The sequence below is a fragment of the Streptosporangium sp. NPDC002607 genome, from assembly GCF_053592655.1.
Window position 1 is genome coordinate 1 of sequence record NZ_JBSFWD010000062.1, and the last position, 46759, is coordinate 46759.

44 protein-coding genes and 2 tRNA genes are annotated in these 46759 nt (G+C 69.9%); 34 read left to right on the forward strand and 12 right to left on the reverse strand.

Annotation, left to right across the window (positions count from 1 at the left end):
- Positions 1-364: 364 nt before the first annotated feature.
- The 19 genes from ACWD3H_RS40710 to ACWD3H_RS40800 all read left to right on the forward strand — a co-directional run bounded on the left by ACWD3H_RS40710 (position 365) and on the right by ACWD3H_RS40800 (position 23453).
- Positions 365-1657, forward strand: coding sequence for a bifunctional folylpolyglutamate synthase/dihydrofolate synthase (locus tag ACWD3H_RS40710; protein WP_451958855.1), 1293 nt, complete (start codon positions 365-367; stop codon positions 1655-1657).
- A gap of 49 nt (positions 1658-1706) precedes the next feature.
- A complete protein-coding gene (locus ACWD3H_RS40715) occupies positions 1707-2045 on the forward strand; it encodes a DUF4233 domain-containing protein (protein ID WP_355569452.1) in 339 nt (112 codons plus the stop codon).
- Positions 2046-2113: 68 nt separating this feature from the next.
- Complete coding sequence (locus tag ACWD3H_RS40720) at positions 2114-3892, forward strand: hypothetical protein (protein ID WP_451958833.1); 1779 nt, start codon at positions 2114-2116, stop codon at positions 3890-3892.
- Positions 3893-3983: 91 nt separating this feature from the next.
- Complete coding sequence (gene ndk / locus ACWD3H_RS40725) at positions 3984-4394, forward strand: nucleoside-diphosphate kinase (protein ID WP_030924808.1); 411 nt, start codon at positions 3984-3986, stop codon at positions 4392-4394.
- Positions 4395-4585: 191 nt separating this feature from the next.
- The gene (mreB, locus tag ACWD3H_RS40730) at positions 4586-5617 is read left to right on the forward strand and encodes a rod shape-determining protein (protein ID WP_030924806.1); all 1032 of its coding nucleotides are present in this window, start codon (positions 4586-4588) and stop codon (positions 5615-5617) included.
- Positions 5617-6525, forward strand: coding sequence for a rod shape-determining protein MreC (mreC, locus tag ACWD3H_RS40735; RefSeq protein ID WP_355562592.1), 909 nt, complete (start codon positions 5617-5619; stop codon positions 6523-6525). The genes mreB and mreC overlap by 1 nt, the downstream gene beginning before the upstream one ends.
- A 4-nt stretch (positions 6526-6529) precedes the next feature.
- Positions 6530-7057 carry a rod shape-determining protein MreD gene (mreD, locus tag ACWD3H_RS40740; RefSeq protein WP_451958834.1) on the forward strand — a complete coding sequence of 176 codons (528 nt, stop codon included), beginning with the start codon at positions 6530-6532 and terminating at the stop codon, positions 7055-7057.
- A gap of 48 nt (positions 7058-7105) precedes the next feature.
- Complete coding sequence (mrdA, locus tag ACWD3H_RS40745) at positions 7106-9169, forward strand: penicillin-binding protein 2 (protein ID WP_451958835.1); 2064 nt, start codon at positions 7106-7108, stop codon at positions 9167-9169.
- Between the two features lie 79 nt (positions 9170-9248).
- Positions 9249-10412 carry a rod shape-determining protein RodA gene (gene rodA, locus ACWD3H_RS40750; protein ID WP_355619940.1) on the forward strand — a complete coding sequence of 388 codons (1164 nt, stop codon included), beginning with the start codon at positions 9249-9251 and terminating at the stop codon, positions 10410-10412.
- A 55-nt stretch (positions 10413-10467) separates the two neighbouring features.
- Positions 10468-12378, forward strand: coding sequence for a TIGR03960 family B12-binding radical SAM protein (locus tag ACWD3H_RS40755; RefSeq protein WP_451958836.1), 1911 nt, complete (start codon positions 10468-10470; stop codon positions 12376-12378).
- A 104-nt stretch (positions 12379-12482) separates the two neighbouring features.
- Positions 12483-13262 (forward strand): TIGR03936 family radical SAM-associated protein, encoded by a 780-nt coding sequence (locus ACWD3H_RS40760; protein ID WP_355619946.1) that lies wholly within the window; start codon positions 12483-12485, stop codon positions 13260-13262.
- 97 nt (positions 13263-13359) lie between these two features.
- Complete coding sequence (locus tag ACWD3H_RS40765) at positions 13360-16146, forward strand: Rne/Rng family ribonuclease (protein ID WP_451958837.1); 2787 nt, start codon at positions 13360-13362, stop codon at positions 16144-16146.
- A 333-nt stretch (positions 16147-16479) separates the two neighbouring features.
- Positions 16480-16782, forward strand: coding sequence for a 50S ribosomal protein L21 (rplU, locus tag ACWD3H_RS40770; protein WP_030924785.1), 303 nt, complete (start codon positions 16480-16482; stop codon positions 16780-16782).
- A gap of 19 nt (positions 16783-16801) precedes the next feature.
- The gene (rpmA, locus tag ACWD3H_RS40775) at positions 16802-17059 is read left to right on the forward strand and encodes a 50S ribosomal protein L27 (protein WP_030924780.1); all 258 of its coding nucleotides are present in this window, start codon (positions 16802-16804) and stop codon (positions 17057-17059) included.
- A 105-nt stretch (positions 17060-17164) separates the two neighbouring features.
- Positions 17165-18517: a GTPase ObgE gene (gene obgE, locus ACWD3H_RS40780; protein WP_350928847.1), complete on the forward strand. Its 1353-nt coding sequence runs from the start codon at positions 17165-17167 to the stop codon at positions 18515-18517.
- Positions 18518-18565: 48 nt separating this feature from the next.
- Positions 18566-19690, forward strand: coding sequence for a glutamate 5-kinase (gene proB, locus ACWD3H_RS40785; protein ID WP_451958838.1), 1125 nt, complete (start codon positions 18566-18568; stop codon positions 19688-19690).
- A gap of 18 nt (positions 19691-19708) precedes the next feature.
- Positions 19709-20998: a glutamate-5-semialdehyde dehydrogenase gene (locus ACWD3H_RS40790; protein ID WP_350961697.1), complete on the forward strand. Its 1290-nt coding sequence runs from the start codon at positions 19709-19711 to the stop codon at positions 20996-20998.
- Between the two features lie 248 nt (positions 20999-21246).
- Positions 21247-21438, forward strand: coding sequence for a hypothetical protein (locus tag ACWD3H_RS40795; RefSeq protein WP_350928854.1), 192 nt, complete (start codon positions 21247-21249; stop codon positions 21436-21438).
- A 221-nt stretch (positions 21439-21659) separates the two neighbouring features.
- On the forward strand, positions 21660-23453 hold the full coding sequence (locus tag ACWD3H_RS40800; RefSeq protein ID WP_451958839.1) for a protein kinase domain-containing protein: 1794 nt from the start codon (positions 21660-21662) through the stop codon (positions 23451-23453).
- A gap of 275 nt (positions 23454-23728) precedes the next feature.
- On the opposite strand, the gene ACWD3H_RS40805 is transcribed toward ACWD3H_RS40800, so the two are convergent.
- Positions 23729-24754 (reverse strand): M48 family metallopeptidase, encoded by a 1026-nt coding sequence (locus ACWD3H_RS40805; protein WP_451958840.1) that lies wholly within the window; start codon positions 24752-24754, stop codon positions 23729-23731.
- Between the two features lie 74 nt (positions 24755-24828).
- Between ACWD3H_RS40805 and nadD the strand changes: the two genes are divergently transcribed.
- The 4 genes from nadD (at position 24829) to ACWD3H_RS40825 (ending at position 27046) form a co-directional block, all read left to right on the forward strand.
- Positions 24829-25500 (forward strand): nicotinate-nucleotide adenylyltransferase, encoded by a 672-nt coding sequence (gene nadD, locus ACWD3H_RS40810; RefSeq protein ID WP_350928860.1) that lies wholly within the window; start codon positions 24829-24831, stop codon positions 25498-25500.
- Between the two features lie 312 nt (positions 25501-25812).
- Positions 25813-26220: a ribosome silencing factor gene (rsfS, locus tag ACWD3H_RS40815; protein ID WP_030924760.1), complete on the forward strand. Its 408-nt coding sequence runs from the start codon at positions 25813-25815 to the stop codon at positions 26218-26220.
- Positions 26217-26849 carry a histidine phosphatase family protein gene (locus ACWD3H_RS40820; protein ID WP_355562626.1) on the forward strand — a complete coding sequence of 211 codons (633 nt, stop codon included), beginning with the start codon at positions 26217-26219 and terminating at the stop codon, positions 26847-26849. The genes rsfS and ACWD3H_RS40820 overlap by 4 nt, the downstream gene beginning before the upstream one ends.
- A 124-nt stretch (positions 26850-26973) precedes the next feature.
- Positions 26974-27046: transfer RNA gene (locus ACWD3H_RS40825), tRNA-Ala, on the forward strand.
- A 436-nt stretch (positions 27047-27482) separates the two neighbouring features.
- Here ACWD3H_RS40825 and ACWD3H_RS40830 read toward each other — a convergent pair.
- Both ACWD3H_RS40830 and ACWD3H_RS40835 read right to left on the reverse strand, forming a co-directional pair.
- Positions 27483-28823, reverse strand: a complete 1341-nt coding sequence (locus ACWD3H_RS40830) for a sensor histidine kinase (protein ID WP_451958841.1) — start codon at positions 28821-28823, stop codon at positions 27483-27485.
- On the reverse strand, positions 28820-29497 hold the full coding sequence (locus ACWD3H_RS40835) for a response regulator transcription factor (protein WP_451958842.1): 678 nt from the start codon (positions 29495-29497) through the stop codon (positions 28820-28822). Before ACWD3H_RS40835 ends, ACWD3H_RS40830 begins: the two co-directional genes overlap by 4 nt.
- Positions 29498-29547: 50 nt before the next feature.
- Between ACWD3H_RS40835 and ACWD3H_RS40840 the strand changes: the two genes are divergently transcribed.
- Complete coding sequence (locus ACWD3H_RS40840) at positions 29548-30198, forward strand: hypothetical protein (protein ID WP_451958843.1); 651 nt, start codon at positions 29548-29550, stop codon at positions 30196-30198.
- On the opposite strand, the gene ACWD3H_RS40845 is transcribed toward ACWD3H_RS40840, so the two are convergent.
- On the reverse strand, positions 30195-30692 hold the full coding sequence (locus tag ACWD3H_RS40845) for a DUF523 domain-containing protein (RefSeq protein ID WP_355562635.1): 498 nt from the start codon (positions 30690-30692) through the stop codon (positions 30195-30197). The two genes, ACWD3H_RS40840 and ACWD3H_RS40845, sit on opposite strands and share 4 nt — an antisense overlap.
- Positions 30693-30778: 86 nt before the next feature.
- Here ACWD3H_RS40845 and ACWD3H_RS40850 point away from each other — a divergent pair, with 86 nt between their 5' ends.
- The 4 genes from ACWD3H_RS40850 (at position 30779) to ACWD3H_RS40865 (ending at position 33773) form a co-directional block, all read left to right on the forward strand.
- On the forward strand, positions 30779-31141 hold the full coding sequence (locus ACWD3H_RS40850) for a hypothetical protein (protein ID WP_350928873.1): 363 nt from the start codon (positions 30779-30781) through the stop codon (positions 31139-31141).
- Positions 31138-31518 carry a hypothetical protein gene (locus ACWD3H_RS40855; RefSeq protein ID WP_451958844.1) on the forward strand — a complete coding sequence of 127 codons (381 nt, stop codon included), beginning with the start codon at positions 31138-31140 and terminating at the stop codon, positions 31516-31518. Before ACWD3H_RS40850 ends, ACWD3H_RS40855 begins: the two co-directional genes overlap by 4 nt.
- 66 nt (positions 31519-31584) lie before the next feature.
- Entirely contained in the window at positions 31585-32232 is a 648-nt protein-coding gene (locus ACWD3H_RS40860; protein ID WP_355562642.1) for an SRPBCC family protein, read from the forward strand.
- A 311-nt stretch (positions 32233-32543) separates the two neighbouring features.
- Positions 32544-33773: a CynX/NimT family MFS transporter gene (locus ACWD3H_RS40865; protein ID WP_355562644.1), complete on the forward strand. Its 1230-nt coding sequence runs from the start codon at positions 32544-32546 to the stop codon at positions 33771-33773.
- A 63-nt stretch (positions 33774-33836) separates the two neighbouring features.
- On the opposite strand, the gene ACWD3H_RS40870 is transcribed toward ACWD3H_RS40865, so the two are convergent.
- Both ACWD3H_RS40870 and ACWD3H_RS40875 read right to left on the reverse strand, forming a co-directional pair.
- A complete protein-coding gene (locus ACWD3H_RS40870; protein ID WP_451958845.1) occupies positions 33837-35018 on the reverse strand; it encodes a phytoene desaturase family protein in 1182 nt (393 codons plus the stop codon).
- A gap of 48 nt (positions 35019-35066) precedes the next feature.
- Positions 35067-35963 (reverse strand): RNA polymerase sigma-70 factor, encoded by an 897-nt coding sequence (locus ACWD3H_RS40875; protein ID WP_451958846.1) that lies wholly within the window; start codon positions 35961-35963, stop codon positions 35067-35069.
- 109 nt (positions 35964-36072) lie between these two features.
- Between ACWD3H_RS40875 and ACWD3H_RS40880 the strand changes: the two genes are divergently transcribed.
- Entirely contained in the window at positions 36073-37503 is a 1431-nt protein-coding gene (locus ACWD3H_RS40880; protein ID WP_451958847.1) for an MFS transporter, read from the forward strand.
- Positions 37504-37522: 19 nt separating this feature from the next.
- Positions 37523-37595 (forward strand) — tRNA-Ala (locus ACWD3H_RS40885).
- A 251-nt stretch (positions 37596-37846) separates the two neighbouring features.
- On the opposite strand, the gene ACWD3H_RS40890 is transcribed toward ACWD3H_RS40885, so the two are convergent.
- Positions 37847-38344 carry a hypothetical protein gene (locus ACWD3H_RS40890; RefSeq protein ID WP_350928917.1) on the reverse strand — a complete coding sequence of 166 codons (498 nt, stop codon included), beginning with the start codon at positions 38342-38344 and terminating at the stop codon, positions 37847-37849.
- Between the two features lie 166 nt (positions 38345-38510).
- Between ACWD3H_RS40890 and ACWD3H_RS40895 the strand changes: the two genes are divergently transcribed.
- Complete coding sequence (locus tag ACWD3H_RS40895) at positions 38511-39428, forward strand: diacylglycerol/lipid kinase family protein (RefSeq protein WP_451958848.1); 918 nt, start codon at positions 38511-38513, stop codon at positions 39426-39428.
- A 242-nt stretch (positions 39429-39670) separates the two neighbouring features.
- Complete coding sequence (locus ACWD3H_RS40900; protein ID WP_451958849.1) at positions 39671-40108, forward strand: SRPBCC family protein; 438 nt, start codon at positions 39671-39673, stop codon at positions 40106-40108.
- Here ACWD3H_RS40900 and ACWD3H_RS40905 read toward each other — a convergent pair.
- Entirely contained in the window at positions 40092-40481 is a 390-nt protein-coding gene (locus ACWD3H_RS40905) for a GyrI-like domain-containing protein (RefSeq protein WP_451958856.1), read from the reverse strand. The genes ACWD3H_RS40900 and ACWD3H_RS40905 overlap by 17 nt on opposite strands.
- Before the next feature lie 36 nt (positions 40482-40517).
- Positions 40518-40913 carry a MerR family transcriptional regulator gene (locus ACWD3H_RS40910; protein ID WP_451958850.1) on the reverse strand — a complete coding sequence of 132 codons (396 nt, stop codon included), beginning with the start codon at positions 40911-40913 and terminating at the stop codon, positions 40518-40520.
- A gap of 107 nt (positions 40914-41020) precedes the next feature.
- Here ACWD3H_RS40910 and ACWD3H_RS40915 point away from each other — a divergent pair, with 107 nt between their 5' ends.
- Both ACWD3H_RS40915 and ACWD3H_RS40920 read left to right on the forward strand, forming a co-directional pair.
- Positions 41021-41761 carry an SAM-dependent methyltransferase gene (locus ACWD3H_RS40915; protein WP_451958851.1) on the forward strand — a complete coding sequence of 247 codons (741 nt, stop codon included), beginning with the start codon at positions 41021-41023 and terminating at the stop codon, positions 41759-41761.
- Positions 41762-41822: 61 nt separating this feature from the next.
- On the forward strand, positions 41823-42614 hold the full coding sequence (locus ACWD3H_RS40920) for an SDR family oxidoreductase (protein ID WP_451958852.1): 792 nt from the start codon (positions 41823-41825) through the stop codon (positions 42612-42614).
- 33 nt (positions 42615-42647) lie between these two features.
- Here ACWD3H_RS40920 and ACWD3H_RS40925 read toward each other — a convergent pair whose 3' ends face one another.
- The 3 genes from ACWD3H_RS40925 to ACWD3H_RS40935 are packed head-to-tail and all read right to left on the reverse strand — an operon-like array spanning position 42648 to position 45971.
- A complete protein-coding gene (locus ACWD3H_RS40925) occupies positions 42648-43907 on the reverse strand; it encodes a serpin family protein (RefSeq protein ID WP_451958853.1) in 1260 nt (419 codons plus the stop codon).
- Between the two features lie 40 nt (positions 43908-43947).
- A complete protein-coding gene (locus ACWD3H_RS40930; RefSeq protein ID WP_355567350.1) occupies positions 43948-44574 on the reverse strand; it encodes a hypothetical protein in 627 nt (208 codons plus the stop codon).
- Positions 44575-44585: 11 nt separating this feature from the next.
- Positions 44586-45971 (reverse strand): selenium-binding protein SBP56-related protein, encoded by a 1386-nt coding sequence (locus ACWD3H_RS40935; RefSeq protein WP_451958854.1) that lies wholly within the window; start codon positions 45969-45971, stop codon positions 44586-44588.
- Positions 45972-46759 lie beyond the last annotated feature (788 nt).

Genomic DNA, 46759 nt, shown 5'->3' on the forward strand with positions numbered 1-46759 from the left:
CAGCGCCGATGGTACTGCACCGGGGACGGTGTGGGAGAGTAGGTCGCCGCCGGACAATCTTTTATGAGGGCCCTCACCTTTTGGTGGGGGCCTTCATGTTTTCCAGGAGAGTTCCGAAAGGTCGGGGCTCCCGCCGGCCGGTGGGGTTCTTACTCTGGAATCCGGGCCGTCGGCCGATGATCCTCGGGCTTTCTGGGAGAGTTCTGGCGGCCGTGGGAGCCTTTCTGTTTTCGTATCTCGCGATGGGAAAGTGCTCCACCGGGTGGTGAGGCCCTTTTTTGCGTTGGGGGTACTCGTGTCCGGAAGCTGACCGGGACGTCAGTAGGCTGGAGACGTGGACTATCGAGCGGTTGAACAAGCGATCATGCAGCGTGGAGTCGAGTGGAACTTCGAGCCCAGTCTCGACAGGATCGCCGCGCTTATGGACCTGCTCGGTTCCCCGCAGCACTCCTATCCCGTCGTGCACGTGGCCGGTACGAACGGTAAGTCGAGCACGACCCGGATGATCGAGGCGCTGCTGCGTGAGCGCAATCTACGTGTCGGCCGGTTCACCAGCCCGCATCTCGTCTCCATGCGCGAGCGCATCAGCGTGGACGGTGCCCCACTGAGTGAGGAGCGCTTCGTCGAGGTCTACGAGGACATCGCGCCCTACCTGGAGATGGTCGACGCTCAAGGGCGACGGCTCTCCTTCTTCGAGACACTCACCGCGATGGCGTTCGCGGCGTTCGCCGACGCCCCCGTGGACGTCGCGGTCATCGAGACGGGAATGGGCGGCATCACCGACGCCACCAACGTCGCGGACGGCGCTGTGGCGGTCATCACGCCCATCTCCCTCGACCATGTCGAATACCTCGGGCCCGACGTCGAGACGATCGCGGGGGAGAAGGCCGGCATCATCAAGGCCGGGGCGATCGCCGTGCTCGCGCAGCAGGAGCTTCCCGCAGCCGCGGTGCTGATGCAGCAGGCGGCCGAGACGGGCGCCACCGTGGCACGCGAGGGACTGGAGTTCGGAGTGCTGGGCCGGGAGCTCGCCATCGGTGGGCAACTGCTCCGGCTCAAGGGTCTCAAGGGTACCTATGACGACATCCTGCTCCCCCTGTACGGCGCTCACCAGGCCGGCAACGCCGCCTGCGCCCTGGCCGCGGTCGAGGCGCTGACCGGCGGGGACGAGCCTCTCGACGCCGAGCTGGTGCGGCAGGCGTTCCTGGGGGTGCGCTCGCCCGGCAGGCTGGAGGTGGTGCGCCGGGGCCCCACGGTTGTCGTCGACGCCGCGCACAACCCGGCGGGGATGCGGGCCACTCTGGACGCCGTGCACGAGTCCTTCGACTTCGCGAAGCTCATCGGAGTGCTGGCGGTGTTCGAGGACAAGGACGTCGAGGGCATCCTGGAGCTGCTGGAACCGATGATGGACGAGATCGTGGTGACCCGGAACTCCTCGCCAAGGTCCATGGACGTGGACGATCTCGCCGCGCTGGCCGAGGAGATCTTCGGTCTTGACCGGGTGCACCAGGTCGAGCGGTTGGACAGTGCGATCGACAGGGCGATCGGCATGGTCGACGCTCTGGGAGAGTTCAGCGGTGCCGGGGTGTTGATCACAGGTTCCGTGGTCACCGCCGGCGACGCGCGGCTCCTGCTCAAGGCAGACGAGACGCAGTGAGCGGTGAGTGCCGACGGCCGCCGGCCGGGCGACTGAGGAGGAGAGAGAAATGATCACGGTCACTCCGGGCATGAGGCGCCTCTGCGCCAGCGTGCTCGGCATGGAGGCCATAGTCGTCGGGCTGTTCACGCCGGTGGCCATCAACACCCAGGGCGTCGAACCGGCCATCGCGGCCACCGTCGGGCTGGGTCTGGCGCTCCTCTGCGTGCTGGTCATCGGCCTGCTCAAGCGGCCTTTCGCCTACGTCGCGGGAAGCCTGGTCCAGGTGCTCGCCATCGCCTCCGGCTTCATGGTCCCGACCATGTTCTTCCTCGGAGTGATCTTCGCCGCGCTGTGGATCACAGCGATATTCGTCGCTCGCCGTGTCGAGGGCGTGACTTCTCGCTAAAGTCGGCCAACATGGCCGTCCCTCCCATTCAGCCGACTCGGGCAGTGGGCGCCGGGCCCACGGGCCTGGTGCGCGCATTCCGTGTCTCGTTGATGCTCGACGTCGTCCTAGGACTGCTCGTCGCGGTAGTGCTGCCGTTGGCGATCGTCGCCATCCCCAACACCATCTCGGTGGTCGCCGCCCTCCTGCCACCGGAAGTCTCACAGATAGCGATGATCAGGGCGCATGGGCTGGCGCTCCCCGCGATGGTCCTGACCATGCCGGTGGCCGCGGTGCTCGTACGCCGGGTGCGGGCGGCCCCGATGGTGGTCGCGGGGCTGACCCTGCTCGCCTTCGCGGACGCGGCCGGCGGCTATGCAGGGTCCACGGTGCTGGTGGGGGTCCTGCGGGTCCTGCACGGTGTCGGCGCGGGCCTGCTGGTCCCCGCCACCCTGATGGCCGTCTGGGGGCGCTCACCGTTCCTGCGGGCGCTGTGGGCGGCCGCGCTGGCGGCGAGCCTCCTGGCCGCACAGGCGCTCGCGCTCTGGCCCCTCGACCAGGTCGACTCCTGGCGCGTCACCCTGCAGCCGTACCCGATGCTCACCGGGGTAGCGCTCGTGCTGGCCGCGCTCTACCTCGTGCTGTGGCTGAAGGACGGGGAGAGCGCCGCCGGTCCGGGCACGGTCGTCGCGGCACGCGGGCGCACGCTGTGGGCGGTCGTGCCCGCCGCGGGCGTCGCGGCCCTCGCCCTGGGCAGCACGTTCGACTGGTCGGCGAGTCTCGTGATCCGCGCGGCCCTGGTGTCCGTCGTCGTGCTGCTCGCCCTGGCCTCCTCGGGGGCCTCACGGGGGGCCGCCGGCCGCGCGCCGGCCTACGCGATGGTCGCGGTCGGCGTCGTTGTCCTGCCCACCGCGGCCCAGGTCACCTATGTCGAACTCGGCGGGCTGGGCGGTCCGGGTCTGTCCGGCCTGTGGTCGGCCTTCGCGATCGCCACCGTGGTGGCCCTCCTGGCCGCCGCGCTGACGAACCGGCTGGCCGCCACGGCCATGCCCATGGTCACCGCCGGTGGACTGGTGGTGGTGGTCGGGGGCCTGTGTGCGGTACGGCTGTTCCTTCCCGCTCCGGGCGGGCTCGCGCTGATCCTTCCGTTCACGCTGCTCGCGGGTGGTGCCTCGGTGGCCCTCACCGGCGCGCTGCGCTCCTGTGCCGAGGAGGCCGCGCTCCTGGCGCTGTCGCTGTTCTTCCCCGCGGTGCTGGCCGGATTCCTGCTGGGCAGCGGTGTCCAGGTCGCCCAGCTGCGGGAGGCCAAGACCCCGCAGGCGCTGGTCGACGGGTTCGTGGACGCTCTGCACCTGTGGGCACTGATCGGGGGTGGCCTGGTGCTCGTGGTGATCGTGCTCGCTGCCGTACTGGCCCGTCTCCTGCCGGGGCGTCCGGGAAGTCCGGAGAGCCCGCCGGATGCCGGTACGGCGGACACCTCGCCCGTGGCGGGCCCCACCTCCGGGCTGGTGCCCTCTCCCGCGGGGGAGGTCGATCCCGCCGGCGGGGTACGGCAGGGAGGCGTCATGCGAGGACAGTCAGGGCCCACGGTGGTGCGGCCGCGCTCCGAGGCGATGACCGGTTCCCACACGCCGGCCCGCTCGAAGCCGGAGGCCGGGCCGGTGCACGGGTCCGTCGCCGCGACGGGAGGAGGTGCCGGGGCGGGTAAGGGCAACAGGTCCAGGCCCCGGCACGAGCCGGACCGCGTTCCCGAGCGGGACCCCGACACGGAGCCGGAGCCGGAGAAGGTGGTCGCGCCGCCGGTGGTGGTGCCACCGCCCGCGCCCTCTCCGGAGGATGGCCCGGGGAACGGTCCGGCCCTCCAGTGACTCCGCCGACCACGGGAAAGCGCGCGAAGGGCGGTAAACTTCGCGCGATTACCGCAGTCAGCGACCCATACGTGTTCGAAGGAGAACCTCAGTGTCCGAGCGCACCCTTGTCCTGATCAAGCCCGACGGTGTGGCGCGTGGTCTCATCGGCGACGTGATCGCCCGTGTCGAGCGCAAGGGCCTGAAGGTCGTGGCGCTGGAGCTGCGCACCCTGGACGTCGACACCGCCAAGACGCACTACGCCGAGCACTCCGAGCGGCCGTTCTTCGGTGAGCTGGTGGAGTTCATCACCTCCGGTCCGCTGGTCGCGCTGGTGCTGGAGGGGCCGCGCGCCATCGAGGCCTTCCGCTCCCTCGCCGGCCTGACCGACCCGGTCAAGTCCGCTCCCGGCACCATTCGCGGTGACCACGCTCTGGAGATCGGCGAGAACGTCGTCCACGGCTCGGACTCCCCCGAGTCCGCCGCAAGGGAGATCAAGATCTTCTTCCCGGATCGCTTCTAGGCGCCCGCTTTTATCGTGTTTGTTGGGCCCCGCCGTCCTTCTGGACGGCGGGGCCCGACCTATTTGGCTAACCCAAGATTTTGCTGCGGTAGGCCGGCTCATTGCGCTCAAGGGTGGGTGCGTCACGTTACGATTCGAGTGCGTTCCGTAGTTTTCGCCGACGACCTGACGGAAGGAGGCCAGCCTTCCTCATGGGCAGCAATCTTGCTTTTTTGGGCCGTGACATGGCAGTCGACCTCGGCACCGCGAACACCCTCGTGTACGTCAGAGGGCGCGGAATCGTGCTCAACGAGCCATCCGTCGTAGCGATCAACAGCATCACTGGGAAGATCGTGGCCGTTGGCATCGAGGCCAAGCGGATGATAGGCCGCACTCCGAGCAACATCATCGCCATCCGTCCGCTCAAGGACGGTGTCATCGCCGACTTCGACGTCACCGAGCGCATGCTGCGCTACTTCATCCAGCGGGTGCACAAGCGCCGCCATTTCGCCAAGCCGCGCATCATCATCGCCGTGCCGAGCGGGATCACCGGGGTCGAGCAGCGGGCGGTCAAGGAGGCCGGATACCAGGCGGGTGCCCGCAGGGTCTACATCGTTGAGGAGCCCATGGCCGCCGCGATCGGCGCCGGGCTCCCCGTGCACGAGCCCACCGGCAACATGGTGGTCGACATAGGCGGTGGCACCACCGAGGTGGCGATCATCTCGATGGGCGGTGTGGTCACCAGCCAGTCGATCAGGGTGGGCGGTGACGAGCTCGATCAGGCGATCATCGCCTTCGCGAAGAAGGAGTACTCGCTGATGCTCGGCGAGCGCACCTCCGAGGAGATCAAGATGGCCATCGGCTCCGCCTGCATGCTCCCGGAGGAGAGCCATGCCGAGATCAGGGGGCGTGACCTGGTCAGCGGCCTGCCGAAGACGATCGTGGTGTCGGCGGCCGAGATCCGCAAGGCCATCGAGGAACCGCTCAACGTGATCGTCGACGCGGTCAAGACCACACTTGACAAGTGCCCGCCGGAGCTCTCCGGAGACCTCATGGACCGGGGGATCGCCCTCACCGGAGGCGGGGCGCTCCTCAAGGGCATGGACGAGCGGCTGAAGGCCGAGACCGGCATGCCGATCCACCTCGTCGACAACGCCCTCGACTCCGTGGCGCTGGGCACGGGCAAGTGCGTCGAGGACTTCGACGCACTGCAGCAGGTCCTGGTTCCCGAGCCGCGGCACTGATGAAGGACACCCGCCGGGCACGGGTCAACCTGGGGCTGCTGCTGGCCGCCGCGCTCGTGCTCGTGACCATCGACCACCGTTCGGCCGCGCAGTCCCCGTTCGGGCCGCTCCGCATGGTCGGCACGACACTGTTCGGCACCGCGGAGAGTGTGGGGTCGGGGATCGTGCGGCCGGTCGGCGAGTTCTTCGAGACGATGACCGAGGCTCCTTCCGCGCGTGGACGCATCGAGGAGTTGCTCGCGGAGAACCAGCGGCTCAAGCGGGACCTGGTGGCGCAGAGCCTCGACCGGGGGCGTTCGGAGGAGTTGCGCAAGCTGCTCGGGGTCTCGGGCACCGGCGGATACAAGATCCTGCCCACCCAGGTGATCGCTCGGCGTGGGACTCCCGGGTTCGAGGAGGCCGTCGAGCTCGACGTGGGGCGCGCCGACGGGGTGCGCACCGAGATGACGGTGCTGAACGCCGACGGCCTGGTCGGCAGGGTGATCCACGTGGGCGCGTCCACCTCGACCGTGGTCCTGCTCAGCGACCCCGCCTCGGCGGCCGGAGCCCGGCTGGAGGGAAGCAACGAGATCGGGGTGGTGCACGGGGTGGGGGAGAACGGCCGTCTGGTCCGCTTCCGGCTGCTCGACTCGACCGCGCCCATCATCCCCGGCCACCGCATCGTGAGTTTCGGTTCCCAGCGCGGCGCGCCGTACGTGGCGGGGGTGCCGATCGGGGTGGTGGAGCGGGTGGAGGCCACGCCGGGTGAGCTGACCCGTATCGCGTACGCGCGGCCGTACGCCGACCTCACCGCGCTGGACGTGGTCGGCGTGGTGGTGCAGGCGCCGCGCCGGGACCCGCGTGACGCGGTGCTCCCCTCCGGCCCGCGAAAGGCGGCGCCTCCCCGCTTCCAGCGAGAGGGGGTCTGACGGGATGGGGCGCAACGTGATCTTCGTGGCGCTGCTCCTGGGAATCATGATTTTCCAGGTGACCGTCGTCAACAGGCTGCCGCTGCCGGGGCAGGCCGCGCCGGATCTGGTGCTGCTCGCCGTGGTGGGGTACGCGCTGGCCCGCGGGGCGGCGGCGGGGGCGGCCATGGGTTTCGCCGCCGGGCTTCTCAGCGATGTGCTGCCGCCGGCCGCGCACCTGTTCGGGCACCACGCGCTGGTGCTCTGCCTCGTCGGCTTCATCGCGGGGCGCGCGGTGGAGAGCCATCCTGGGGCGGGGCCGCTCGCGGCGCTGGCCTGCGCGGTCGCCGGTCCGGTGATCGCGGTGGCGACCGGCGCCCTGCTGGGGGACCCACGGACCGGCGTGCCCATGCTCACGACCACGCTGCCGCAGGCGGTGCTCTACAACCTGCTTGCCGCGTCGCCGGTGGTGTGGGTGGTGCGAAGGCTCGTCTGCGGGCCGGAGCCGCGCCCCGTCCAGGTGCTCGGATACGTCATGCGGAGCCGCTTGTGAGGCACCTCGTGCTGGAGGACACGTGAGCGGCGGTGAGGAGGAGCGAGCATGGGCCTGATGCGGGGGCGGCTGGTCGTGGTGCAGTTGCTGGTGGTGTCGATGCTGGCGTTGCTCGCTGTCCGGCTCTGGCAGGTGCAGGTGGTGCGCGGTCGGGAGTACGTGGTGGCCGCCACCGAGACGCGCACGCGCGATGTCGTCGTTCCCGCGGTACGCGGGCAGATCCTTGACTCGACGGGCCGTCCGCTGGTCCGAAACCGGACCACGCTGGTGGTCTCGGTCGACCGCACCCGCCTGAACCGGATGGAGGGCAACGGCAAGGAGGTGCTCGAGAAGCTGGCCGCCGTGCTCGGCCGTCGCCCCGCCGAGCTACGGGAGCGCATCAGGGCATGCGGGCCGGGGGTCACCCGTCCCTGCTGGCCGGGCTCTCCGTACCAGCCGATCCCCATCGACGCGGATGTCACCACGCGCGAGGCCCTGCAGATCCTGGAACGGCAGGAGGAGTTCCCCGGGGTCACGGCCGAGGTGCAGGCGGTACGGGAGTATCCGAGCCGGAGCGCGGGAGCGCAGGCGCTCGGCTACCTGCAGCCGATCACGCAGGAGGAGCTGAACAGGCGCGACGGGCTCAGGGCGGCGTTCTCCGGGGTCGACCTGGTGGGCAGGGACGGCCTGGAGTCGGTCTACGACGTGTCGTTGCGTGGGACGCCGGGGATGCGGCGGGTGCAGGTCGACCGGCTTGGCAAGGTCATCGGGGTGGAGCAGCACGTGTCTCCGGTGCCGGGTGACACGCTCATCACCAGCATCGACTCCAGGGTGCAGGCCACGGCGGAGAAGGCATTGGCCGAGGCGATGAAGGGCGCGCCCACGGCGGACGGCGCGGCGGCGGTGGTGCTGGATGTGAAGACGAGCAGGGTCGTCGCTCTGGCCAGCGCGCCGACGTACGATCCGGCGATCTGGACCGGGGGAATCTCCGAGGCGCAGTACCAGCGTCTGCTGTCCGGCAAGGCGGGCAAGCCGTTGGTCTCCCGGGCCATCAAGGGCGAGTTCGCGCCTGGTTCGACGTTCAAGGTGTCGTCGGTGGCGGCGATGCTCAAGGACGGCTACCCGCTGCACGGCCAGTACGACTGCCCAGGGTCCTTCATGGTGGGCGACCGGCCGTTCAACAACTTCCGGGGTATCGGGCTGGGAACGCTCACCCTGCACATGGCGCTGGTGAAGTCCTGCGACACGATCTTCTACCGGGCGGCCTACGAGCAGTGGCTGCGCGACGGCGGGCTCAATCCCAAGGGGAGGACCAAGGAACCGATGGCGGCCATGGCGCGCGCCTACGGTTTCGGCCGACCCACCGGCATCGACCTGCCGGGTGAGTCGGCGGGCCGGATTCCTGACCGGGCGTGGAAGAAGACGCTCTGGTCGGTGACCAAGGACACCAACTGCAAGCGGGCCAAAACCGGCTACCCGGAGGTGGCCAGGAGCAGCCCCAGCAGGGCCGCCTTCCTCAAGCGGTTGGCGTACGAGAACTGCCTGGAGGGGTACCAGTGGCGGCCCGGTGACGCCGCCAACTTCTCCATCGGGCAGGGCGACGTGCTGGTGACGCCGCTGCAGCTGGCGGCGGCCTACGCGGCGCTGGTCGGGGACGGCAGGCTGCGCAGCCCCCGGCTGGGCTGGGCGCTGGTGCGTCCCGACGGCACCAAGGTCAAGGAGATCGAGGTGCCGGTGGTGGGCAGGCTGCCGCTCTCGCCACGGGAGCGGGCCTACATCAAGGGGGCGCTGAGCGAGGTCGCCTCCGACGGCACCGCGGCCGGGGCCTTTGCCGGGTTCCCCATGAACCAGGTCAAGATCGGCGGAAAGACCGGCACCGCCGAGGTCTACGGCAAGGCCGACACATCCTGGTTCGCCTCGTTCGCCCCGACGGACAAGCCGCAGTTCGTGATCGTCGCCATGGTCTCCCAGGGTGGGATGGGCGCCGAGACCGCGGCTCCGGCGGTGCGGAAGATCTACGAGGGCATCTTCGGGTTCAAGCCCGACGGCAAGCCGGCCTCCCCGATCCTGCCGGGCGGGCGCCCGGTAAGAGCGCTTCCGGTGATCGCGAAAGACGGGACGGTGGCGCGATGAGATCCGCTGTGGCATCGGTGACACCGTCCGCGGTGGTGTCCGTGACGGCGTCGGCGGTGACGTCCGCCAGGAGAGCGGCGTGAACCGGGTGGCGGCCGCGCCGCCGAGGGCGTCCCTGGCCGGCAGGACGGTGGCGGCGGCCGCCGCGGTGGGCCGGATGGACGGGGTGATGCTGGTCGCCGTAACCGCCCTGGGGGTGATCGGCACGATGCTGGTCTGGTCTTCGACCAGGACATGGGCGGCCGGCTCCACGGGACTGGTCAAGAAGCACATCCTCAACCTCGTCATCGGAGCCGTGCTGGCCGGTACGGCCGCGATGCTGGACCACCGGACGCTGAGGACCTTCGCGCCGCTGGTGTACGGCGTGACGCTGATCGGGCTGCTTCTGGTGATCACACCCCTCGGCAGCACCGTGAACGGCGCACACTCGTGGATCATGCTGGGTGGTGGTTTCGCGTTCCAGCCCTCGGAGTTCGCCAAGCTCGGCCTGGTGCTGATGCTCGCCATGCTGCTGGCCCAGCCCGCCCGCGGCACCGACCGGCCGAGGAGCTTCGACGTCGTGATCGCGCTGGTGGTGGCCACCTTCACCATGGGGTTGGTGATGCTCCAGCCCGACCTGGGAACCACGATGGTCATCGGGGTGATCACGGCGGGTGCGATCGTCGTGGCCGGCGCCCGCAAGCGCTGGATCGGCGGGCTCACCCTCGGCGTGCTCGGCGCGGGGGCGGCCGTGTGGTTCCTCGACATCCTGGAGCCGTACCAGATCGCTCGGTTCACCGCGTTCCTCAACCCGGCCAGCGATCCGCGCGGGGTCGGCTACAACAGCACCCAGTCGTTGATCGCGATCGGGTCGGGAGAGGTGTTCGGCAAGGGGCTGTTCGGGGGCGGCCAGACCACCGGCCGCTTCGTACCCGAGCAGCACACCGACTTCATCTTCACGGTGGCGGGGGAGGAGTTCGGCTTCCTCGGTTCGGTCACCGTGGTGGCGCTGCTCGGGGTGATCCTGCTGCGGGGGGTGCGGATCGCCCGGGAGTGCGAGGACCGGTTCGGCACGCTGGCGGCCGGGTCGATCGTGTGCTGGCTGGCCTTCCAGTCGTTCGTCAACATCGGGATGACGGTCGGGATCATGCCGATCACCGGTCTTCCCCTGCCGTTCGTCTCCTACGGCGGTACCGCCACCTTCGCCAACATGATTGCTTTTGGGATGCTTCAGGCGATTCACATGCGCCGGCAGTCTTTCTAGCACCGGCATGGGTGACTGCCTATGGCACTCTCTCCGGGCGGATATTCTTGATGGCATGTCTGTCGAGTCGCTGTTTCCCCGCCTGGAAGCGCTCCTGCCCAGAGTGCAGAAGCCGATCCAGTACGTCGGAGGTGAGCTCAACTCGACCGTCAAGGATTGGGACGAGACCACGGTTCGCTGGGCGTTGATGTATCCGGACGCCTACGAGGTCGGTCTGCCCAACCAGGGCGTCCAGATTCTCTACGAGATCCTCAACGAGCTGCCGGAGACACTGGCCGAGCGGACCTACGCGGTCTGGCCCGACCTGGAGGCGCTCATGCGTGTCGAGGGCGTACCTCAGTTCACGGTCGACGGGCACCGTCCGGTACGGGCGTTCGACGTGCTCGGTCTCTCCTTCTCGACCGAGCTCGGCTACACCAACATGCTGACCGCGCTGGATCTGGCGGGCATCCCGCTGGAGGCGTCGGAGCGGGGCGACGATGATCCGATCGTCTTGGCCGGCGGTCACGCGGCGTTCAATCCCGAGCCGATCGCCGACTTCCTCGACGCCGCCGTGCTGGGCGACGGGGAGCAGATCGCCATCGCGATCACCGAGGTCATCCGCGAGTGGAAGGCCGAGGGCTCGCCCGGCGGGCGCGACGGGCTGCTGATGCGGCTGGCCGAGTCCGGCGGGGTCTACGTGCCGAAGTTCTACGACGTCGACTACCACCCCGACGGCCGTATCCAGCGCGTCGCACCCAACAGGTCGGGTGTGCCGTGGCGGATCCACAAGCACACGGTCATGGATCTGGACGAGTGGCCGTATCCGAAGAAGCCGCTGGTCCCGCTGGCCGAGACCGTGCACGAGCGGTTCAGCGTGGAGATCTTCCGCGGCTGCACCCGAGGTTGCCGGTTCTGCCAGGCCGGCATGATCACCCGTCCGGTGCGTGAGCGCTCGATCACCACGATCGGCGACATGGTCGAGGCGGGCGTGAAGGCGTCAGGTTTCAACGAGGTCGGCCTGCTGTCACTCTCCTCGGCCGACCACTCCGAGATCGGTGAGGTCGCCAAGGGACTGGCGGATCGTTACGAGGGCACCAACACCTCGCTCTCGCTGCCCTCGACCCGGGTCGACGCGTTCAACATCGACCTGGCGAACGAGTTCTCGCGCAACGGCAGGCGTTCCGGTCTGACGTTCGCCCCCGAGGGCGGCTCCGAGCGGATGCGCAAGGTGATCAACAAGATGGTCACCGAGGAAGACCTGATCAGGACCGTCACCACCGCGTACACCCAGGGTTGGCGGCAGGTGAAGCTCTACTTCATGTGCGGTCTGCCCACCGAGGAGGACGTCGACGTCGAGGGCATCGCCGACCTGGCCAAGAAGGTCATCAAGGCCGGTCGAGAGGCCACCGGGTCGCGCGACGTCCGCTGCACGGTCTCCATCGGTGGCTTCGTTCCCAAGCCGCACACCCCGTTCCAGTGGGCCGGCCAGGCCGACCACGAGACGGTCGACCGCAGGCTCAGGGCGCTGAAGGAGGCCCTGCGCGGTGACAGGGAGTACGGCCGGGCCATCGGCCTGCGCTACCACGACGGCAAGCCCTCGATCGTGGAGGGCCTGCTGTCGCGGGGCGACCGCCGGGTCGGGGAGGTCATCCGCGCGGTGTGGGCGGACGGCGGCCGGTTCGACGGCTGGAGCGAGCACTTCTCCTATCAGCGCTGGATGGACGCCGCGGCCAAGGTCGGCGTCGACGTCGACTGGTACACCACGCGCGAGCGCGAGGAGAACGAGGTCCTGCCCTGGGACCATCTCGATGCCGGTCTCGACCGCGAATGGCTCTGGCAGGACTGGCAGGACGCGGTCAACGACGTCGAGGTCGAAGACTGCCGATGGACCCCGTGCTACGACTGCGGCGTCTGCCCCACGATGGGGACGGAGATCCAGATCGGGCCCACCGGGAAGAAGCTGCTGCCACTGACGGTTGTCTGAGGTAGGCGGTGCGTGAGCGCCGCCCACCCAAGAGACGACGACCACGACTTTGGAAGGACGACACCACTCTGAAACCCGCTCCCGACGGGCCGCCGCCCGCGCCAGTGGTGCAGCGTCTCCGTGTGCGCTACGCCAAGCGTGGCCGCCTGCGCTTCACCAGCCACCGCGACATCTCCCGGGCGCTTGAACGCGCGGTCCGGCGAGCCGACGTCCCGGTGGCGTTCAGCGCGGGCTTCTCGCCCCACCCGAAGATCTCCTACGTGGGAGGGGCCGCACCCACCGGGGTCGCCAGCGAGGCCGAGTACCTCGAGATCAGCGTGACGCGCGAGTGTGACCCGGAGCGGCTGCGAGCCGCTCTGGACGCCTCGTTGCCTCCCGGTCTCGACGTGCTTGACGTCGTGGAGGCCGGCCCCGCGAGTCTGGCCGACCAGATGGAGTGCTCGGCGTGGGAACTGCGGCTGCCCGGAGCCGATCTCGCCCTCGCGGGTGTCGCGGTTGAGAGATTCGTCGCCACCGATCACGTCGAGGTCGAACGCCTTACCAAGAAGGGGATGCGACGTTTCGACGCGCGGGAGGCGGTGCTGAGCCTCGCGGCATTTGAGGGCAAAGGGACAACAGCAGGTCAGGCGTCCAGTCGGCCATGTGTCATACTTCGCATGGTTGTACGGCACGCAACTCCTGCCGTTCGACCCGACGACGTTCTCACTGGACTGCGTCTTGTGGCTGACTTCGCGCCGCCGGTGCCCCCCGAGGTGACCAGGCTGGCGCAGGGCCCGCTGGACGTTCGCACCGGTGAGCCCGCTGATCCGTTCGGCCTGGACCGCGACATTACGCGCGGCGGCGAAGCGGAACCGGTGGGCAGGCACGTCGGCGGCGACATATAGGACTTGGCGCCGGGCTATGAGCCTGGCGGACAGTGAGAGACGAGAGCTCCCGCGCGGCGCGGAGACGTGCCCGGGAGCTGAACGGGAGAGCGCCCGCATGCTCGACAACGAGCCCAACGCCGGGGTCAACAGCCTCGGTGGGGACACGACAACAGAAGAGACGCGGCCACCGGCGCCCCGGCGCAGGGCCGCGAGCCGACCCGCAGGACCTCCGCCGGAGGAGCCGGATTCGGCTCCCGAGGTCGTGACGGCACCCGCACCCCGGGCGGCGTCCGGCATCTCGCCGGAACCGTCGGCGGCCGGTGCGTCCGGGCCCGCGGTGGAGCCCGCGGAGGCTGTAGAGCCCGCCGAGGCGGCAGAGCCCGCGGAGGCGGCAGAGGTGAAGGAGGCTGCGCCCAAGCGCGCCACCAGACGTAAGACCGTCGCGACGGACGGCACCGCCACCACCACGCGGCGTAGTCGTGCGAAGAAGGTGGCCGAACCGGTCGCCGAGCCTGTCGAGACGGCGGCCGCCGCCGTTCAGGAGCCCGCCGCCGAGCCCGCGCCGCGGGAGGAGCCCGCCGCCCCTGCCAAGCGCACCCGTACGCGCAAGAAGGCAGTCGTGCGGGAGGAGCCGGCCGCGGCCGAGGAGGTCACCGGCGAGGTGCCCACGGCCGGGGCGGAGGAGGTCGAGGCGGAGCTGCTGCTCGAGCTGCCCGTCGACGAACCGCTCGATGACGAGCCCGCGGGTGAGGACCTCGTCGAGGAGGCCGTCGAGGAACGGCGGCCGGGGCTGTTCGCCGACCCCTTCGGGCTGGTCGCCCAAGAACGTTCCGAGGTGCCCTCGGTGACCTTCCAGGCACCCGCGGCGGTGTTCCAGCCGCTGTTCCAGGCCCCCGACCCGCAGCGGGCCGCGCAGCCCGCCGCCCGGCCCGCGCCGGTCCAGCCTCCCGCGCCGCAGCCGGAGCCCGAGCCCGTCGAGGCGAAGGCCGAGATCGCCGAGGAGCCCGAGGACGAGGACACGGACGGAGACGAGGACGCCGGTGGCCGCCGGCGTCGGCGCCGCAGGGGTGGCCGGGGCCGTGGCAAGACGCGGGACCTCGACGAGAGCGAGGAGACCGAGGCCGAGCAGGACGAAGAGGACAGGCCCGAGGCCGAGCAGGACGAAGACTCGGAGAGCGGCAGCTCGCGCCGGCGTCGCCGCAGGCGGCGCAGGGGCACCGACGAGGCGGGAGAGGTCCACGACGACCCGCCGAACACCGTGGTGCGCATCCGCGCGCCCCGCGCCGGGCGCAGCACCTCGGTGGACGAGGTGCAGAGCGTGCGAGGCTCGACCCGCCTGGAGGCCAAGAAGCAGCGCCGCCGCGAGGGGCGCGAGCTTGGCCGCAGGCGTCCGCCGATCATCACCGAGTCGGAGTTCCTGGCCCGCAGGGAGTCCGTCGAGCGCATGATGGTGGTCCGCCGTACCGGTGGGCGCACCCAGATCGCGGTGCTGGAGGACGGGGTCCTCGTCGAGCACTACGTCAACCGCGAGGCGAGCCAGTCGTACGTGGGCAACGTCTATCTCGGCAAGGTGCAGAACGTCCTGCCGAGCATGGAGGCCGCGTTCGTCGACATCGGCAAGGGCCGTAACGCGGTGCTGTACGCCGGAGAGGTGAACTTCGACACCGCCGGGCTGGAGGGACAGCCCAAGCGGATCGAGGTGGCGCTGAAGTCGGGCCAGTCGGTGCTGGTACAGGTCACCAAGGACCCGATGGGGCACAAGGGCGCCCGCCTGACGAGCCAGATCAGCCTGCCCGGGCGCTACCTGGTCTACGTGCCCGACGGCTCGATGACCGGGATCAGCCGCAAGCTCCCCGACAAGGAGCGCACCCGCCTCAAGAGCATCCTCAAGAAGGTCATGCCGGAGAACGCCGGGGTCATCGTCCGCACGGCCGCCGAAGGGGCGTCGGAGGACGAGCTGAGCCGCGACGTGGCCAGGCTGTCGGCGCAGTGGGAGAACATCCAGCGCAAGGCCAAGTCGGCCAGCGCGCCGGAGCTGCTCTCCTCCGAGCCGGACCTGACGGTCCGGGTGGTCAGGGACGTGTTCAACGAGGACTTCTCCTCGCTGGTCGTCGCGGGAGACGAGGTGTGGGAGACGGTCGACGAGTACGTCCGTTACGTCGCCCCGCACCTGGCCGACCGCCTCAGCAGGTGGGAGGAGGACGGCGACGTCTTCGCCGCCTACCGGATCGACGAGCAGATCGCCAAGGCGATGGAGCGCAAGGTCTGGCTGCCCAGCGGTGGCTCGCTGGTGATCGACCGGACCGAGGCCATGACCGTGGTCGACGTCAACACCGGCAAGTTCACCGGCCAGGGCGGCAACCTTGAGGAGACCGTCACCCGCAACAACCTGGAGGCGGCCGAGGAGATCGTCCGCCAGCTCAGGCTGCGCGACATCGGCGGCATCATCGTCATCGACTTCATCGACATGGTGCTGGAGAACAACCGGGACCTGGTGCTGAGGCGGCTGCTGGAGTGCCTGGCCCGCGACCGTACCAAGCACCAGGTCGCCGAGGTCACCTCCCTGGGTCTGGTCCAGATGACGCGTAAGCGGGTCGGTCAGGGGCTCCTGGAGGCGTTCTCCACGGTCTGTGAGTGCTGCAACGGCCGCGGCCTGCACGTCTCGACCGAGCCGGTCGAGGGCAAGCCGGAGCCGCGTGGTACGCAGGGCAAGATGGCGGTCGAGAAGGCCGTCGCGGAGAAGCTCGGCAAGGACGGTAGCCACGCTGTGGCGGCCGGTGACCAGTCGGGTCGTGATACGGTGACCGATGCGCTTGATGGAGTCCAGAACGAGGACGGTCAGGCAGCACAGGCTTCTGGCCGGGGGCGGAGACGCTCCCGCAAGGCCAGGTCGGCCGAGTAGGTCCTGTCCCGCAGATTTTGCCGTGGCGTGGGTCTGCCGGACGGTGTCTCGTAGGGCGGAAGAGGAGCTCATAGCGTGCTATGGGTGACGGAACCGTCGCGAGGCCCCGTCCGGGTGACCAAGGCAGGCAGAAGATCCAAGGAGCAGGACCTGAGGTCGGCACCCCCGACGTTCCGCCCGGTTCGACCAGGACACCGTCAATCCGGTATTCTGGTGAACCGGTGCGCTCATGGCGCGCCCTGTTCGCGCGCCTACCCGGTACGTCATCAATGACCACAGCCGGATGCGGGGCGCAGCATCCAGCGAGCAAGCAGTCAGAAGAAGGGTTCCGCGGTGTACGCGATCGTTCGTTGCGGCGGCAGGCAGCAGAAGGTCTCCGTCGGTGACGTCCTTGAAGTGGACAAGGTCGCCGGCGAGGTCGGTTCCACGGTTTCGCTGCCGACGGTCCTCGTCGTCAACGACGGCGACGTGACCACCGAGGCGGGCAAGTTCACGGTTGCCGCCGAGATTCTCGGTGAGACCAAGGGTCCGAAGATCCGGATTCTGAAGTACAAGAACAAGTCGGGGTACAAGAAGCGCCAGGGTCACCGCCAGCGGTACACCCAGGTGAAGATCACCGGCATCGACCAGGCCTGAGTTTCGGGAGTTTTGCGAGATGGCACATAAGAAGGGCGCGTCGTCCACTCGGAACGGCCGCGACTCCAACGCCCAGCGGCTCGGTGTGAAGCGCTTCGGCGGTCAGCTGGTCAACGCCGGCGAGATCATCGTTCGTCAGCGTGGCACCCACTTCCACCCCGGCGACAACGTCGGCCGTGGCAGTGACGACACGCTGTTCGCGCTGGCCGCAGGCCACGTTCTGTTCGGTGTCAAGCGCGGGCGCCGCGCGGTGAGCATCGTTCCGGTCGCGGAGTAGATTCGCACCGACAGACGTTGAGGGCAGGGGTGGATCGCATTCGGCGGTCCACCCCTGTTCGCGTTTTCCGCAGAAGTTCCCGTAGATAGAGGTAGGAAAGTAGAGATGCCGGACTTTGTGGACCAGGTGGTCCTGCACATCAAGGCCGGTGACGGGGGAAACGGCTGCGCCTCTGTCCATCGGGAGAAGTTCAAGCCGCTGGGGGGCCCGGACGGGGGCAACGGCGGCCGCGGCGGCGACGTGATCCTGGAGGTGGACGCCAACACGGCGACGCTCCTGGAGTACCACCGCCGCCCGCACCGCAAGGCCGACAACGGCAAGCAGGGACAGGGCTCCAACCGCGACGGTGCCAACGGTCCCGACATCGTCATCCCGGTGCCGGACGGCACCGTGGTCAAGGACGCCGACACCGGTGAGGTCCTCATCGACCTGGTCGGCGCGGGCACCCGCTATGTGATCGCCGAGGGCGGGCACGGCGGGCTCGGCAACGCCGCACTGGCCAGCGCCAAGCGCAAGGCCCCCGGGTTCGCGCTGCTCGGCGAGCCCGGCGACGAGCTCGACGTGATGCTGGAGATGAAGAGCGTCGCCGACGTGGCGCTGGTCGGCTTCCCCAGCGCGGGCAAGTCCTCCCTCATCGCGGCCCTCTCCGCGGCCCGGCCGAAGATCGCCGACTACCCGTTCACCACGCTGGTCCCCAACCTCGGGGTGGTCACCGCGGGCGCGACCGTCTTCACGGTCGCGGACGTCCCCGGCCTGATCCCCGGCGCCTCACAGGGCAAGGGCCTGGGGCACGAGTTCCTGCGCCATGTCGAGCGCTGCAACACGCTGGTGCACGTGATCGACTGCGCCACGATGGAGCCGGGCCGCGACCCCATCAGCGACTACGAGGCGATCGAGGCCGAGCTCGCGGCGTACGGCAAGCTGGAGGACCGGCCGCGCCTGGCGGTGCTCAACAAGTCCGACGTGCCCGACGCCCGCGACCTGGCCGACATCGTCGGGCCGATGCTCGAGGAGCGGGGGCTGCGGGTCTTCTCGATCTCCGCGGCCACCCACGAGGGGCTCAAGGAACTGACCTACGCCATGGGGGAGATGGTCGCCGCGGCCAGGGCCGCCGCCCCCGTCCCCGAGCCGACCCGACTGGTCATCAGGCCCAAGCAGCACGGTGACACCGGATTCGCCGTCCGCCGGATCGACGAGGACACCTTCCAGGTCACCGGGGCCAAGCCGGAGCGGTGGATCCGCCAGACCGACTTCACCAACGACGAGGCCGTGGGCTATCTGGCCGACCGGCTGGAGCGGCTCGGTGTCGAGGAGGAGCTCACCAAGGCCGGGGCGAAGGCCGGGGCCGAAGTGATCATCGGTTCCATGGAGAACGGCTACATCTTCGACTGGCAGCCGACGCTCAACGCCGAGGCCGTGCACCAGGGGCCGCGCGGGTCGGACAACCGGCTCGGTTAGTACGCTTCCCGCTGTTCTTCCAGTGATCATTTTTGAAAGGTGCGTGTCGTGGACTCTGCGCGCGAACGGATCCGTAAGGCCTCACGCCTCGTCGTGAAGGTGGGTTCGTCCTCGCTCACCACTCCGCAGGGAATGATCGACGTCGACCGGGTGGACGCCCTGGTCGACGTGCTCGGCGCCCGGCGGAAGTCCGGCACCCAGATCGTGCTGGTCTCCTCGGGCGCGATCGCGGCGGGCCTCGGCCCGCTGGGCCTGGCGGCCAGGCCACGCGACCTCGCCACCCAGCAGGCCGCGGCCTCGGTCGGCCAGGGCGTGCTGGTGGCCCGCTACACCTCCTCCTTCGCCAGGTACGGCCTGCGGGTCGGCCAGGTGCTGCTGACCGCCGACGACATGATGCGCCGCTCGCACCACGTCAACGCCGAGCGCACGCTGGCACGCCTGCTGGAGCTGGGCATCGTCCCGGTGGTCAACGAGAACGACACCGTGGCCACCGACGAGATCCGGTTCGGCGACAACGACCGCCTCGCCGCCCTGGTCGCACACCTGACCAGGGCCGACGCGCTGGTGCTGCTGTCGGATGTGGACGCCCTCTACGACGGCGACCCTCGCCGCCCCGGCGCCCGCCGGCTCACCGAGGTGCGCGGGCCCTCCGACCTCGTCGGGGTCGAGCTCGGCAAGGGCGGCGCGGTCGGCACCGGTGGCATGGTCACCAAGGTTCAGGCCGCCAAGATCGCCACAGGGGCGGGTGTTCCCGTGGTGCTGACCGCCGCCGCGCACGCGGCCCAGGCCCTCGCGGGAACCGATGTCGGCACCTACTTCCACCCGGAGGGCCGCCACCCGGGCACTCGCCTGCTCTGGCTGGCCCACGCCACCACCGGCCGAGGCCGGCTCCACCTGGACTCCGGCGCCGTCGAGGCGGTGGTGAGCCGCCGCAAGTCACTGCTTCCCGCGGGGGTCACGGCGGTCGAGGGCGACTTCGCGGCGGGCGACCCGGTGGATCTGTGCGATCCGCTCGGCCAGGTGGTCGCGCGCGGCCTGGTCAACTTCGACGCGGGGGAGATCCCCGGGCTGCTCGGTCGTTCCACCAGGGAACTGGCGGCCGCCCTGGGGCCCGAGTACGAACGAGAGCTCATCCACCGTGACGACATCGTCATACTGGAGTCCCACCACTAGTTCTTTTTGGAGCGCGAGATGTCCGAGGACTTCCTGAAGGTAGCCCTGGCGGCTAAAGAGGCCGCCGCCGAGCTGGCCCCGCTGCCGAGGGCGCCGAAGGATGCCGCGCTCCGGGTGGTCGCGGACGCGCTCGTGGCCGGGTCCGCCGAGATCGTCGCGGCCAACGCGCTCGACGTCGAGAAGGCCAGGGAGAGCGGGACCTCCGAATACATGATCGACCGTCTCAGCCTCGACGAGGCCAGGATCGAGGCGATCGCCGAGGCGGTCCGTCAGGTCGCCGACCTTCCCGACCCGGTGGGTGAGGTGATCCGGGGCAACACGCTGCCCAACGGACTGGAGTTGCGTCAGCTCCGGGTCCCGCTCGGGGTGATCGGCATCATCTACGAGGGCCGGCCCAACGTGACCGTGGACGCCGCGGCGCTCTGCCTCAAGAGCGGCAACGCCACCCTGCTGCGCGGCTCCTCCAGCGCGTACGAGTCCAACACGGTTCTCGTCAGGATCATGCAGGAGGCGCTGGCGGGCACCGAGGTGCCCGCGGGGGCCGTCCAGCTGGTTCCCGGGCTGACCCGCGACTCGGTCAAGCAGCTCATGCGGGCCCGCGGCCTGGTCGACGTGCTGATCCCGCGCGGCGGGGCCTCGCTGATCAATTCGGTGGTGGAGGAGTCCACGGTCCCGGTGATCGAGACCGGCGTGGGCAACTGCCACGTCTATGTCGACGCCGACGCCGACCTCGACCTGGCGATCCAGATCCTGATCAACGCCAAGGTCCAGCGCCCCTCGGTCTGCAACTCCGCGGAGACGCTCCTGGTGCACGCGGCCGTGGCGGACACCTTCGTGCCGCGCGCACTGGCCGCGCTGGCGGCGGAGGGCGTCACGGTGCACGGTGACGCCCGCGTCGCGGCGTACGGTGACGTGGTGCCCGCCGATGAGGAGGACTTCCGGATGGAGTACCTCTCGCTGGACATCGCGGCCGCCGTGGTCGACTCGCTGGAGGACGCGGTCGCGCACATCAGGAAGTACGGCTCAGCCCACACCGACGCGATCGTCACGCGCTCGGTCAGCGCCTCCCGCAGGTTCGTCGCCCTGGTCGACTCCGCGGCCGTGGCGGTCAACGCCTCGACCCGGTTCACCGACGGCGCGGAGTTCGGCTTCGGCGCGGAGATCGGTATCTCCACCCAGAAGCTGCACGCGCGCGGCCCCATGGGCCTGCCGGAGCTGACCTCGACCAAGTGGGTCTACACCGGCGAGGGCCACCTGCGCACCAGCGAGGGTACGGTCCTCGCCTCGGCCGAAGCCCGCCTGAGGTAGGGGCGCGGGCCGGGGAGCGTTCCCGACGCCGAGGACCAACGGCGTCGGGAACGCTCCGCGAGCCGCACGGTACGGGTGTGATCCATCGGGGTTCCCGGATCACCGCGCTGCCAGGCGCTCCGGGGTCTACGGTGTAGTCGGCACTCCGGAGGTTCATCGGGGGTCTCGTTCGATGACTTTGGTCATCACTGAGCGTTATGGTGTGTCGCTCCGTGTGATCACGGTCGCTTATGGTTTGACTGGACTTCATGGAAATCGTCGTTGCATTCCTCTTCATAGCTTTTGTCGTTTTTGGTGCGGACCGGCTACTGCTGCTCATGGAGAGCCGCGGACACGTCAACTGGCGCCGTACCCGGCGCCGCGACCTGTCGGCGGAACCCACCGCGAAGCTCGACAGCCTGCTGGAAGACCCGGTCCGCAAGCCCACGCGCCGGCCCTGAGACGCTCCGCCCGTGGCCTGACCCGAGCCTGACGAGGCGCACGAGGAGGCGCGCGTCCCGCCATGCCGATCTTTCCGGGAGTCCGGCGTGCCATCGGGAAAACGTCACACTCGCCCGCTATGGTGTGGTCTCCTACGGCTGGACAGCAGGGAAGCGAGCGGGAGCGAGCGACCCGATAGGCGCAGCGGTCCCTGACCCATGTGGCCGACGCAGGAGGTCACATGGGTCGTCTCGGGCGGGTCGGTCCTTACACGTTGCTGGAGCGTCTCGGCCGGGGAGGCATGGGCGAGGTCTACCTCGCCGTCGGCCGCCGTGGTGACAACGTCGCGCTCAAGGTCCTCCACGACATGGTCGACACCGACTCCGAGGCCCGGGTGCGTCTGGAGCGGGAGGTCCGTGCCCTTCGCAGGGTCGAGAGCCCCTACGTGGCCCGCGTCGTCGACGCCGACCTCAACGGTGATCGGCCCTACCTGGTCATGGAGCACATCGAGGGAGAGACCCTCCTGGAGCGGGTGCGGCGCGGCGGTCCCCTGGAAGGCGGCCTGCTCACCCTCGCACAGGGGCTGGCCACCGCCTTGTCGATCATCCACGCGGCCGGGGTCGTCCACCGTGACCTCAAACCCGCCAACGTGCTGGTCAACGAGGACGACGAGCCCGTCCTCATCGACTTCGGCATCGCCCACGTCCTGGACGCCACCAGACTCACCCTGACCGGCACCTTCCTCGGCACCCCCGGTTACGCCGCCCCCGAGCTGTTCGCCGACGAGCCCGTGGGCGAGCCCGCGGACGTGCACGCCTGGGCGGCCACCGTGGCCTTCGCCGCGACCGGCAGGCCCACCTTCGGCAGGGGCACGGTCGAGGCGCAGATGTACGCGATCCTCAACGGTCAGGCCGATCTTGAGGGTGTCCCGGCAGCCCTGCTGCCCCTGATCCGCGCGGCCCTGCACCGTGAGCCGGCCAAGCGCCCCACCGCGGCCCTTCTCGCCGGCCGCCTCGGCCGCCTCGCCCGGGTGGCCTCGCCCGAGGCGGGGATCTCCCAGAAGGCGGCAGGCTCCGCAGGGGAGAAGCCCGGCGGAGCCAGGAAGCAGGAGAGCCGTCCCAAGCCCCGCGCCAAGGGCGACGAGCCCGCGAGGAGCGGCCGATCGGCCAGGGGAAGGTCGCCCGCCCCGGCGGCGGAAGGCTCGGCGGGGCCCGCGCGGGCGGTACGCCCCCCTGCCGCCGCGGAGGGCACGCCACGTGGCGGACGGGCGGCGCTCGCCTCCGGTGAGGCGCCCCGCGCGGGGCGAGTGCTCCCCGCGGCGGGGGAGACGTCGCGGGGCGGGCGTCAGGCCTCCCCGGCCGCTGAGGCGTCCAGCGGTGGGCGTGCGGCTCTCGCGGCAGGTGAGGCGTCGCGGGGCGGGCGTTCCTCCGCCGCGGATGGCCGGGCGACCCGGCGCCGGGCGGGCGGGCGGTCCGGCGGCGCGGCAGGGGAGGCTCAGGCCCCTGGCCGGGCAGGACCACTGCCCACGGGCAACGCGGCGCTGCTCCTGCTGGCGGTGCTGGCCGTGCCGTGCGTCGTGGCCACGGTCATCTGGCCGCCGGCCACCTTCGCCGTCACCGGCCTGTTCGCCGCACTGGCCCGCGCGCTCTGGGGCGGGCACTGGCTGGTCAGGAAGCGCAAGTCGGCCAGGGTCCGGGTGGCCCTGCGGGTGCTGGGCTTTCCGGTGATCTTCGCCGCCTCGCTGCTGACCGTCCTGGCCTGGCCGGGGCTGCCGGCGGCCGCCCTGGCGGGTCTCGCACTCTGGCTGACCCTCGGTGGCTCGCTGCCACCGGAGTGGTGGCTGCACTCGGCCCCGATCGCCGTCTCCGGCGTCGTGTTCGGCGTCGTCTGTGGCGGTCTCCTCGGCCGGGAGATCGAGCGGATCGGCACCGAGCTCGTCGAGCTCCGCAAGGAGGGGCTGCGCGCGCTCGCCGTGCTGGGCGGCTTCGTCGCCCTGTGCTCGGCGGCCGTACGCGCGATCGCCCTTCTCGTGTAGGGGACGTCCTTTCGTCAGGGAGGCCCCCGGCGCCAGGTCCCGGCCGGTGGTGGGGGTTCGCGTCGGCTCAGGCGACCTTGGACGGTATGGCGGCCCAGGTGTCGCGGGAGGCCGGGGCGCCGGTGATGTGACCCACGTTCGTTCAGGCGCCGCGGTCGGTCCCCTTGCCCGCAGGATCACCGTTGACCTTCAGGGGGCGCGGCAACGCGTTCCGGTCCTGCCATACCTGTTGAATAAAAAAGGGCCCGTCCGGGCCCTTTTGGTGGAACTCTCGGCTAATTTCCATCGCGGCGGGAGAAGCGATTGAAGATGCGCTCCCCGGCGTTGACAGCACCTTCCGCCACGTCACGCAGAACACCGATGAACGGGTCCTGGGACTGCGACCAGGACTCGCGGTAGGAGCGGGCGGCAGCCCGGACCTCCTCGGAGATCTTCGCGTTGGAGTCGTCGGCGCGGCGGGGGTAGTCGCCGGCGATGATCGTGTCGTACTCGCCGCCGCGGCGCCACTTGTCGAGCTCGGCGACGCGGGAGACGGCGAACGGATGGGTGGTGCCCAGCAGGTTGAGGACCTTGAGCAGGCCGTCGCGGACGTCGCCCGCGGTGTCGTACTCCCGTGCCTGGTCGAGGAAGGCCTCGATGTTCATCTCGTGCAGGCGCGAGCCGCCGGCGAGCTTCATCAGGGCGCGCAGCGCCGCATCGGGGTCCTGGCCGCAGAGCAGGCCGCCGCGGTCGGCGGAGAGCTCGGACTTGCGGTGCCACTCCTCCAGGCCGGCCACGATCGCGCGCAGGCCGATGTAGCCGAGCGGGATCCAGGCCACGCGCGAGGCCAGACGGGTCAGGATGTCGAGCATGGTGCGGTAGACGGCGTGGCCCGACAGGATATGGGCGGTCTCGTGGCCGATGACGAAGCGCTGCTCCTCCAAATCCATCAGGTCCAGCAGGCCGGTCGTGACGACGATGAACGGGTCGTCGAAACCGATCGCCTTCGCCTGCACCAGCGGGCTCTGCTGCACGTAGACCTCGGGAATGCGGTGGAGGTCGAGCGTGTAGGCCGCGTCGCGGCCCATGTCGTGCAGTGCTCGGAACTGCGTGTCACCGGTGCGTACGGCCGAGGCGAGGTAGATCAGGCGCAGGCGGCGCTCACTGACCAGGCCGGACATCTGCTTGAGCACCGTGTCGAATCCGCTGAGCGATCGGAGGGCGACCAGCGCGGACCGGTCAGCGGGATGTTCGTAGGCGCGTGAGCTGATGCCGGGAAGCTGCACGCGGTTGCGATCCGGGGTGGTGGTCATGTCCGGCATGCTACGTCGGGTCTGCCTGCCACGCGCGGGGGGTGATTAAAAGCTCTGTACGGCTTGCGCGTATGGTCCGTTTCATGATGAACGCGCCTACCGGTCGGGGGAAGCGGCGCCTGGGCGTCATGGGCGGGACCTTTGATCCGATCCACCATGGTCACCTGGTCGCGGCCAGTGAGGTCGCCCACCACTTCGACCTCGACGAGGTGGTCTTCGTGCCGACGGGACAGCCCTGGCAGAAAGCCGACAGGACCGTCTCCGCCGCGGAGGACCGGTATCTCATGACGGTCATCGCGACCGCGTCCAACCCTCGCTTCTCGGTGAGCCGCGTCGACATCGACCGCCCGGGGCCGACCTTCACCATCGACACGCTCCGGGAGATCTCCTCTGCCTGGGGGCCCGACGTCGATCTCTACTTCATCACCGGCGCCGATGCCCTGGCCCAGATCCTGAGCTGGCGCGACGTCGACGAGCTGTTCACCATCGCGCACTTCGTGGGCGCCACCAGGCCCGGCCACGTCCTGCACGACCCCGGCCTTCCCGAGGGGAAGGTCAGCCTGGTGGAGATCCCGGCGCTGGCCATCTCGTCGTCGGAGTGCCGCGAGCGGGTGGCCGCCGGGGAGCCCATCTGGTACCTCGTGCCCGACGGCATCGTCCAGTACATCAACAAGCGTGGCCTCTACGGCAAGGCGTCATCTGAGGGGGATCGTCCCCGGCGGTTGGGGCAGGGCAGGCCGGAAGAGAATCTGTGAATCGCGATGATCTGCGGAAATGGCGCAAGTCAGAACGTGTTTCGCTATGATTCGAGAAGTTTGCGTGGGACGGGTGTCCACAGCTCAACCGGCTTGATCGCCGAATGACCCGGGCACCTGCCCGTCCCACCCGAGATCGGCAGGCGCGGCCCCGACCGCGCGGTACGCCCCCGATCAGACCGCCAATCCGTTTGCGGTACGGAATCGGGCGGCCCACGATAGGCGTTGTTCAAACGGTGGCTCTTCAACGAGCGCCGAATCGGGCACCCTGATAGGTGACAGCGCCGACTAGCAGGAGGACTGACCCACACCGTGACAGCAACCGACAGATCCATCCAGCTCGTCAGGCTCGCCGCCGAGGCGGCGGCGGACAAGCTGGCCGATGACATCCTCGCCTATGACGTGAGCGACCAGCTCGTCATCACCGACGCGTTCGTGCTCTGCTCCGCCACCAACGACCGCCAGGTCCGCGCCATCGTCGACGAGATCGAGGATCGGCTGCGGATCGAGGCCGACGCCAAGCCCGTCCGCCGCGAGGGCGAGCGCGAGGGCCGCTGGGTCCTGCTGGACTACATCGACATCGTCGTGCACGTCCAGCACGAGGAAGACCGCACCTTCTACGCGCTCGAGCGCCTGTGGAAGGACTGCCCCTCCATCGCGCTGCCGGACAGCGTGACCCAGGTCGCCGCCCAGCGCGCCCGCGGGGCGGTAGCTGAGTGAGCCGTCGCGTCGTCTGTCTCAGACATGGTCAGACGCTGTGGAACGTCGAACACCGCTTCCAGGGCCACAGCGACATCCCGCTTGACGAGACCGGGATCGCGCAGGCGACCCGTGCGGCCTCGCTGCTCGCCGCGCTCCGCCCGAGCATGATCGTCTCCTCCGACCTCCAACGGGCCTTCGACACGGCCTCGGCACTGGCCCGCGTCACCGGCCTGAACGTCATGGTCGACAAGGATCTGCGAGAGCGGGGCGGCGGGCAGTGGGAAGGGCTCACCCGGGAGGAGATCTCCGCGGGTTGGCCCAGGGAGTTCGCGGCCTGGGAGGCGCCGGGCGGCGAGGAGGTCGGTGACGTCGCCGACAGGGTGGCTTCGGCGGTGCGCCGCTGGGCCGCGCAGGTCGACTCCGACGGCCTGCTCGTCGTCGCCTCCCACGGGGCGGCGATCCGGCTCGGCATCGCCAAGCTCATGAACCTGCCGCAGGAGCTCTGGCCCGCCCTGGGCGGCCTGGGAAACTGTTCCTGGTCGGTGCTGGAGGAGTCGCGCAAGGGCTGGCGCCTGCTGGAGCACAACGCCGGAACCCTCCCCGAGCCGGTCAGCAGCGACGACAGCCCCGAGGCCACCCAGGAGTGACCTCGCCGGTGCGGCTTGCGCCCCGGTGGCGGGCGCGGGCCGTGTGGCCGTCGATTAGGTGAACATGTCGGTGTCCTTATATGCTTCCCAAGCGCCGCGACGAGAGCACTCGAAGCGGTGACAAGGGGCTATGGCGCAGCTGGTAGCGCGCCTCCATGGCATGGAGGAGGTCTGGGGTTCGAATCCCCATAGCTCCACAGTTGAACCGCCTCTGACCTGCGCTTTCGTGCAGGGCAGAGGCGGCTTCCGTTTCTGGCCGCGGATCCCGGCGCGTCTTGCCGGGCCGGCCGCGCGCCCTCCGTCTGAACGTGAGGCCGGCCCGGTGAGACGCGCGGGGGATCACGGACGTGGGTGGCGTACGCGATCCCTTCCGCGCTCCTTCATGATCGTGCAGCCGGAATGGCGAAACAGCGTGCTTTAGCTGCTCTTAAGGCGTGCTTACGTGCGATCTAACCAATGTCTGACTTCTCCGCTCCCCGAGGGAAGCGGCTTCTCACCTCCCTCGAACGAGGCGGGCGACGGCCAAGCCTTGCCCGTTTCCGGCGCGGGACCCACAAAAGGGAAGAAACGCGCCTATCGCGCAACCTCTGATGGTCTCCCCGCCAAGCATGACGGTGACCTTCAGCGGGCTGTTCAACGCGGTGCGTTCCCGCGGGACCAGCGGCCGCGGACCAGGCGCCGGGTGATGCGCGGAGGCCGATCGTGCCGGTCGGTGCGGAACCAGAGCTGGACCCTGGCGCCGCCGAGGGAGGAGGCGTCGATCCGTAGCGTGCCGCCGGTGGACTCGGCGAGCCGGCGGGCGATGTCCAGGCCCAACCCGGTGGATCCCGCGCCGCTGCTCCCGCGCCGCAGCGCCGCCTCCGGGTCGGGGATCCCGGGACCGGTGTCGGCGATCAGCATGCCGACGGTGCCCGAGCCCTGGTGCAGGGTCACCGTGAACGCCGTGCCCTCGGGGGTGTGCCGGAAGATGTTGCCGAGCAGGGCGTCCAGCACGGCGCTGAGCTCTCCTGCCGCGACCGGAACCCGCGTGGGGGTCGAGGCGCCGATCAACTCCCAGGCGCGCTGCTGGTCCTCGGCCAGGGCGGACCAGAAGGTCAGCCGCTCGCGCAGCACCTCGGCGGCGTCACAGTGGACGAGCTCCGGCGCCAGGGAGGGTTGCCTGGCCGCCGCGATGATCTGGTCCACCTCCGCTTCCAGGCGGCCCAGCGCGCTCCTGCTCTGTTCGGCCTCGGGCCCCAGGTGGTCCAGGCTGAGCCGGAGCGCGGTGAGGGGTGTGCGCAGGCGGTGCGACAGGTCGGCGGCCATCTCCCGCTCGGCGGCCAGGAGCTGGACCACGCGGTCGGCCATGCTGTTGAACGCCTCACCGGCCGCGACCAGCTCGGGTGGGCCCTCCGGCTCGATGCGGACGCTGAGATCTCCGGCGCCCAGCGCGCTCGCCGCCCTGCCCAGGCGCCGGGCCGAACGCACCACCCGGACGCCCAGCCGGTCGCCGACCAGCAGGGAGCCGGCGACGAGCACCGTCGCCACCCCGCTCAGCACGGCCCACGACGCGGCGACGCCCCGGGTGAGGTCGTCCGAGGGGATGAAGATCTCAATGACCACGGTCCGCCCGCCCTCCAGGGCGACCGGGCGCAGCAGGAGGTAGCCGGTGTCCATCTCCGCGGTGATGGCCCTGGTCAGCCGGGAGGCGGCGGCCACGGTCTCGGCGGGGGCCCTGACGGTGCCGGCCGAGCCGCCGCCGGGCAGGTGGACCGCGATCCGGTCCTGCGCGCCCGTGCTGAGCAGCGCGTGGGTGAGCCGGGTCTCCTCGACGGTGATGGCCAGCACCGGGACCAGAGCCGACGCCTGCCGTTCGGCCTCGGCCATGGCCCGGCCGTAGGCGATCTCCCTGACGATGAGCCCGAGCGGGATCAGGAAGGCCAGGGCGACCATCGAGGTCCCGGCGACGGTGAGCAGGGCCAGGGTCCGTCTCACGACGGTGTGATCAACATGACCCCCACGCCGCGTACGGTGTGCAGGTAGCGGGGGGAGGACGCGCTCTCGCCGAGTTTGCGCCGCAGCCACGACAGGTGGACGTCGATCGTCTGGTCGTCGCCGTAGGACTGCTGCCACACCTCGGTGAGCAACTCCTTGCGGGAGACCACCCGGTCGGCGCGGGCGGCGAGGTAGGCGAGGAGGTCGAACTCGCGTCTGGTGAGGGTGAGAGGGGCGCCGTCCAGGTGGGCCTCGCGCCGGTTCAGGTCCACCGACAGCGCGCCGACGCACAGTAGCGGTGGCGGGGTCGCGCTCCGCGCCCGGCGCAACACGGCGTCCAGGCGGGCGTTCAGGTGGTCGCCGGAGAACGGCTTCACCAGATAGTCGTCGGCCCCCGCCTGGAGCAGACGGACGATCTCCGCTTCGTTGTCCCTGGCCGTGGCGATGATGACGGGGACACTGGATACGCTGCGGACCATCTTGAGAGCCTCCGCCCCGTCCAGATCGGGTAGCCCGAGGTCGAGGACCACCGCGTCCGGGGGGTTCTGGGTGATCTCCCTCAGGGCGTCGAGGGCACGTCCCGCGCTGCGCACGACGTGCTGGCGCCTGCTGAGTTCCTGAATGATCGCGGACCGTACGTACTCGTCATCTTCGACCACCAGAACTGTCGCCATGTCGTGTAACGGTAGTGAATAGTGGGACATGTAACGTAATAATCCGTGACATGCGGCAAACGCTGGGGTTCATAGCGGTGTGGTGCGGAGCCACCGTCCTGGCGATCTCGGTCGCCTGGTTCGGCGTCCGCGACGTGCTCCGCAGCGAGGTCTTCGAGGACGCGAGCATCGAGCCCCTCAACGCCGCCATCGGCCGCACCGGAGACTCGCGGCTCCCGCTGGGGGCGCCGACGGGACCGCAGATCATCGGCGTGCCGACGGCCTCCTCGGAACCCGTCCGTACCCCGGCGCCCCGTCTCATCCCGCCCACGCGGGATACCACCGGATCTCAGCCGGCCCGTTCCCCGTCGAGGACGGCCACGCCGGTGCGCACGCGGGACGCCGGGCTCTCCCGGTCGGCGCCGTCCTCCTCGCCGTCCGGATCCGGTGCGCCGTCGCCCACCGCGCCCAAGCCGGCGGCCACCAGGACCAGGTCGATCTCGACCGAGAACCTGCGCGTGGTGAACGTCAAGGGCGGTTCGGTCTCGTTCGCCATCGAGAACGGTGTGTGCCGTCTGATCGCCGCGGCCCCCAACGCGGGCTACGAGGCCAAGGTCGCCTCGGCCACCGGGTGGATCCGGGTCGACCTGGTCAAGGGAGAGCACGGCTCTGCGGTCTTCTGCATCGGCGGGGAGAGCCGTACAGACCTGTGGGAATACTAGGGTTCGCCGATCTCGCGCAGTCGTGCGGCGGCCTCGGTGATGCGATCCTCGCCGAAGACCGCGATGCCGTGCAGTTCGAGCAGGGCCGAGGTGACTCCGTGACCGGGGACGCGCCGGCCGGCGAAGGTGCCGTCGTAGACGGTCAGGCTGCCGCAGGAGGGGCTGCCCTCCTTCAGGATCGCCACCTTCACGTCGAAGGACCTGGCGACGGCGAGCGCCGCCTGAGCGCCGGCGAGGAAGGCGGCCGTGACGTCGGCACCCCCGGTGGTCAGCACCCGGGCCGTCCCGGAGAGCACCGCCGCGCCTCCGGCGCCGCCCTCGATCTCCGCGGCGGGGCGCGGGACGGGCAGGCCGCCCTCGACCTCCGGGCAGAACGGAACGAGCCTCCCCTGGCGCCGCCACGCGGCCAGCAGTGCGTCGCCGCTCGTCTTGGCGGCCCCGTCGTAACGGACCTTCCGCCCCATCAGGCAGGCGCTGACCAGGATCCTTTCCACGGTCTCAGAATAGGCGCCGTGAAGGAGGGGGTGAGGGGGGCGGGCAGTACCCTACTGCTCATGCTTTTCGATCCCCTGCGGTCTCGATGATCGGCCCGCTCGCGACCGGCCTGATCCTGTTCTCCCTGGCGGTCGGCCTGGTCAGCCTCCTGACCACCATGCGGAACAGAGCGATGGGCACCGTGCTTCTCGTCGCGCTCGGGGTGCTGGAGGTCGGACTGCTGGTCCAGGCCGGGTTCGTGATCGCCGCGATGGTGCGGGGCGAGGGGCCGGCGAGCTCGGCCACGCTCATCGGCTACCTGGCGGGCAGCGTGGTGATCCCGCCGGTGGCGGCCTTCTGGGGGATCGGCGAGCGCTCACGCTGGGGGCCCGCGGTGGTCGCGGTGGCGGGCTTCGCGATTCCCGGCATGGTCGGGCGGCTGCTCCAGGTCTGGCAGGGGATGCCGTGAGCGAGCCGGCGATCGGCAGCGGACCCGGCCGCGCGCTGGTGGCGGTCTACGGGGTGTTCGCCCTGGCCGCGGGGGCCCGCGCCGCGGTGCAGATCGCGACGCGCCTGCAGGAGGCCCCGCTGGCCTACTGGCTGTCGGCGTTCGCCGCCGCCGTCTACATCGTGCTCACCGTCGCGCTGGCCAGGGGGAACCGGACCCTGGCGCTGGTCGCCTGCGGGATCGAGCTGGCCGGGGTGCTCATCGTCGGCACGCTCAGCATGGTCTACCCAGAGGCGTTCCCGCGTGCCACAGTCTGGTCGGGTTATGGAAGCGGATATCTCTTCATCCCGTTTGTGCTGCCAGTCCTGGGGCTTTACTGGCTTCTGCGGCGCCGCTAGTTAGGTCCGGCCCGCACCGGGCAGGTCTGCCTCCCGAACCGACCGAACCACAAGGGAGGCACGGTCATGAGCTCGATTGAACAGTCAGTCGACGTCAACGTCCCGATCCGGACCGCGTACAACCAGTGGACCCAGTTCGAGAGCTTTCCCGAATTCATGGAAGGCGTGGAGTCGATCAAGCAACTCAGCGACACGCGTACCGCGTGGGTCGTCGAGATCGCGGGGGTCCGCCGGGAGTTCCAGGCGGAGATAACCGAGCAGCACCCCGACGAGCGGGTGGCCTGGAGATCGGTCGAGCGGCCGCACCAGGCCGGTGTGGTGACCTTCCACCACCTCGGTCCGGACACCACCCGGGTCACGCTCCAGATGGAGTACGACCCCGAGGGGTTCGTCGAGACCGTCGGCGACTGGCTGCAGATCGTCCGCCTGCGGGTCCGCGGTGACCTGGAGCGTTTCAAGACCTTCATCGAGTCGCGCGGTGGCGAGACCGGCGCCTGGCGCGGGGATGTGCCGGGACCGCACGAGCACGGCGCCCGGGTCGGCGGCACCGGCACGACAGGTGGCTACGGCTCTGACGAGCCCGCACCTCCGCGCACCGTGGGCCAGGGTTACCCGCCGGAGTCCGCGCTTCCGCCTCCCGGCGGTGAGCCGCTGCCGCCGGCCGGCCGCCGGCTCGGCGAGGAGCCGCCGCTCACCCCGGGGCCACGCATCTGACGCTCGCGGGTCCGGGATGACCGCCTGATGTCCGCCCGGATCGCAGGCTCGCCCGGTGCGGCCCCAGATGTCCGGTGCCCTGACCGTCCGGGTTCTTCGGCATCGGAGTCGGGGACACGCCGGTGCGCGAGAGAGCCGGGTCACGCCCTGTAAAGGGATGCGTGGCCCGGCTTTCACATTGTCAGCAGTTTTCGATCACCTCCACCCCGACACGTCGGTCAGGAACAAACAGAGGTTTCAGTCCTGTTAAAGTTGTGGTCAGCCAATCATCCTACGATTGGATGAAACCACTGAGGAGGACTGAAACCAGCATGAGCGTGCTAACCCATCAGACCAGGGGCCGCACCGGTGGAACGACAGGATCTCTCGCCTGGTTGCTCGTGCTGGGAATCGTTCTCGCGGCGCTGAACCTGCGCACCGCCGTCACGAGCGTCGGGCCGGTTCTCGACCAGATAACCTCCGGCCTCGGCATGACCGCCCTCGGAGTCGGGCTGCTCACCACGCTCCCCGTGCTCATCTTCGCCTCGGTCGGCGCGCTGACCCCGGCGCTGGCCAGGAAGGTCGGCGAGCACCGCCTCCTGCTCTTCTCCCTCATCGTCCTGGGCGCCGGCCTGCTCATCCGCTCGATGGTGGACTCGGCCGAGGTGTTCCTCTACAGCAGTGCCCTGGCGCTGTCGGGCGGAGCGGTGGGCAACGTGCTCATCCCCAGCCTGATCAAGCGCCACTTCCCCGGCAGGGCCGGGACCATGACCACCGTCTACACCACGGCCCTCGCGGTGGGCACGATGCTCGCGGCCGCCGCGACCGTGCCCATCCAGCAGGCCACCGACGGCAACTGGCACGTTGCCCTCGGGGTGTGGGGGGCGCTCGCCGCCGTCGCCGCCATTCCGTGGCTTGCGCTCGCGCGCAGTGAGCCGGAGCGGCGCGGCGCGGGCGAGGGAACGAGTGCTCGTGCCCTGCTCCGCAGCAGGCTGGCCTGGGCGGTCGCCGCCTACTTCGGCACCCAGAGCATGGTCGCCTACATCATGTTCGGCTTCCTGCCGAAGATCCTCATCGATGGTGGCTACAGCAGCGGGCAGGCGGGTCTGGTGCTGGGCGTCTTCACCGCGATCGGTATCCCGGTCTCGCTCCTCGTGCCCTGGGTGGCGTCGAAGTTCTCCGACCAGCGGCCCGTGGTCGCCGCCTTCGTGGTCTTCTACGTCGCCGGCTTTCTCGGCCTCTGGCTCGCGCCCGTCGGCCTGGCGTGGCTCTTCGCGAGCCTGGTCGGCATCGGGATGGGGTCCTTCCCGCTCGCGCTCACCATGCTCGCCATGCGCACCCGCACCCCCGAGGCGACAGCCGCGCTGTCGGCCTTCGGGCAGAGCACCGGATATCTCATCGCGGGCGCCGGACCCCTGGTCATCGGCTTCACGCACGAGTCGACCGGCGGCTGGACGCTGCCGTTCCTGCTGCTGCTCGGGGTGGTCGCGGTGCAGTTCGTGGCCGGCTGGTACGCCGGGCGGCCGGGTTACCTGGAGGACGAGCGGGCTCTGGCGCGCTGACCCTCCCTCGCCGACGCGGCCTGTGCCCTCTCGGGGGCGGCACAGGCCGCGTCGGCGCAGCCGTCAGGCGATCGACGAGTGCGGCTCCCGGTGGCCCGCTCGCCGGATGGCCCGCAGGGCGGATTCCGCCGCGATCAGAGCGCTGTGCGAGGAGACCTCGCTGAGCAGGCCGGGGGCCGCCACCGAGTCACCGACCAGCCAGACGCCGTCCCCCCGGTCGATCGCGGGCCGGTCCCGCCAGGTGGTCCCCGGCAGGTCCAGCGCTCCGGTGCGGCCGTTGCAGGTGGCCTCCCGCCGCCAGGTCGTCCGCTCCCGCCAGCCGGGAAGCCCGAGATCTGCCACCCGCTCCGCCCTGGACACCGCCTCGGCCTTCGTCTCACCCGCTCTGACCGGCATCTGTAGCTGGCAGAGGGTCTGCCCGTTGGTGGCGAGCGAGGGGTCCGCCAGGCCGTACTGCTCCATGAAGCCGCCCTCGTCCAGGTCGGAGACGAGGAAGAGGTCGTCGCCGCTCACATGGAGGCCGAGGTCGAGCAGGACGGCCTTCCCGCTCTCCCAGCGCAGCGGCCCGTCGCCGAGCAGCGTCCTGGCGGCGTCCAGTGAGGTCGCCACGATCACGGGGGTGTCCTCGGGCAGGCGGTCCACCCGCGAGCCGGTCTCGATCCGCACGCCCAGACCGCGCGCGTGCACGGCCATCCGCTCGATCACCCGCCCCCAGCCGCCGACGACGTAGCGCGGTGCCGGATACCTCGGCGCGGTCGCCCGCAGCACTCGCTCCCAGACGAACGCCGCCGACAGCCGTCCGGCGTCGGCGTCGTAGGTGATCACACCGACCAGTCCGGCGAGAGCCCGCATGGCCTCCTCACCGAAGTGCCGGGTGGCCCAGGTCCTGAACTCCTCGTCCACCGGGGCCCGCAGTCGCCGCTTGGTGCACGCCCGCAGCAGTGACCAGGGTGGCATGGCGGACAGCCGGCCGCCGTGCCGGAACCTGCCCTTCGCGAGCTTGCCGGGCGTGGGCTTGGTGTACGGCCCGACCAGCCCTCTTCTCGCCAGCCAGCGCCATGGCTCGCCGTCGGAGTAGAAAACGTGGGGACCGTCGTTGGCGATGTACGGGGCCGCGGTGCTGCGGGCCCGGCCGCCCGGCTCCCGGTGGGCCTCGTGGAGGGTGACCCGCGCGCCGCCCTCGGCGCACGCGATGGCCGCGGTGAGCCCGGCGAGCCCGCCGCCGACGATGCTGATGTCTCGCATGTTTGGTGTCATGCCCTCACGACGGAGCGCGGGGCGCCGTTCGTGACATCACCGCGATCCCCTCAGCCGGGAGAGCTTCTCCGGGTTCGCCACCAGGAAGACGGTCCTGATCAGTCCGTCCTCGACGACCAGCGAGAACACCGTGATCGGCTGCCCGCTCACGCTCACCACCGCGGCGGGCCCGCCGTTCACCTCCGCGACCTCCACCTCGAAGCCGGGGAACGACTCGGCGCCCAGGCTCTCCATGAATCTCCGCGCGCCCGTCTCGGATCCGATCGAGGACAGGAAGCGCGCCACCCTGCCCGCGCCCCTGATGACCCGCAGCGGGGCCTTGACCTTGCCGCCGCCATCGCTGACCAGCGACGCGTCCTCGGCGAGCAGCGTGGTCAGCGCCTCCAGGTCTCCGGTCACGGCCGCCGCGGCGAACCGCTCGGTGAGCCTGCGCCGCAGCCCCCGGTCCACCTCGAACCTCGGTCTGCCCTCCTGGACGTGCTCCCTGCCGCGCCGGGCCAGTTGCCGGGTCGTCGCCTCGCTGCGCCCGATCACCTCGCCGATCTCCGCGTACGGCATGTCGAACGCCTCCCGCAGCACGAACACCGCACGTTCCAGCGGGGACAGGGTCTCCAGCACCACGAGCAGCGCCAACTCGACCGAGTCGGCCAGTTCGGCGTGCTCGGCCACATCCGGGGTGACGACCAGTTCCGGCAACCACGGCCCGACGTAGGACTCCCGCTGGGCCCGCACCCGCCGGAGCCGGTCGATGGAGAGCCGTGTCACCACCCTGACCAGGTAGGCGCGGTCGTCCCGCACCTGGGAGGCGTCCACCCCCGACCAGCGCAGCCACGCCTCCTGGACCACGTCTTCGGCGTCGGTCACGCTGCCCAGGATCCGGTAGGCGACCCCGGTCAGCAGGTCGCGGTGTCCTTCGAAACGCTCAACGGCCATAGGGGCATAGACGTATCACGGCCCTCCGGTGTGACATAGCCCGGTAAACGGCTGTTTACTGCCGCGCCTTACCATGCGAGAGCAGAAGTCGGCAGCGAAGGAGTGTGCAGTGACGGGAACGATCGTCGCCGAACCGGGCGCCGCGCAGCAGGGCAGACATCTCTGGTTGACCCTGGTGGCGCTCTCCGCGGCAGGGATGGTCGTCTCCGTCCAGCAGACCGTGGTCATCCCGCTGCTGCCCCGGCTGATGGCCACCTTCGGCGTGTCGGTGGCCGAGGTCACCTGGGTCTTCACCGCCTCACTGCTCGCCGCCGCGGTGGCCACGCCGCTGCTGTCGCGCCTCGGCGACATGTACGGCAAGAAGCGGATGATCCTGTTCACGGTCGGCCTGCTCGTCCTGGGCTCGTTGGTCTGCGCCCTGTCCGGTTCCCTTCCCGTACTGATCGCCGGACGGGCCCTGCAGGGCGCGTCGGCGGCGCTGGTACCGCTGGCCATCGGCATGATCAAGGACACCTTCCCGCCCGACAGGGTCATGACGGCCATCGGGGTGGTCAGCGCCACCATGGGCGTCGGCGGCAGCCTCGGCATGATCGTCACCGGCCTGATCGCCGACCGCACCCCCAGCCACCACCCGGTCTTCTGGATCACCGCGGGGCTCGGCGTGATCGTGATCGTTCTCATCGTGCTGAGTGCCCCCGGCGGCGGAACCGGTGCCGGGGGCCGCCCTGACCTCATCGGCGCGGCACTGCTGTCCGCCTGGCTCGTCTGCCTGCTGCTGGCGATCTCCAAGGGCAACGACTGGGGCTGGGGTTCGGGAGCCGTCCTGCGGTTGTTCGCGGGCGCGGGCGGATTCGGTGCCGTCTGGGTCTTCAGCCAGCTGCGGCTCCGGGCGCCGATGGTACGGCTCCACCTGCTCGTCGGCCGCCGTTCCCTCCCGGCCAACCTGGCCTCGCTGCTCCTGGGCTTCGCCATGTTCGGCTCCTTCGCCCTGATCTCCAGCTTCATCCAGACGCCCCCGTCCGCCGGGTACGGTTTCGGGGGATCTGTCCTCGACGTCGGTCTCTACGCCCTGCCCAGCACCGTGACCATGCTGCTCTCCTCCTTCATGGCCGGCCGTCTCTCGGCCTGGTTCGGCCCCGCCTACTCCCTCGCTCTCGGCGCGGGCCTGTGCGCGATCGGATTCGGCTGGTTCACCCTCTTCAACGACTCGGTGCTCCAGCTGGTCGGGGCCAACGCGGTGCAGGGGCTGGGCTTCGGCGTCGCCTACGCGGCGCTGGGCGCGCTCGCCGTGCAGCACGTGCCCAGGGACCAGAGCGGCATCGCCAGCGGTATCAACTCCCTGGTCCGCTCCATCGGCGGCAGCCTCTCCGGCGCCGCGACCGCCGCGCTCCTCACCTCCATCACCGTCGCCGGCACCGCCATCCCATCCCGGGACGCCTACGTGATCTCCTTCGGGATCATCACCGTGAGCGCCCTGGGGGCGGCGGCCATCGCGCTCGTGTCCGGAATGATGGCGCGAGGGGTGTCTGAAGTCGGTTAAGATTTCATCTGCATCGCAAGGGGCTATGGCGCAGCTGGTAGCGCGCCTCCATGGCATGGAGGAGGTCTGGGGTTCGAATCCCCATAGCTCCACTTCGGTGGCTGGGGCTCGCTGTTCGCAGACGGAGGTCTGCTTCCGGCGGGCCCCTTCGTCGTTCACACGGGGGGACGACCCCCGGGCCCTTCGCTTCGCTCGGGGAAGTGCCGCGCGTTGTGCGGTCTCCGTATTGTTGGTGGGCCGTGGGCGCGGCTGGTAGGGCCAGGCTCGTCGTAGGGCGAGAAGGCGAAGCCTGGGAATAGGTATCCGTGTTCAGCGGTCGACGCTCTGCTGGTGGGGGGCGGGGTCAGTCGTCGGAGGCGACGATGACGGCCAGGGAGCCCTCGTTCCGGTCGATCAGGACCAGCTCGTGGAACTCGCCGAGGATCCATCCCAGGTCGTCGTCGCGGGCCGCCTCGTCGAGGTCGCGGAGGCGATAGCGGGAGGTGGCCGCGCGGATCAGCCGGTAGACCTCGGTCTCCAGGTCGTGGGCGACGGTCTCGGGGAGATCGGTGTACCTGCCGGCCCAGGTGCGGATCGTGGCGGAGGCGGTTTCCGCGTCGACGTCCTCGAAGGAGGCGGCCGAGAGCGCGTCGAGGCGGTAGGGGCCGTGCACCGACCCGTCGCCCTTCCAGGAGTCGGAGCCCAGATAGTCGTCCCGGTACAGCTGGTGCGAGAGCAGCGCGGTGAGCAGCGGTTCGTCGTCCTGTCCGGGGGTGATACGGAAGTGCTTCACGTCCACCCAGCGGTAGGTCCTGTCCTTGAAGTTGACCAGGGTGGTCGAGGTGAACGCTAGTTGCTCCATGGTTGTGACGATAGTGACTTCCAGCACCTGTTGATCACCGATTGACCGAACAGGACGAGCAGCCGGGAGGCGCGGAAACCAGATACGAGCTGGGCGCACGCGACGTTTGCCGCTCCGGGGCGAGGGCAGCCGTCACCGTATCCGGCACGGTGCTACAGGAGGTCAGATGCTGCCCCGGAAGCAGAGGATCGGCACGGTCGCGGTGATCGCTCACCAGCGGAAGTCATTCGGCGGAGGGCTGGACGAACTGCGCAGGCTCCTCGCCGACGAGGGAGTCGGCGAGCTGCTCTGGTACGAGGTGCCCAAGAGCAAGAAGGCGCCGAAGAAGGCGCGGAAGGCGCTGAAGGAGGGGGCCGACCTGATCCTGGTGTGGGGCGGTGACGGCATGGTGCAGCGCTGCGTGGACGCGATCGCGGGCTCGGGCGTCACGGTCGGCATCCTCCCCGCGGGAACGGCCAACCTCTTCGCGCAGAACCTGGGCATCCCCGAGGACCTGCCCAAGGCCGTGCACGTCGCGTTCCACGGTGAGAGCCGGAAGCTGGACCTGGGGAAGGTCAACGGGGAGCACTTCGCCGTCATGGCCGGGGTCGGCTTCGACGCGGCGATGATGGAGGAGACCGACCGGGGGTTGAAGGACCGCCTGGGGCGTGTGGCGTACGTCTGGACGGGACTGCGCCACGTCCGTGGGGAACTCGTGCCGATGGAGGTCAGGATCGACGGGGTGACGTGGTTCGAGGGCGAGGCCAGCTGCCTGCTGCTGGGCAACGTCGGTACCATCACCGGCGGCATCGAGGCGTTCGACGACGCGCGTCCCGACGACGGATGGCTGGAGATCGGCGTGACCACCGCGAAGGGGCCGATCCAGTGGGCCCGGGTGCTCGGCCGGATGAGCACGGGGCGGTCCGAGGAGTCGCCGTTCGTCCGGATGACCCGGGCACGCAAGATCACCGCCAGATTCGGCTCTCCCATGACCTACGAGCTGGACGGTGGCGCCAAGGGGGCCGTCACCAAGCTCAAGGCCAAGGTCGTGCCCGGCGGCATCACCATCCGCGTCCCCGAGTCCACCGGCTCCGAGCAGCTGTGATCCCCGGCCACCGTGGACCGGGGACAGCTCTGTCAGGTTGCCGCTGATTCTCCCTTTTAGTCAACATTCATAACAAATGCAGATTCGGTATGGTTTGTCGACTAAATCGCTTTATGGAAAAGAGCGGCAATGACCAGTAGTCATTGGACGGAGGTCGACGGCCCCGGCCGCCCCAGGCGGGTCCGTTTCGGTGCTCGCTCGCGGGCGAGGTCAGAGCGTCCGACAGGGATCGTGTACGGGCTGTGATCGAGCTGAACGTGTCGATCGAGATAGCGCGTCCGGCGGCCGAGATATGGCGGATCATCGCCGACTTCGGCCAGGATCCCCGATGGCGGGCGGGTGTGACCACCATGGCGCCGGACCCGCCGGGCCTCGTCGTCCCGGGTACCACCACGGACGAATCCATCACTTTCAAGGGCCGTGTCCACCACACCGGCAGCGTGGTGACCTCGGTGGTTCCCGGGACGGAGTTCGCCTGGCGGATGATCTCGGGGATCGACGCCGAGGGCGGCAGGTCGGTCGTGCCGCTGGACGGCGGCCGATGTCTGGTGACCGTTCACTTCAGGATCAGGCTCCGCGGCCTGCAGCGCCTGCGTGTCCCCTTTGTCAGACGCGCGCTCAGGCACAAGCTCCAGCAGGACCTCCGCCGCCTCGGCGACCTGGTCATCGCGCGCGCGTGACCGTCATCTGCAACTCGGTCACCCAGCTGTCATGGTCGTCGGGTGGGCAGTCGATGGAGACCTCCCGCGCGAGTCCGACACCCCGGTAGCCGTGCTCGTCGATCCAGTGGGCCAGCGTCTGGAACGTCGGGCCCGTCTGCTCCATCGAGCCGCGGTGAATGATGGTGGCGGCCGACTCGATCTCCGGCAGGTCCACGATCGCGAAGTCGTAGTCGCCGCCCGTCTCCGCGGAGACCTCCAACCCGGCGTGCACGGTCACCCGGCCGTCGGCCTCCGGCTCGTAGCGGGCGATGCCATAACCGGTGATCCTCACTCCGGCGGTCTCGATCCTCCGGCACAGGTCGTCGAAGAGCGGCTGGATGACGGGGCCGATGTCCTCGGCGTCGTAGCTCGCCGCGACGGCGGTGAGCTACGCCACGCGGGTCGCGGGGATCGGCTTGAGCAGAACCTCTTCGGGATGCATGTGACCTTCCTTGGCGATTGTCGTGAGCCTTACTTCCACCCGGATCAGCCGCGCCGCGTCCGCCGCGATCCGCTCCTCCAGTTCCGCGCGGCGCAACCGCAGCATCCCGTGAAGCTCTGCGGCGTCGACCCGCTCATCCAGGATCGAACCGACCTGGTGCAGGGTGAAGCCGAGGTCCTTCAGGGCGATGACGCGGTTGAGCCGTGACAGCTGGTCGGCCCGGTAGAAGCGGTGACCGGCCGGGTCGACATGGGCGGGCTGAAGTAGGCCGATCGCGTCGTAGTGGCGCAACATGCGCACCGACACGCGGCCGAGCTGGGCGAACTCTCCTATGCTGAACATGGTGCCTTCAGGTATAGGGGCTGACACCGTGTCAGCCGCAACCTCAGATCCGCCCCCTGCGGATAACCGGTTGTCCGGCCGTTCCCCACCGGGGAAGCATGGTGGTCATGTCACTGCGTTTTCACGAGATCGCCGAGGGCGGTCACCGCATCCTCAACCCGTTCACGAACGACAAGCTGGCGCTGCTCGGCGAGGTCGCCAGGCTCCGGCAGGGAATCCGCCTGCTCGACCTGTGCTGCGGCAAGGCGGAGATGCTCTGCCAGTGGTCTCTCGCCCACGGGATCGAGGGGGTCGGGGTCGACATCAGCGACGTCTTCCTCGATGCGGCGCGTGCCAGGGCCAGGGAACTCGGGGTCGCCGATCGCGTACGCCTGGAGAAGGGGGACGCCGGAGCCTACCCGGCGGAGCCGGGGGCGTTCGACGTCGTGTCCTGCCTGGGGGCGACCTGGATCGGCAACGGGCTGGAGGGGACGGTCAAGCTGATGCTCCCCTCGCTGAAGGAGGACGGGATCCTGCTCGTCGGCGAGCCGTACTGGAACTCCGAGCCGCCCGCGGCGGCATACGAGTCGTTCGGGTTCGGACCGGACGACTTCACCTCGCTGGCGGGGACCTTCGACAGGTTCGAGGCGGCAGGGGTCGAGGTGCTGGAGATGGTCCTCGCCGACCAGGACAGCTGGGACCGTTACGTGGCGAGCCAGTGGTGGACGCTGAGTGACTGGCTGCGTGACAATCCCGACGATCCCGACGTCGAGGGAGTGCGCGGCTTTTTGGAGCGCGGCCGCCGCTCGCATGTCGAGTACGGCAGGCGACACCTCGGCTGGGGTGTCTTCGTGCTGCGCCGTCGTTGACGGCTACTGGCGGGTAGGAATAGGTTCCCAGAGACCGGCTGGTCGGTTCGAGGGAGCTTGCATGCGGGTGCGGGACAAGGTCGTGGTGGTGACCGGGGCCTCGAGCGGGATCGGCCGGGCGATGGTCCGCAGGTTCGCCGCCGAAGGGGCGGCCGGCGTGGTCGTGGCCGACATCGACGCGGCGGGTGCGACCGCGGTGGCCAGGGAGATCGGTGACCGGGCGGTCGCGGTACGGGCTGATGTGTCGGTCGAGGAGGATGTACGAGGCCTGGTCACCACCGCCGAGAGTGCCTTCGGCCCGGTCGGCCTGTTCTGTTCCAACGCCGGCGTCACCACCGGCCGTGGGCTCGACGCCACGAACCCGGACTGGACCCGGACGATCGCGGTGAACGTCCTCGCCCACGTCTACGCGGCACGCGCGGTCGTACCCGGGATGGTCGAGCGCGGTGAGGGCTACCTGCTCAACACCTGTTCGGCGGCCGGGCTGGTGAGCTGCCCCGGAGACGCCCCCTACGCCGTGACCAAGTCGGCGGCGATCTCCTTCGCCGAGTGGGTGTCCATCCACTACGCGACCAGGGGCGTCAGGGTCAGCGTGCTCTGCCCGCAGAGCGTGCGCACCGCCATGTTCGAGCGCGGCGTCGCCGCGGACCATCTCAGCGCGAGGGCGGCGGACGCGTCGGGACCCGTCCTCGACCCTGAGGCCGTGGCCGACGCGGTGGTCGAGGGCCTCGCCGCCGAGCGGTTCCATATCTTCCCGCACCCCGAGGTCGCCGGCTTCGTCCGGCGCAAGGCCGAGGACCCCGACCGCTGGCTGATCGGAATGGCGCATTTCGTCGACTCGTTGCGGGCGTGATCGCCGGGGTCCGGCCTGACCGTCCGTGCCGGCTCAGCTCATGGCGGCCGGATCGCCGACCTGGCCGATGAACAGCGGGGTCAGCGTCGGCCGGTGAACGATCGCGAAGGCGAACGGGTGGTCGGCGCGGACCTCGGCCTCGGGCGTGGCCGGGGCCGATACGGCGAAGGCGAGGCCGGTGACGGCGGCGGCCTCGGTGCCCCACTCGTTCACCGTGATGTTGGCGCGGTGGACGGCCTGCTCAAGAGAGGCGCCGTCGGTGATGCCCGAATAGTCGGTCTCCCGCAGTCCCAGCCTCCCGAGCGGCTCCGCCAGGTCCAGGCTCGTGGAGAAGTCCCAGCGTGGCATGGCGAGCCTCACCGGCCGTTCCCTGAGCCCGGTGGCCACCCGTGCCATCACGGCGGGGGAGAGCAGATCGCCGGGAGAACCGCCCGCCTGCGGTACGAGAACCCACATGGCCAGGTCACCGCCGGCGTACCGCAACTCCACGGCCTGCCAGCCGGGCCCCGCCGCGTACGGGAGGCCGCCGTCGCGGCGCATCAGGGCCGTACGCACGGTCGTGCCGTCCGCGCGGGTGAAGGAGGCGCCTTCCTCGGGCGGTTCGATGAACGGCGTCGTCCACTCGGCCCTGAGGTATACGGCGTTGGCGATGACCAGCCTGGCCTGTGGGCTCAGGTTGTCGAACACCTTCCTGATCCGCCCGGCTGTCCGCTCCTCGGCCCAGGCGTCGATGACCTTGGCGCCATCCCCGGTGAAGTCCACCTGGTGCACACCCGTGCCGTACTGTGCCGCGAGCGTACGCAGGAACTCCGCCCTGACGCTCAGCCCTTCCTGGGTGAACAGCCCGTTGGCCATGCCCACGATCGCAGGGGCGGGGGTGTCCCGGGCATCCCGCTCCGCACCCGGGGCAGGATGGGGTGGCGGGTCCTCGGTCGTGATGATCTGCCTGGTGAGCGCGTTGAGCGAGGTATGCGGTCCTGCTGAGGGGAAACCGAAGACCCCGTCGAGCTCGGTCGCGGTGTCCGCGACCGCCCCCGCCCTCGCCAGGCCGAAGGCGTAACCGATGCTCAGGGGCGACAGGACGGCGTTGGCCCCGGGGCTCGCGGTCGCGGCGAACAGGGCATGTCCGAAGGACGTCAGACCACGTACGGTCTCCGCGACCGGAGGGTTCTCCGGGATCTCCCGCCGCACCCCCTCAGCGGTGATCACGTTGGGCTCGGCCATGGCGCACGATGACAGGACGGCGACGGCCAGCAGGGCGGGAAACAGTCGGCGCATGCTTCTAACACGCATGCCGCCGCACGGTGGTTCACCCTCGGTGCGGCGGGTGACGTCAGGTGAGTGCGGCGAAGGCGCCCGCCCCGATGAGGGCGACGGCCCAGGCGAGGTCGAGGTTGAACCACGCCTTGCGGAGCACCGCCACCCCCAGCCGTTCGTAGACGACCAGGGCCAGGACAGTGGCCGTCACCAGCATGGCCAGCGTGTGCACCCCGGTCGCCAGCAGGCTCTGCGAGGCCAGTGCGGTGGCGTCATGGCCCCCATGCCCTCCGTGTCCCTCATGCCCGCCGCGCAGGGTGACCGGGAGCACCATCAGGCCCGCTCCGTGTGCGGTGGCCATCAGGAACGACCATCCGGCCAGCTGCCACCTCGTCACCCTCATGCCGACCCAGCGGGGGTGGCGCCGTCTGAGCAGCCGCCAGAGGCCGAAGGCGCACACCAGGGCCGCCACACCGTACGAGATCGCTTTCGGCGGGGCGGCGAGCCGTGCCGCGGACACCAGCCCGAGCGTGATCAGCACCGATCCCGCGTGGCCGAACACGATGGGCGGCAGCGCCCGGAGGACTCCGTCGCGCGAGCGCTCCTGCAGGCCGAGCGCGACCGCGAAGAGCCAGCCCATGGCCGGGTTCAGGCCGTGGAAGGCGCCGAGCCCGGCCAGGACGAGCAGGGACGTCAGATCCATCGGGCGGGCCTTTAGGGGAAGCAGTAGGAGTCGGAGGAGGAGTCGCCGCCCTGCAGGCGGATCTGGTGCGCACGGCGGCCGTCGGCGGCGAAGTCGACGAAGAAACCGGGGTCGAGGGCGATCGAACCGTCGTCGGCGATGTCCACCTTCGCCATCCAGCCGGAGATGCCGTCGGGGTAGAAGACGTCGTCCCAGGACCGGTAGAGCGAGTTGGTGAAGTAGACCCGCCGCCCGTCCCTGCTGGCCTCGACCATCTGGGGCCCCCCGTTCAGCGCCCGGTCAGGGGCGGCAGGGTGGGCGTCGCGCCGGACGATCCCGCCGATTCGGACAGAGCCGGTCTCGCGCGGGGCGAACGGGTCGGAGACGTCGTACGCCTTGAGCTCACCGGTGCCCCAGGCCGAGACGAGCAGGATCCGGTCGTCGAGGGTCAGGGAGATGTCGCTGACCAGCGGCGGTACCGCGCCGAACTGCTTGAGCGGTTCGGGCAGCAGGTCGGGGTCGGCGGGCTCGGCTGGAATTGTGATCGTCTTGCGGGCCTTCCAGAGGCCGTCCTCCAGGTACCACGTGAAGATGTTGGCCGACAGGTCCTCGACGTTGATCACCGTGTTGACGAAGCCGTGGGTCTTGGTCGGGTCGTGGGCGGGCCGGAGCTCCAGGGCCATCTGATGCTGGTCACCCAGATCGATCTCCTGGAGATGCCTGCGCTTGGCCAGGTCCCAGACGTGCAACTTGTGGCCGTACTGCCGGCCGACCAGCAGCTCCAGCGAGGGGCCCGGCTCGATCTGGTTGGGCGTCCCCCACTCGCTGGTGATCATCGTGTCGTGCCCGAGGTGCCACCAGAAGTCGTAGTGCAGCCGCTGTGACCCCCGGTCGGACTCCCAGCGGCCCTTTGGCTCGAAGGTGTCGTGGTCGAGAGTGAACACCCCGCCGGGCGCGTCGCCGTCCACGTTGCCGAGCGCGCTGACATAGATGGCGTCCGTGCCGCAGTGGACGGTGTGCGGGCGGCTGTAGCCGGTCTTCTTGAAGACCGTCTCCGGTTCGATCGTCTTGACGAGCTTGGGATGCCGGGGGTCGTCCTTGACGTCGAAGATGTAGATCCGGCTGGACCTCAGGCCGGGGAGGACCAGGTAGCGCCTTTCCACGTGCGGGTGCGGCGCGTACGGGCACAGGGCCGCGCTGCACACGTTCCAGCCGAAGTGATGGAGCTCGTCGCCGGGGACGGACATGTCGTGCACATCGATGATCGATCCGTCCGAGAGGTCGATCGTGGCGAGCCCATCGGGCCGGCCGTTGCCGGCCGCGTCGAGGAGGGCGACGTAGGCGAGTTCCTCCGGAGGGGCCAGCATGGCCTCGCGGGCGGACGGGTAGAAGGTGGGGTCAGGCTGGATGAGCGGCACAGCGAACTCCTGGACTCGTAGCCGGAACCGATACCCAACTAATTTTGTAGGAAAACTTCCCGCTGTCCAGGGGGCATATCGCGTAGTCGGGGTGGAGGGCTGCGACGCCCGGCGGTGTCGATTCACGGGCCTGCGGAAGAGGAGACGGCCCCGCGGGCGTGAGAACTTCCGGCAGGGGTCGGACAGACAGCGAGGTACGGGGCGATGATGCCCCGTACCTCGCTGTCTGTCAGTTCTGTCTGTCAGTCGACGGCCACCTGCCCGGCACAGCCGTTCCCGAATGCCACTTTCCTGGTCCTAGGGACCTACGGAGTGAACCGCTGGGCCGGGAGGTGTCAATCGACCTGTTCCCTGAGCTCTCCGGAAAACCTCAGCAGATTTTCACGGGAGAGCAGACATGCATGGGAGTCCAGATGACCGGGGCGGTGATGATCGGCGTCCTGATAACCGGTGGCTTGGTCGTCGGGGTGCTCAAAGTTCCCGATCCGGGCGGTCCGGGCGGTCCTTGCGGCCCTTCGGGACCTTGCGGTCCTTCCGGACCTTGTGGTCCTGCGGGTCCTTCCGGTCCTGCGGGTCCTGCGGGTCCCTCGGGTCCGGGTGCGCCGTCGGCGCCTACCGGTCCGGGTGCGCCATCGGCGCCTGCGGGTCCTTGTGGTCCTGCGGGTCCTTCGGGTCCGGGTGCGCCGTCAGCGCCTGCGGGTCCTGCGGGTCCCTCGGGTCCGGGTGCGCCGTCGGCGCCTACCGGTCCGGGTGCGCCATCGGCGCCTGCGGGTCCTTGTGGTCCTGCG

Excerpts from the sequence above, each read along its gene's own strand:
- ACWD3H_RS40930 (WP_355567350.1), bottom strand. The coding sequence starts at position 44,574 with ATGGATCTGACGTCCCTGCTCGTCCTGGCCGGGCTCGGCGCCTTCCAC.
- ACWD3H_RS40865 (WP_355562644.1), top strand. The coding sequence starts at position 32,544 with ATGAGCGTGCTAACCCATCAGACCAGGGGCCGCACCGGTGGAACGACA.
- ACWD3H_RS40790 (WP_350961697.1), top strand. The coding sequence starts at position 19,709 with ATGTCCGAGGACTTCCTGAAGGTAGCCCTGGCGGCTAAAGAGGCCGCC.
- ACWD3H_RS40755 (WP_451958836.1), top strand. The coding sequence starts at position 10,468 with ATGTCTGTCGAGTCGCTGTTTCCCCGCCTGGAAGCGCTCCTGCCCAGA.
- obgE (WP_350928847.1), top strand. The coding sequence starts at position 17,165 with ATGCCGGACTTTGTGGACCAGGTGGTCCTGCACATCAAGGCCGGTGAC.
- ACWD3H_RS40850 (WP_350928873.1), top strand. The coding sequence starts at position 30,779 with ATGATCGGCCCGCTCGCGACCGGCCTGATCCTGTTCTCCCTGGCGGTC.
- ACWD3H_RS40895 (WP_451958848.1), top strand. The coding sequence starts at position 38,511 with ATGCTGCCCCGGAAGCAGAGGATCGGCACGGTCGCGGTGATCGCTCAC.
- ACWD3H_RS40765 (WP_451958837.1), top strand. The coding sequence starts at position 13,360 with ATGCTCGACAACGAGCCCAACGCCGGGGTCAACAGCCTCGGTGGGGAC.
- nadD (WP_350928860.1), top strand. The coding sequence starts at position 24,829 with ATGATGAACGCGCCTACCGGTCGGGGGAAGCGGCGCCTGGGCGTCATG.
- ACWD3H_RS40860 (WP_355562642.1), top strand. The coding sequence starts at position 31,585 with ATGAGCTCGATTGAACAGTCAGTCGACGTCAACGTCCCGATCCGGACC.
- rpmA (WP_030924780.1), top strand. The coding sequence starts at position 16,802 with ATGGCACATAAGAAGGGCGCGTCGTCCACTCGGAACGGCCGCGACTCC.
- ACWD3H_RS40835 (WP_451958842.1), bottom strand. The coding sequence starts at position 29,497 with ATGGCGACAGTTCTGGTGGTCGAAGATGACGAGTACGTACGGTCCGCG.
- ACWD3H_RS40925 (WP_451958853.1), bottom strand. The coding sequence starts at position 43,907 with ATGCGTGTTAGAAGCATGCGCCGACTGTTTCCCGCCCTGCTGGCCGTC.
- mreB (WP_030924806.1), top strand. The coding sequence starts at position 4,586 with ATGGGCAGCAATCTTGCTTTTTTGGGCCGTGACATGGCAGTCGACCTC.
- ACWD3H_RS40805 (WP_451958840.1), bottom strand. The coding sequence starts at position 24,754 with ATGCCGGACATGACCACCACCCCGGATCGCAACCGCGTGCAGCTTCCC.
- ACWD3H_RS40875 (WP_451958846.1), bottom strand. The coding sequence starts at position 35,963 with ATGGCCGTTGAGCGTTTCGAAGGACACCGCGACCTGCTGACCGGGGTC.
- mreD (WP_451958834.1), top strand. The coding sequence starts at position 6,530 with ATGGGGCGCAACGTGATCTTCGTGGCGCTGCTCCTGGGAATCATGATT.
- ACWD3H_RS40800 (WP_451958839.1), top strand. The coding sequence starts at position 21,660 with ATGGGTCGTCTCGGGCGGGTCGGTCCTTACACGTTGCTGGAGCGTCTC.
- ACWD3H_RS40915 (WP_451958851.1), top strand. The coding sequence starts at position 41,021 with ATGTCACTGCGTTTTCACGAGATCGCCGAGGGCGGTCACCGCATCCTC.
- ACWD3H_RS40870 (WP_451958845.1), bottom strand. The coding sequence starts at position 35,018 with ATGCGAGACATCAGCATCGTCGGCGGCGGGCTCGCCGGGCTCACCGCG.
- ACWD3H_RS40715 (WP_355569452.1), top strand. The coding sequence starts at position 1,707 with ATGATCACGGTCACTCCGGGCATGAGGCGCCTCTGCGCCAGCGTGCTC.
- ACWD3H_RS40890 (WP_350928917.1), bottom strand. The coding sequence starts at position 38,344 with ATGGAGCAACTAGCGTTCACCTCGACCACCCTGGTCAACTTCAAGGAC.
- ACWD3H_RS40840 (WP_451958843.1), top strand. The coding sequence starts at position 29,548 with ATGCGGCAAACGCTGGGGTTCATAGCGGTGTGGTGCGGAGCCACCGTC.
- ACWD3H_RS40910 (WP_451958850.1), bottom strand. The coding sequence starts at position 40,913 with ATGTTCAGCATAGGAGAGTTCGCCCAGCTCGGCCGCGTGTCGGTGCGC.
- mreC (WP_355562592.1), top strand. The coding sequence starts at position 5,617 with ATGAAGGACACCCGCCGGGCACGGGTCAACCTGGGGCTGCTGCTGGCC.
- mrdA (WP_451958835.1), top strand. The coding sequence starts at position 7,106 with ATGGGCCTGATGCGGGGGCGGCTGGTCGTGGTGCAGTTGCTGGTGGTG.
- ACWD3H_RS40920 (WP_451958852.1), top strand. The coding sequence starts at position 41,823 with ATGCGGGTGCGGGACAAGGTCGTGGTGGTGACCGGGGCCTCGAGCGGG.
- ACWD3H_RS40795 (WP_350928854.1), top strand. The coding sequence starts at position 21,247 with ATGGAAATCGTCGTTGCATTCCTCTTCATAGCTTTTGTCGTTTTTGGT.
- ACWD3H_RS40710 (WP_451958855.1), top strand. The coding sequence starts at position 365 with ATGCAGCGTGGAGTCGAGTGGAACTTCGAGCCCAGTCTCGACAGGATC.